Source organism: Lysinibacillus sp. fkY74-1, from assembly GCF_053165895.1.
The window spans coordinates 1,441,787-1,499,457 of record NZ_CP170173.1 but is presented as its reverse complement, the minus strand read 5'-3'; the positions used below and the strand labels follow the sequence as shown (position 1 = coordinate 1,499,457).

Sequence of the window (57,671 nt, the reverse complement as noted above, 5' to 3'; positions counted from 1 at the left end):
TCACCTAATCTAACTAGTTGTAATTAGTTGCTTTACTTTTAAATGCTAGTTTTTTGGGGAAGATATGCGCTACACCATGCTGAAATTTGAAGATAAAAAGAGGAAGAACGTTTGACTTAGTTTTGAATGTCCACCCCATTAAAATAATTAAAGAAGGAAAGGATAGGACTATTAACATACGAAAAAATGATAATAGTTTAGTACAATGTAAATTGTGGAACTTTTCTGAACTAAAGGAGGAAGTTAAGATGCCTCAAACATTATTATCTTCTAAAATAACAATGCCACATCAATCACCCACTTTAATTGAAAGAACACAATTATTCGATTTATTAGATCAACATATACATGTGAAATTAACCATTTTACGTGCTCCTGCGGGTTATGGAAAAACCAGTATACTAAGTAGCTGGCTTAAAAATAAAAAAGAAACCACTGCATGGGTCTCTCTAGATGCTGCTGATAATGATCCTATACGTTTCTGGACATATATTTTACATGCTATTGCTAGGTCATCTAAAAGTAACATGCATCAAATTCTTACACCACTTCTAAACTCCCAGGACTCTGCAACGCTTGAATTTTTTATCTATTCTCTAGTAGAAGAAATAAATGTCCTTCAACAGCCCATTTCGATTGTACTAGATGATTATCATGTCATAGAGAATCCAGTTATTCATCAACTCATGATACAATTCGTAGAGTATTTACCTAGTCACGCCCATATTTATATGTCCTCTCGTTCTGTCCCCTCACTACCAATAGCTAAGTGGCGGGTTAAGCAATGGACACATGAAATCCATTCTGGACATTTACGCTTTACTTTACAGGAGGTGAAGCGATTTTTCTCCTGCAAACATGTCCCTACCTTCAATCACCAACAGCTGCAAGCTATTTTAGATAAAACAGAAGGTTGGGTAGCTGGATTATTGTTAACTAGCTTTGCGAATGACCATGAAATTGGATCGTTTGAAGAAACTGCACAGCCCTTTATTTCAGAATTTCTATGGCAAGAAATTATTCATAACCTACCATCTAAAACACAACAATTTTTGCTGCGCACTTCCCTATTACAGGAGTTGGATCCTGCTATTTGTGATCAATTGACAACGCAGACAAATAGTCTTGAACAATTGGAGCATTTGGAAGCTAAAGGACTTTTCACCATTCGGCTGCAATCCAAACAACCTATTTTCCGGTACCATCATTTATTAGCGGAAGCTTTGCAAATGGAATTAACAAGACAATTTTCGAAGCAGGACATACATAATCTTGTTCTAGAAACATCTCAATTCATTTATGGTCAAGGGGATTATATTTCTGCCATTGAATTAGCACTTAAACATGGACAATACGAACTAGCGACGCCATGGATGACCGAGCATCTTGTTCAGCTTTTTTTATCAGGTCAGACAGCAACCTTTATGCGGTGGTTGCACCGGCTTCGTCGTGATCAATATGAAGTCTCCTATGAAATGCTAGTCATCGGCTTTTTAACCTCGATTTCAACTATGGAAGTTGAAACTGCGTCATCTCTTATGGAGGAACTTGAATTACGCCAACTGACAGAACAATGGATGGAGCAAGAGGAACATGCGGCCATGACCTATATTTACGAAAGTGCTAAGGCTTTTGCCATCGTTGCCTCTGGTGGTGATTTACAGATGGTTGAAGAAATTATGAAAAAACAGCTCGCAAAAGGACACATCCCCTCTAGATGGGATCATGTGCCTATCCCCTACAATAGTTTTGAATATAAACTTTTACGAACGAGCATTGGGTCGAAAGGAAAGCTTCAAACAATGGAGCAAGGAGCTGTAATAAGTGAGCTTTTTCGAGAAACGTCTTTACAAACTGCTAATGTCACCGCTTTTAGCTATGGTGTTGCCGCCGAATCTTTATATGAACGCAACCTAATAACGTTTACTCATAAAGAAATTGAGATGGCGCTTAAGTTAGGCCATCAATTACAAGATCTTGGATTATGTATTCCGATGTATCTTCTTAAAGCAAAAATCTATATACAGCAAAATCAGATAAGTTCAGCTCTTGCTATGCTGACCCATCTATTAGAGGATGTCACTGAAAAGCATTGGCGTACATCTATACAAATTATGCTAGCCTACTGTCATATTAACGCTGGTGATAGTCATCAGGCTGAGATAATCTTACAGGCTACGAAAACGAAACAACCCTTCTGGCTCATCGTATACGCCCGTTTACTATTATTGAAGGAACTGCCGAACGAAGCCTTAACGAGCTTGATCCAAGTAAAAATAAAAGCACAGCAGGAGGAGCAAATTGCTACAATTATTGAAGCCACAATACTAGAAGCAATTTGCCAATATCATATAGGTCACCAAGAACTTGCCTTAGAAACTTTACACGAGGCTTTCGTACTTGCAGCACCCTACTATTATGTTCGATCATTTTTAGATGAAAAGGATTTAGAACCCCTATTAGCCATTTATTTCGAGCAGCTTCATAAACGTTGGGATTCCGTCCCTACTGTTTATTTTAATTATCTGAAAGAAGGTACTACATTCCATTCAAAAGCCCCAGTAATGCTAACACAACGAGAAAAGGATATTTATGGCTTACTAGTAGATGGTATATCTAATCGTGAAATAGCAAAGCGCCTGCATTTATCAGAAGGAACTGTTCGTGTTTATTTATCTACCATTTATAGTAAGCTTGGGGTCAACTCACGCGCTAAGGCGATTGCCCTCAAAAATCATTGAAGCTCATAAAAGGCATCATTGACTGGTACTGATGCCTTTTACAGTTAAAATTAATAAAATTATTAATTTGATTCGACTTTTTTAATTGTTGCTGTAGTATACTCATAACTTTTACTCTATTGTCGATTTTATTATTCAGAGTAGGTACGTTCTAAATAGTTCTTCACTCTGATATATGTTAATAATGCATTGCTTTTATACTAGCTTCTAGGAGCAATCAATTGTGAAGTAACAAAAAACTGCCCAAAATCCGTCTGATTTGGGCAGTTCTTCTTTTATTTTTGTATAAACATTTGCGTCCAGTAGTTGCCATCCGCTACATACCCTATACCGATATGTGTATAGTTTTTGCTGAGAATATTAGCACGGTGACCTTCACTGTTCATCCATGCTGTAACGACTTCCTGTGCCGAGCGTTGACCCTTGGCGATATTTTCACCAGCTGATTGATAAGAAATACCGAAGTTTTTCATCATCGTAAATGGCGTACCATACGTTGGGCTTGTATGGTCAAAATAATTTTTATCATGCATATCCTGCGACTTGTATTTAGCTACTCTTGATAACTCCCAATCGTCTTGTAATGCCGAAAGACCTGCTTTCGCACGTTCCGCATTAACCCGTTTAACGACCTCTTGTTCAACGCTTGCTTGTTCCTTTACAGGGACCATTATTTTTTGACCAGGATAAATTTGATTTGGATTGGCAAGTTGTGGGTTTGCATCAATTAATTCTTGTACTCCTGTTTCCGTTTTCAAAGCGATTTTCCAAAGAGTGTCACCAGATGAGACTGTATAGGATTCAGCCGCCATTGCCCCCACTGGTAGTAATAATGAAGCTGCAATAACTGAAGCAAGTGCTGCTTTTTTTATTTTTTTCAACATGTCTATCATCCTTCCTGTTTGCTCTTCTAATATCGTAAATAGTTTCAGAGCAATAATCATCACAAAATATTTGGAAGGATTTTTACAAATACATGACAGATGAACTACAAAATTTGACGAATCCCTTTTTAACAACCTTTATGAAGATGCACCTTGTCATCAAGTTGCAATATCATTGTAATCAACAAATATTACCAATTATATAAACCACCAATAGTTACCTAATAATCACTACTTCGTCGATAATTTCCTCTTCATTTTGTAAATTAGTAAAATATAGAGACAGTCATAAAAAAGAGTAGCCATAGAAATAATGGTCATGAACGGTGTACGGAAATAGAGATAAAAGCCAATCGCAGCAAACAAAGTTCCAATCATCTTACAGACTGCAATGCCCATAGATTGACCATCTAAATTCCCTCTTCGTAATAATAATCCGATAAATAACCCAGACATCATGAGATTTTGCAAAAATGCTGCATACTTCCCTTCATAATCCTGAAATTGATGAATAATCCCAAAAATCATCAACATGCTGAACATTAAAGTGACTAAAAAAGAGGCATACAATAATTTTTTAGAGAGAATTCTTCGATATTCGGGTGGCGCAAATCGTAAAAATTGCATCAGTATCACGACATCTAAAACGAGCCATGTGAGCGTAATCAATCGTTGAAGGTCATTTTGTGGGTAAAGAAATGTAAAGATAAATTCCCATGCAATATTGGCACAAATAGCAACCATTGGCATACCGTATTTTTTATCCTTCCATCCTTTATAAATAACTAAAATATATGTAATGATCCAGAAAAGACCCATGCCTAATTGACAAATTAATAAAATATCTAGTTGAGGCATCTTTTTATTCTCTCCTTCCACATAGGATTCCCCATACTATATGTGAAGAAATCTATTCATTATGTCTAAAAGTTCGCTAGTAGGGTAAGGGAAAGTAGTAACAAATATTCAAGGGAGTGGAACCTATACATTCGTAGTGGAATCTTATATAGTAAAGCGGGGTGATTGAATGAAATCAAAAATATATGTAGATAATGATCAATTTATCGCTGGAACTACCTTAAAGGATCCAATGGAATTAGAGCATAATAATATGGCTTTGCATACTTGCGATAATATCCATGATGTCATTGACAATCGTCAACAATTAGCCACAACTTTGAACTGCAATCTGCAAGATTTTATTTGTACAGAGCAAACACATAGCGCCAACTTTCATCGAGTAACATTTGCCGATAAAGGACGTGGCGCTGAGCAAATGGATACAGCAGTGAAAAACACAGATGCTCTTTATACGTTTGAGCCTAATTTATTATTATGCAGTTTTACAGCCGATTGCGTTCCTGTGATTTTTTATAATGCTGTCAATGGTTTAGTGGGCGTCATTCATTCAGGCTGGCAAGGTACTACCAAAGAAATTACACCTAAACTGTTCCAGCATTTGTTGGAACAAGAACAATGCCGACCTGAGGATTTTCACGTTCAAATCGGTATGGCTTTAAGCCAGCAAAAATTCGAGGTAGATGCTGATGTGTATGAGAAGTTCCGCAGTCTTGGTTATGCAGACGATTTTATGTATTTTAATGCAGCAACGCAGAAATATCATATTGATAATCAAAAAACTGTGAAAAAGCAATGTGAACTTGCTGGTATTCCATCTGAGCAAATCCAAGTTGATGCCACTTGTACATTCCTTAGCCCTGATGGCTTCTCCTATCGTCAGGACAAACAGGCAGGCAGACATTTAAGCTTTATTATGCGAAAATCTTAAACAAACGAAAAGGACAATCCACTTCAGCATAAGGATTGTCCTGCTTATTTTAACGTACCAGTACTAATAATCGACGTCTCAACATGTACCTCTGTTTGTAATTTGCTAATGACTTCCCTTGTTTTTTTGGTCGTCCACTTGCCATGATAGTACATTCTAAATTTTTCACTTAGCCCACTAGGATCGACATCCATATTTTTTAGTTTATCTAAAAACTTGGTAATATCCTCTTCTAGCTGCTTATTTACATCCTTCTCTAACCGACTAATGCTTTCAATCGTATTCAACTCGTATTCTCTCGACCCTTTGTATTCGCTTAACGTTCCTTTAATCTTTAGGCGAATGATGAGCTTTGGTGAGTCAACATTCTTATTACTTTGCATTTTAATAGAGCTCTCAATTAAATCAATCATCAATTTTTCCTCCCCATATCCCTCATGTAGATCTAAATGGAGAGGTGCGAGACTTTTTCTTCCTAGTAATGCTTGAACAATCAACGCTTCCTCAGGCTTAATCACTTCATGCATATGGTTCCCCTTAAAAACAGCAACACCTTTAATTTCAATTTTATCATCGCGTTTTTCAAGATATGGGATGATTGTATCCGTCACAGGATTCGTTATTGTATACATAAAATCATGAATATTCGTATTCGGATTAAATGCTGTATTTATACTGGGTTCCAATAAATCATTAATGTAAATATTAATGTTTGGTTTATCCGGGTAATTTCCCTTTATAATGGCTTCTGCTTTGTCCTTCACAATAGCAATGAGGACTTTATTGCCCACCTCAGCATTCCTGTATAGATGCTGAATGACATTTTGTATCTCACCTTTTCGTGCAAAATCTTCATTAACCAGCACAACTCGTAATTGGTTAAAGACAATTTTTTTATCCGAAAGCTTTTCGATTTCTACGATGCCATTCGATACAAGATCTGTAGACACCGAAAAAATTTGTGTTTTTTGTTGTGCCTCTGGGGAATATTGAGGAATAGCGACCGTTAATTTCATTTGATCTTCATCCATATAGTCGAAAGCCATTATCCCAACCATACCAATATCCTCTAAAGGTACCTTCAACTCTTTTCTTGAACAACCAGCTAATAATAATAAAAGCGCAAGTGTGATGCTTAGTAGAAGCTTTCTATTCATTGTTGCACCTTCTTTTTTCGAACTATATAAATCATGCTTAAGAAGATTGGCCAAATAATTAGCATATACCCAATATAATTACTTGCTGTAAAAAGTTTCTCTTGGAATTCTCGAGAAAATGGCATTCTAATAATCAAAAAAATGATAGCGGCAATCACATATAATTGATAACTATTTTTCTTTTTAAACAACGTATCCACGCCTAATTTGGCACACCACACATAGGCAGTGGCCGTGGATAATATTAAAAATACCCATAACGTTATACCAATAATATCGATTCGTTCCACAAAGGTAAGTTCGCCGGCTTTAAATAAATTTAAAACGGAAAACTCTACGTTTTTCAACTGCCATTCAGAATAATAGATGACGCTTACTACTGTCGTGAAAAAACAAAGGAGAATACTAATCCAAATACCAATCAATGAATGACGAAAGGCTTTTTTTTGATCGATTATATATGGAAAGTAAAACATAATTAATTCATAGCCAAGGACTGATAAATACCCTTCTTTAAATGCATTAAAGAAATCTAGCCCACTAAAATTGAATAAAGGGAGTAAATGACTTACCTCCCCTTTTTCAATAGCCCACTGTGTAAAATAGAACATGCCGATTGTAATAAAAAAACTCATCATGCAAAATCTGGCGATAGATTTGATACCACCACTTACAATATATATCAGCAACAGTAAGAAACACAGCACAGGCAATGTGATGGTTTGCTCTTGTAACGCTGTACTTTGTATGAGATGCATATAGTTGCTAATAATTCCTGCACTAAAGATAATAAATTGAATGACAAACAAGAGATTAAGGCTTTTCCCTAAGACTTTCCCGAAAAGAATTTCATTGATACGAAATAAATGTTCATTCGGGTATTTAGAGCAAAGCCAAATCATCGGCCAAAGAGTTAAGGTAGCGATAATACCGAATAATACGGGCATAAACCACTCGGTATAGCCCATAGCACTTAATTTTTGTGGCAATGATAGTATGCCGGTCCCTACCATAATGCTCTGGGCCAAAAAAATGACGTGATAGCGATTTAACATCTTTACGTTAGCTGCGCTCAAGTCTTTTACCTCATTTCTCCTCTGTCGTTTTTTTCTGAGCCCTTGAAATGCCAGATTTTTTCGTTAAATAGTTGATAGGAAATCTGATGACATTATCTAACAAATCTGTTGGATTTCTCGGTATACCTGGCGTCATATAATGAGTTCCTAATGATTTTAAACTTAGTAAATGATGGATTAACCAAGCAAAGGCAAGCATTTGCCCAAATAGACCAAATAACCCAGCCGATAAAATGAAAATATATCGCACAAATCGGCTAGCATTACTCATCAAGAAAATCGGTGGTAGGAAAGATAATAGTGCAGAAGTGGCCACCAACACAATAAGAATATTACTAAGTAGCCCTGCCTGCACAGCCGCAGTCCCTATGACAATACCGCCTACGATACCGATTGTTTGTCCGACTTTGGCAGGCATTCGAGAACCGGCTTCCCGTAATACCTCTACAATAAGTTCGATAAATAACACTTCAATGAGAGGTGGAAAAGGAACTTTACTTCTTGATTCTTGAAGATTTAATAAAAGCTCATATGGCAATATTTCTGGATGGAAGGTTAAAGCAGAAATATACATGGGCGTAATCATAATCGTTAAGAAAAAACCAAAGAAGCGTAGCATTCTAAGTAAAGAGGCTGTTGTCCATCGGTTATAATAATCCTCAATCGACACGAACATTTCAAAAAAAGAGGTCGGACAGACAATTGCTAATTGGCTATTATCCATAAACATGACAATTCGGCCGTCAATAAGGTAGCGACAAATACTATCGGGGCGTACCGTCATATAATATTGAGGAAATGGTGATAATGGATTATCCTCAATTAATTGCTTCAACACCGATATATCCGTAAATAAAGGAAATACCACCTGATCAATACGATTTCTAAGATCATCCAAGTTTTTATGATTCACAATATTGTCCATATACATAATGGAAATTTTAATATTAGCCTCTGAACCAACAATACGATTTTCATTTTTTAGCTGAGCACTTTGAATTCGTCTTCTCACTAGAGAAATGTTGGTCTCCAAAGATTCTGTAAATGCATCCTGAGGCCCTATAACGGTTGATTCCGTTTCAGTATTCGTAATGGCCCTTGTAGGAGCACTATACGTATCCATACTTAATAGCGCATTGGTTTCATGAAAAAACAGCAGTGTTTGCCCAGAATTCAGTTTTTTGACAACTTCTTGTATGTCCTTAGGGTCCACATATTGAGCCATTTGATGAATTTGTTTCATATTATTGGTTAACGGAATAGATACCATTGTTTGTAAGGTCATTTTTTCTATAAGAGAGGAAAAATAGATAAGGGTAACATCCCCTTCTTCTGTAGCAATCATATTTAGTTTTACATCATCTACATCATTAATTTCCTTCTTTAATTTAGCAACAAGCTGTTCAGGCATTTCGTTCATTCCGTTCAACCCCTTTTATTCCGACGAATACCAGTTCACATAGAGTTTTTTATAGTTTGGCACGTTTACGAACATTTATGTAAAAAATATGCTAGCAAAAATAGACAAAAAAAAAGATGCTCCTCTTATTTTAAGAGAAACATCTTTTTTGCTATTTACCTTGATCTGTACTGTATCGATTTTTGCCAATACCAAATGCATAATAACTAATTGTTACTATTATTAAAAAAATAATTCCTACAATTAGAGAAATACGCGTATCGTCATTAATCCACATGCCAACCAGTACCATGATTAAAAAGATAATCGTTAAGTAATTCGTAATAGGGGCTAATGGCATTTTGAAAGGGTGATTCGCTAATTGTTCACCTTTCACTTTTCTAAATTTCATTTGACTAATTAATATAATAAACCATGGTATCATACCGGGTAAAACACTTGCACTATACACATAGACGAATAAATTCTGTGGTGCAATATAGCTTAAAATGACACCAACCACTAAACCAATTAACACGCCAGCTGTACCAAATAAAGGTACTCCATTTTTGGAAAGCTTCGCGAAAAATTTAGGTGCTTGTCCATTCATTGCAAGAGTATATAACATACGTCCTGCACTATAAATACCACTATTACAGCCAGACATAGCAGCTGTAATAACGACAAAATTAATAATACCTGCCGCCGCAGTAATACCTACCTTGGCAAATGTCGCTACAAAAGGACTACCGATCGTACCCAATTCATCCCACGGATACACTGTCACAATGACAAAGATGGCTCCGATATAGAAAATTAAAATACGCCAAATAATACTTTGAATGGCATTCGTAATTGTCTTTTGTGGATTTTTTGCTTCCCCTGCTGTAATCCCAATAAGCTCTACCCCTTGGTATGCTGCGACTACTAACGATAATGCAAAGAAGAAGCCTGTCCAGCCGCCAGTAAAGAAGCCACCATGACTCCATAGATTCGATAAGCCAATCGCAATACCATCATTACCAAAGCCAAAGAAAATCAGGCCAACGCCTGCTACAATCATTAAAATAATCGTTACGATTTTAATCATGGCGAACCAAAATTCAAATTCACCAAAAGATTTAACCGAGATAAAGTTTGCCACACCTAATATGATCATCGCAATGAGACCCGGTATCCATGCTGGTAAATCAGGATACCAATACTGCATATATGTTCCCACAGCTATAATTTCTGACATACCAACAATTACCCATTGGAACCAGTTGCTCCATGCCGTTAAATAGCCTGCTAGAGGGTGTATATATTTATAGCCAAATGTTGCAAAAGAGCCTGTACTTGGCTCCATATAAAGCATCTCACCCATTGCTCTCATAATGAAAAATATAAAAATACCTGCAATTCCATAGGCAAGGAGTACAGAAGGTCCTGTCCATTGAATGGCACTTGCCGAACCCATAAATAAGCCCACACCAATCGTACCGCCAAGCGCGATCATTTGGATGTGACGTGCCTCTAATCCTCTTTGTAATTCTTTGTTGGCCACTCCATAACGCCTCTTTTCCTGTTGTTCTATCTACGTTGAATATACTTTAAAATCATAATCAATTTTTCTTAAAAAGACAATTGTATTTTTAGGAAAAACAAAAAATAATGTTTTTTTGATAGATTTGGCATACTGAACAGCTTCCAATATTCCTATTCTAAAATTTCTAAATATTTTAGTTTTTTCGCTTTATTTCGGCAAAAAGATTGACCCAATTATCAAAAAAGTATAATATTTTCACATATTTCTAAGAAAAAGAGGAGTAACTGTGAGTAAACTATTATTTAGAAAAAAGGAAATCGAGGAACTATTACAAAACGAAGGGACTATTCAACTAAAGAAAACGTTAGGTGCCTTTGATCTTCTATTATTAGGAGTTGGTGCCATCGTGGGCACGGGTATTTTCATCTTGCCCGGAACGGTGGCAGCAACGCATGCGGGACCTGGGATCGTTTTTTCCTTTATTATTGCCGCCATTGTTTGTGCTTTTGCAGGCATGTGTTATTCCGAATTTGCATCAAGTGTCCCCGTAACTGGAAGCGCCTATACGTATGGCTATATTGTCTTTGGCGAAATTGTCGCGTGGTTAGTAGGATGGGCTTTGCTTTTGGAATATGGATTGGCTGTAGCTGCTGTTGCGACAGGATGGTCATCTTACTTAAACTCACTTCTTGCCGGCTTTCATATCGTTCTACCTCAAGCAATTTCAGGAGCCTTTATTCCTGCTGCTGGCACATATATAAATGTACCAGCAATCTTTATTATTTTTGCTACGGCATTTTTATTAACGCTTGGTATTAAAGAATCCACTCGATTCAATTCCTGGATGGTTTTCTTGAAGGTAGCTGTCATCTTACTATTTATTGGCGTAGGGGTATTTTATGTAAAGCCTACTAATTGGGAGCCCTTTCTACCATTTGGCATAAGCGGCGTCTTCAGTGGGGCGGCACTTGTATTTTTTGCTTATTTAGGTTTTGATGCGGTATCTTCGGCTGCTGAGGAAGTAAAAAATCCCCAACGGAACATGCCCATTGGCATTATCGGCTCTTTACTCATTTGTACCGTGCTTTATGTTGCCGTATCAATGGTATTAACGGGGATTGTTCCCTATCATGCCTTAAATGTAAGTGACCCCGTTAGCTATGTGATGCAGCTTGTCCACCAAGATTGGATTGCGGGAATTATCTCCCTTGGTGCCGTAGTAGGAATGATGACCGTTATATTAGTTATGTCTTATGGAGGAACGCGACTCTTATATGCCTTAGGCCGTGATGGTTTACTGCCCAAAAGCATGGCTGAGCTAAGTCCCAAATTTAAAACTCCTGTCAAAAACACATGGATATTTGCATTACTAGTAGCTTTTTGTGCAGGTTTTGTGCCACTTTCTAAGCTTGCTGAATTAGTCAATATGGGTACATTAGTGGCGTTTACCATTGTATCCATCGGTGTGGTGTATTTACGAAAAAATAAAAATATTCCTTCTGGAGGCTTTAAAGTACCATTTTTCCCAGTACTACCGATTTTATCATTTTTATTATGTCTCTTTTTAATTTCACAGCTTTCTATTCTTACATGGATTGCATGTGGTATTTGGTTCATCATCGGCTTGATTGTTTATTTGGCTTATGGTCGAAAGAATAGCGAAATGAATAAACGATAAAAAAAGGTGTCTCTTACAAATTCTTAGAGACACCTTTTTGCCTTCCCATAAAGGCTTACTGTTGTTGCATAGCAAACCCGCAAACATAAAAACCTCTATTCCACCATCGGCCAATGAAATAGAGGCTACTTTGTTATTATAATAGGGTTTGTTCCTGTAATTTTGCTGTGAAATACTTTCGTGCATCTGCCGTTAGAATTTGTAGTAATGTCACTTCTTCCTGACGAGCGAATTCTACAAACATCCCACTTAAATTTTCGTAGACATATTTGATTTTAAAGCCACTATCTAAATAATGATCTACTTTTTCGATTTCCTCTGTGCTTTGTTGGAATTCAGACATGCCATCACCTCACCTTCTTTTGAAAATGTCTTGATGTAGTCTCACTTATTCGGCACCTTTTATTTCTAACAGAGGGTCTGATTGCTCCACAAGCTCTTCTTCCTCTTGGTCTGTCAACGCAGGGACTTGTTGACCAAATAGTTCATCCAAATTATGTCCGACCGTAATACCTAAATACTTCGCATCACTTGGATCTTCTAACTCAGCTTGAGGATACTTTTTAAACCACCAATACTTTGCTAACACATAATAGACAATTGCACCTACAAAAAAACCTACTAAAGAAGAATAAGCGGAAAAAATATTGGCAACGGCACCACCGATTACCCAGGCCACTAACCCAGCGAAATTAAAACCTTTATAGTATTTAAATTGCCCATCTAATTCATACAGTTCTTTGACATGTACACGTCGTTTGCGAATGAGATAATAATCCGCAAATAAAATCCCTACAATCGCTGTTAATATTCCACCTATAATCAATAGAACATTGACCATCACATTAAATAAACTCCAGGGCTGTGCAAGAATACCAATAATCCCCGCAATAACAACCCCTACCCAAAACGGTACTTTTGGACCACCAATATTCGAGAAAATAGTAGCAGCCGGCACAACATTAGCAGATGTATTCGTTGACCATTGTGCCAACACAATCATCAGCAAAAGGATACCTAAAATAAAACCACTTGCACTTTGTTGTAAAGCATTGATGGGATCAGCAGATGCTACTGCCATATAACAAACTGCACCAATTGTAACAATAAATGTGTTCGTTATTGGCATAACAATCAAGGAGCCTACAAGCTGTGTTTTATTCCGCTTGAACCAATTCCGTTCATTTTTAGGTGCTTTAAAAAAACGAGATAATGATGGCATATCTGCTGCCAGCGTTGACCAAAAGCCCATGTTTGCCATGACCACTACCATAAAAGCTGTAAAGGCGGCAAAGCCCGTTGTTGGCGTTTCCACCCACGTCCAAATATTTTTCCCTTGTGATGTGGCATGATCCGCCAATGTGTAATACATCCAGCAAGAAATCAAAATAATGACAGGCGCTGCTAAATCAGCGAAGCGCTCAATAGACTTAATGCCTAATGAGGTATTAAAGAGTTGAAGCGCCGCAAATACAAGGAAACAAATAAACCAATTATCAAAATCAAACAATAAATTTAAAATGCCGTTTATGGCTAATGCTCCAAAATACGTATTAAGACCAAACCAACATGCGGCTGTTATGCCCCTTACAAGTGAAGGAATATGAGTTCCAAATGTGCCGAATGGTGCACGCATATAAACAGGGAATGATAATCCATGCTCAATACCTATATCACCAATTAACGTCATAAAGATACCGATCAAACAGGAACCTACCAACGTAGCTAAAATAACCATTGGTAAGGATAAATTGGTAATTGCTGAACCGCCGATTGCAAAAGCCGCTAAAACAATCGCCATTCCTATCCAAATCACCGCAAAACCAAATGTTCCAATATTTCTTTGTTGATGTGTCACTGGAAGTAAATCTGGGGATTTTAAATAATTCCCGTCACGTTCCATAAAGTTTCTCTCCTTTTTTTTAATTTCCGTGACAACTACTTGAAGTTTTTCCTTCCTCCATCGCCAATTAATGAAGGAAGGTGGAATTTCGATTTTCTTCATTATCTTCATTCAGTTGGTGTTCGAAAGGCTAGAGCTTCCCCCTATAAATGTCTACTACTGAATAAAGATGAAAAGTCTTTATTTTGAGAGACTACTAATGAGCGTTTGGCGTTCATTCCATGTCATTGGTGGAACGGTTGATTTTCGTTCAACCATAGAAATTGCACCATCCACTGGACAAACAATAGAGCATAAATTACAACCTACACAGTCTTCTTCACGAACCTTTAGCAATGGACGTCCATTTTCAGTATAAAGATCAATACATTGATGTGATGTATCCTCGCAAGCAATATGACACTTGTTACAATTTATACAAACATCATTATTAATTTCTGCGACAATTTTATAATTTAAGTCTAAATCACCCCAGTTTGAATATCTTGAAACGGAGCGACCTACTAAATCCATGACGGAAGCTAAACCTTTATCGTCTAAATAATTGTTCAACCCATCAATCATATCCTCCACAATACTAAAGCCATGGTGCATTGCTGCTGTACAAACTTGAACGCCTGTAGCACCCATTAAAATAAATTCTGCGGCATCCTGCCAATTAGAAATTCCGCCAATGCCCGAAATCGGTACATTGACTAATGGATTGCGAGCACATTCTGCCACCATATTAAGGGCAATTGGCTTTACAGCTGGGCCACAATAGCCACCATGTGCTCCTTTACCAGCAACATGAGGAACTGTATTCCAAGTATCTAAATCTACACCTGCTAAACTATTTATCGTGTTTATCATACTTACGGCATCTGCTCCACCTCTAGTAGCCGCCTCTGCCGTAACTGTAATATCCGTAATATTTGGTGTTAATTTCACAATGACCGGTGTACGTGCTGCTTCCTTTACCCAGTATGTTTGCTTTTCCACCAGTTCAGGGACTTGACCAGAGGCAGAGCCCATCCCTCGCTCTGCCATCCCATGTGGACAACCAAAGTTAAGCTCAAGACCATCAACCCCCACATCTTCTACACGTTTTACGATTTCATGCCACTTTTCTTGCTTTGGCTCCACCATTAAAGAGGCTATAATCGCGTGATGAGGAAATTTCTTTTTTGTCTCATATATTTCTTGTAAATTCACTTCTAACGGTCGATCCGTAATCAATTCAATATTATTGAAGCCCGCTACACGTTGACCGTTATAGCTAACAGCCGCAAAACGTGAAGATACATTTAAAATGGGCTCCCCCAATGTTTTCCACACGGCACCACCCCAACCAGCTTCAAATGCGCGTTGTACTTGATAACCTGAATTCGTAGGTGGTGCGGATGCCAACCAAAATGGATTCGGCGATTGGATGCCTGCTAAGTTAATGCGTAAGTCTGCCATGTAAGTTCCCCCCTTATGCAATCTCACTTGGTTTTCTTAAACGTTCATGAATCTTGTATGCTGCATCTTTTCCTTGCTGTACAGCAGTCACCACCATCGCCTCTCCCTGTCCATTGCCAAAGACAACGTCTCCACATGCAAATACTTTGTCATTAGACGTTTGCATCGTTGTCTCATTTATATCAACAACCCCATTTGTATGCGCTAAACCGAATGCTTCAATTAATGAAACAAAACGGGTTTGCCCAATAGCTTTAATAACAGCATCCACTTCAAGGATAAAATTAGAGCCCTGCACTTCCTCTGGTCTTTGTCGACCATCAGGTCCTGGCTCCCCAAGCTTCATTTTCACGCATTCAATGCCTGTCACCCTACCAGCCTCATTACCAATAATTTTCTTTGGTGCTGTGAGCCATTTAAATTCCACACCATCCTGCTTAGCAAATTCATACTCAAATTTATAGGCAGTCATTTCCTTTTGCGTTCTTCGATAAAGTATTTGGACATTGTCTGCACCTAAACGCACCGCACTTGTAGCACCGTCAATGGCTGTATTTCCTGCACCAATAACAGCTACACGTTTTCCTACGATATCATTTGTAAGCGGTCCCATTTTTGTTTTTCTGACAAACTCAATAGCATCGTGGACACCCTCTAAATCTTCACCCTCAATGCCTAGATTTGGAACAGCCCCCATACCAACAGCTAAAATAACATGGTCATATTCTGCCAAAATTTCATCCGCAGTAATGTCGACACCAACCGTCGTATTTGTTTGAATATCCACTCCAAGCTGTTCTATTTGCTCCACTTCCCAATCTACAACATCGTTTGGTAATCGGAAAGCTACAATCCCATAACTCCCTAAGCCACCTGCCTTCGCTTCGGTCTCATAGATGGTTACTTGATAACCGAAACGGCTGAGTTCTCTGGCTGCCGATAAACCAGCAGGGCCTGCTCCAATAATGGCTACCTTCTGTCCATTACTTTGCCCCTGTTTAAATAGCTGGACATTCGTATCCATTGCCCAATCTGTTGCATACCGCTGTAACTCCCCAATTTTGATTGGCTTTGTTGAAGAGTTTAAAACACACGCTCCTTCGCATAGTTCTTCTGTTGGACAAACCCTTGCACAGCTAGCACCAATAGGATTTGCTTCTAATATAGTCGTAGCAGAACCCTTCATATTACCAGATGCGATTTTTTTTATAAAATTTGGGATTTGAATACTTGTCGGACACGCTTTAATACATGGTGCGTCATAGCAATAGAGACAACGATTGGCTTCCTCAATAGCCTCATTCTTTGTCATCTTGTTTTTTAATTCCACAAAATTACGTTTTAGCTGTACGGTCATCGCATTTTCTTGAATCGGAACCATTCCACATCCCCCTCATGTGTTCATTTTTTCCGTGCACCCAATTACTAGACCGATTGTTTTGTTCTCCAGCCAAAACAATCGGTTCTAAACGGAAGGAAGCTAGATCTTCAAGGCTTCCGCAGCTACTGCTTTTAATGGACGTTTAATATATCGTCCGCTACCTAGTACACCAACAAATTCTTTATTTTTAATGACATACTCGCCACGTACTAGCACACTAACAGGCTCGCCAGTCACTTCCCATCCCTCATATGGGTTATAGTCGACGTTCATATGGTGTGTTTTAGCCGAAATTTGGCGTTTTGCCTCTGGATCAAAAATAACAATATCTGCATCAGAGCCAATGGCGATTGTTCCCTTTTGAGGGAATAAACCAAATATTTTTGCAGCACTTGTAGAAATCATATCAACAAATTCATGAATCGTAATTCTACCTTTTGCAACACCTTCAGAATATAAAATACTGAAACGATCCTCAATGAAAGGTCCACCATTTGGGATTTTTGAGAAATCATTTAGGCCTAATTGTTTTTTCCCCTTAAAGCTAAAGGAGCATTGGTCAGAGCCAATTGTCTGAAGCTGTTTCGCCTTCAGGGCATTCCATAAATGTTCTTGATGATATTTTGGACGAAGGGGTGGTGACCAAACATACTTAGCTCCTTCAAAGCCTGGCTGTGCAAGAGCTGATTGATCGAGTGTTAAATAGGGTGGACATGTTTCACCATAGACGTCATAGCCCTTTTCACGAGCGGTAATAATTTCATCCACCGCCTCTTTACATGTTACATGCACTACATATAGCTTTGCTCCAGCAATGTGTGCTAACTCGATGGCACGTTTTGTTGCCTCTCCCTCTAATTCGGCCGGACGAGTTAAAGCATGATAAATCGGCTCCTTATGACCTGCACGTCTTGCTTCCTCAACAAGCTCATCAATCACAGAGCCATTTTCACAATGGACCATCACCAACGCTCCAAGGTCTTTGGCAATTTTAAACGCCTTAAAGAGTGTTCGATCTGAGGCTTGGAATTCTTTAGCATAGGCCATAAAGACTTTGACAGAGGTAATTCCTTCTTGCTCTAAAATTTGAGGTAATTCGGCTTCGGTTTCAGGCGTTAAATCGCCAATCATTAAATGAAATCCATAATCAATAGCAGACTTTCCCTTGGCCTTGTCATGCCACTTTTCTATAGCTGCTGATAATTTTTCTTCACCAGCTGTTAGACAGAAATCTAAAATAGTAGTTGTCCCACCAAAAGCCGCCGCAATCGTACCAGACTTCCAATCATCATCTGTTACCGTATTATTAAATGGCATATCTAAATGTGTATGAGGATCAATCCCCCCTGGCAATACATATTTACCAGTTGCATCAATGGTTTCAGCGCCATCCTCACTTAAATTCCGTCCGATTTGCACAATTTTTCCATTATCAATTAAAATATCTGCCTCAAATGCATCCGCAGCAGTAGCTACTCTTCCACCTTTAATAATTTTTTTCACTGTGCCCCTCACCCTTCATCACAAAATTCGAGAATACTTCATGTTTAATGCAATGTATAAGTTTCGCCCATACTAAATTTTGTTTGTAGCGTTAGAACCGTTTCTAGTAAAATATCTGCTCCCTTTGCACAATCCTCAAAGGTTGTTTCCTCTTCCTCACAATGACTCTTCCCCTGAATACTTGGAACAAAAATCATGGCCGACGGAACCATACTTGCCATATACTGGGCATCATGCCCTGCCCCACTAAACATGCGATGAGCGGTATAACCGAAGCTCTGGCAGGCTCTTTCTATTTCATTACAAATGGCTCCATCAAAATGTACGGTTTCTCTCCCCCACAGCTTTACAGGGTGGATATTACACCCTCCTGCGGTTTCTGGTAGCGCATTAAGAATATCCTCAACCTGTTCCATCACCTCAGGATCTTGATGACGTGAATCAATCGTAAATGTCACCCTATTAGAGATGACTGTGTGAATATTAGGAACCACGTTCATACGACCAAATGTAAACACTAATTGCTCATCAATCTTTCCTAGCTGCTCATGTAATTCAGTTATAATCGTTGATGCAACAATCATAGGGTCTTTCCGCATTGCCATTGGTGTCGTACCAGCATGATTCGATTGCCCTGTAATTGTAATTTCGTAGCAAACCATACCAAGCACACCTTCTACAACTCCAATTTCTCGTTGTTTGGCTTCTAACACTGGCCCTTGCTCAATATGCAATTCGATATAAGCGAGGGCTTCCTTCAGACGATTGCCTTGCTCTCCCTCATATCCACTCGCTTGTAACGCTTCATGGAAACGAACACCATTTTTATCTGTGGATTGTAGCATCTTTTCTTTGTCAAATTTTGAGGTGATAACCCCTGAGCTCATCATTGCTGGGTCAAAACGAGCCCCTTCTTCATTCGTGAAATTGACAATCATAAGCGGAATATCTACTTCAATTTCATTTTCCTTGATAGTTCGAATGGCCTCAATAGCTGTTAAGACGCCTAATACACCATCGAATTTTCCGCCCTTTTCCACCGAATCTAAATGAGAACCCATCACGATTGGTGGCATATCCTTTTTCCCAGGAAGAGTCGCATAAATATTTCCCATATCATCCACATGAATGTCCATACCTAAAGCTTCGCAACACTCACAAAAATAGTTTCTTGCTAATACATCCTCATCCGAAAGAGACAAACGTGTGACGCCACCCTTATCAGTAGCCCCAAATTGACTAAATTGTTCAATTAACTCTTGCAATCGTCTACTATTACATTTATACATATGCAAGTCCTCTCTTTCACAGTAGTTATTAAACATTTTAAAATAGATATAATTTGAGAGATATGGATAGAAAACTAAAAAAATATGTGCAACTGCACATCATATATGGTAAGTTATGTTCATAATTAAGGGGGGGGAAATATGGGGACGATTCGTAAAATTGTGGAGGGAGTTCAATTCCCAATGCTCACATTAGTCGCTGGACATAGTGGTACGTATCGAAGAGTTACGGGTATTAATGTTGTTGAAAGCAATGATTTAATCATGTTTTGTAGACCCAATGAATTAGTCGTCACAACTGGTATTAATTTAGATGCAGACGAAGATTCATTAGAACAACTTGTGAAACAAGCCTACGCTAAAAAAGTAGCTGGTTTTATTATTAATACAGGTCCATTCATTCCTGATATTCCAGAAGCTGTCATCTCTTTTGCCAATCAAAATGATTTCCCTATTTTTCAAATGCCATGGAATTATAGAATAGCTGATCTATTAAAAACGACCTTTCAGTTTATTGCCAACCACCATCAGGAGCTATCCATCGAAGAAAAGGTTCTGTTCAATTTATTATTCCATTACAAACAAAACGCTAATGCAATGAAAGATCAACTAGCACAGCTAGGTTTTCCCCAAGGGAGAGAATTAGCCATCATTACTTGTACAACGGTCGGCACTCAAGCCTCCATCGATCGATATGAGGTCTTGGTGCAGTTCGCTTTTCAAAATCACTATCAACGCTTCTTAAAATTAAAACATAAAAACTACCTCATCTTTTTAATTGATAAAACACAGATCAATACACCGAATATACCCTTCTCAAAAATCGTTGAAGAAATCTATGAAAAAATCACGTTAAAAAATGGTTACTTGGATATTATTATTGGAAAAGGAAACTACCATAAAGAGCTTGAAAATGTCCGTAAAAGTTATGATGAATCATTAACGGTCATTCATTTAGCTCAGCTCCACAACAATCGTTTTTTATACAAATATAAGGAAATAGGTGCCTATAAAATTATTATGGCTGTGCAAAATCAATCACTCATGAAATCCTTCAGCCACGATATACTAGGTCAACTTTATCACTATGATGATGTGCACAACACAGATTATGTGCCATTTTTACGCATCTTTCTTGAGGAAAATGGCAGTACAAGTAGGATTAGTGAACGACAGTTTATTCATCGCAACACCGTTCTTTATAAAATAAAAAAAATTGAATGGCTATTAGATATGGACTTAAGTAATCCCTTTACAAAGACCAATCTATATATTGCCTTTTTAATTGAGGACGTATTAACACATCAATAGATTAAATATCCGACTTTTCTTTCATAAAATATTCCTTCTAAAACACTTAAGGCATACATATAAAGTACAAATGGGGTCGACTTTGCATTTTTGTTGTCCACATTAGACTCAAAACGTATGCATGCTCAGCCATTACCTGTATAGAAGGAGTGAGTGTAGTGACCAATGTAACAAGACCGAATTGGCAAGTCAAAGACGAACAATTTGTTTGGCACGCCATGAAGCCATATAACCCTAAAGCAACGTTGATTGTCCAATCTTCTAAGGGCGCATGGATTACCGATATAGAAGGAAAACGCTATTTAGATGCTATGGCGGGCTTATGGTGTGTAAATGTTGGCTATGGTCGAGAGGCAATTGCTAAAGTTGCCTATGATCAATTACTAGAAAATACGTATACACCGTTATCTGTCGGACATATCCCAGCTATTCAATTAAGTGAAAAGATTAGTGAGCTTTTAGGAGATGATTATGTCGTCTTTTTCTCGAACAGTGGCTCTGAAGCAAATGAAGCTGCCTTCAAAATTGCTCGACAATATCACCAACAAAAAGGACAGCTCAATCGAACGAAGATTATTTCCCGCTATCGTGCCTATCATGGTAGCTCGATGGGAGCCTTAGCGGCAACTGGACAAGCTCAGCGAAAATACAAATATGAGCCATTAGCACCTGGTTTTATCCATGTCACGCCACCTGACTCATATCGCGCCAATGAAGACCATATTCAAAGTAAGGATCCATGTGCATTGCCATCTGTGCAAGCGATCGACCATGTGATGACATGGGAAATGTCAGAGTCCATTGCTGCTGTCATCATGGAGCCTATCATAACGGGCGGCGGTGTGATCATGCCCCATGAGAATTACTTACAAGGGGTGCAAGCAGTTTGTGAAAAACATGGTGCATTATTAATTGTGGATGAAGTGATTTGTGGCTTTGGGCGTACGGGTAAAGCTTTTGGTTTCCAAAACTATGGTGTCCAGCCTGATATTGTGACAATGGCAAAGGGCTTAACAAGCGCTTATATGCCACTATCTGCTACTGCTGTTCGACGTGAAATTTATGAGGCTTTTGCAGGGAATGACGATTACGATTTCTTCCGCCATGTTAACACATTTGGTGGCTCGCCAGCCGCTTGTGCCGTGGCATTGAAAAACATTGAAATTATGGAAGAGGAAAATTTATTTAACTATTCGGCTACGTTAGGTGATACTCTCCTGAAAACTTTACGAGAGGAATTAAAGGAGAACCCGTTTGTTGGGGATATTCGTGGAAAAGGACTTTTGATAGGTATAGAGCTTGTACAAGACAAAAAGAGCAAAATTCCACTAGATGTCACACTTGTTAATAAAGTCATTGCGCAATGTAAAGAACATGGGCTAATTATTGGAAAAAACGGTGTAACTGTGGCAGGTTACAATAATGTTTTAACGCTTTCTCCTCCACTAATTGTCTCCTCAGAGGAGATCGACTTCCTTGTGGAAAAATTCACTCAAGCCTTACATTCTATAAAATTGTAGGAGGACAGCTCAATGGTAACAAATACGGATACTCAAGAATTAGGCCATTTTATCAATGGACAAACTGTTTTGGGAAAAAGCGGATATTTTTCTGATGTATACAATCCAAGTACGGGTTCCGTCATTGCGCGGGTTTCTCTAGCAACACAAGATGAGGTAAAAGAAGCAATCACTGCTGCCAAAAAAGCCTTCCCAGCATGGCGCGCATTATCCGTTGGAAAACGTGCAGAAATCATGCTCAGGTTTCGCCAATTATTGACAGACAATATGGATGAGCTCATCGATATAATCTGTAAGGAAAGTGGCAAAACCAAAGAAGATGCGAAAGGTGAAATTGCACGTGGTTTAGAATCGGTTGATTTAGCCATCAATGCCCCACACTTACTAAAGGGTGAGTATTCGGTTAATGTAGGTGGTCAAATCAACGCTTATTCTTCCAAAGCTCCATTAGGCGTAGTGGCTGCCATTTCACCATTTAATTTCCCTGTTATGGTCCCACTAGCCATCACAAGTATGGCTGTAGCCGTTGGAAACTGCGTCATTTTAAAACCGTCTGAACGCGTCCCCTGTTCTGCATTATATTTATCAGAGCTATGGACAAAGGCAGGTTTACCGGATGGCGTATGGACAGTCATTAACGGTGATAAAGATGCCGTCAATGAGCTCTTATCAAACCCAAAAGTTGAAGCTGTATCCTTTGTAGGGTCGACTCCAGTTGCAGAAACTATATACGCGACGGCTTCTAAATTTGGGAAACGGGTGACTGCGCTAGGCGGTGGGAAAAATAATATGGTTGTCATGCCAGATGCGGATTTAGAGCATGTCGCAAATGCCTTTTTAGGTGCAGCCTATGGTGCGGCTTCTCAGCGTTGCATGGCTATTTCTACCATTATTCCTGTAGGAGAGGATACAGCGAATAAATTAGTCACGCTCCTGGCTGAAAAAATTGCCAAATTAAAAGTGGGGCCTTATACAGATTCCGACGTTGATTTTGGTCCAGTTATTACACAGCATTCGAAGGAAACAATTATTGGTTATATTGATCGTAGCTTAGAGGAAGGCGCAACCATCGTTTGTGATGGACGACATCCGGAAATTTCCAAGCAATCACAAGGGTTTTATCTCGGTCCTACGCTCCTCGATCATGTTAAACCAGGTATGGAAATTTATGAGCAGGAGGTTTTTGGACCAGCCCGTAATATTGTCCGTGTAGGTTCATTAGATGAAGCGATTGCCTTAATAAATGCACATGAATTGGGTAATGGCGTGACAATCTTTACGAATGATGGAGCAGCTGCTCGTAAATTCACTACTGAAATTGAAGTAGGGATGGTTGGCGTGAACGTACCTATCCCCATTCCAGTAGGCTATCATAATTTTGGTGGCTGGAAACGCTCAAGATTTGGTGAGGGGCATATGTTTGGACCCGATCAAGTACGCTTCTTTACGAAAACAAAGACCATTTCAGAGAAATGGATTGCACAGGGTGGTGACACTACATCCTCCTTTGCCTTTCCAAGCAATCAAGAATAATGAAAACTTGCGTAGTCGTTGAACAGACTACGCGAGTTTTTCCCTATTTGAAAAAAACTGACGAACCAATAATGGCCACCAGTTTTTGTCATAAGCTTACTTATTATCTTTTTTCTCCACTTTTTTCACTTCTGTTGTCTTCTTCACTTCAGTGAAATCTGCTTCTTCCCCAGCCTCCATGCCATAGCTAGGATTTCTATCGATACGTGTATAAGTATCTACGTCTTCTTCGTCTTCAAATCGCTTCACCAGAATTGGTAAGGTAATTAAACCAGCGATGCCGACTAGTGCGTAAATCCATCGCGATAAAACCGCTGTTTGGCCGCCAAACAAATAAGCCACTAAATCAAATCTAAAGAATCCAATGAGTCCCCAGTTGATTGCACCAATAATGACTAACACTAATGCGATTCTATAGAGCACGCTCATGAGTACACCTCCTTTATCATTTTTACTCCACGCTAATTTTTTTAGCAGAGAGGTGTCATAAGAAGCGATAAAATGATAAAGACTAGTCATTAAAACCGCCGTTTTGACGGTCTTATTTTTTGCAATAACCACTTTTTTATACAGGCAGAAGTGGCGAGGTGTCCAATTGGACTAAGAGCATTTAACCTTATTTAGTATTGCTCGTTAAATGATGGGATTGTTCATGTTGAAGAAGCCATTTTTTACGCCAAATCCCACCACCATATCCAGTCAAAGATCCATTAGAGCCAATAATTCGATGACATGGAACAACGATACTAATAGTATTTTTACCATTGGCACTACCAACAGCTCTCACCGCTTTTTCTTTGTGAATAGCCACTGCAATATCTTTATAAGAGGCTGTTTCACCGTAGCCTATATTAGGTAATGCATGCCAAACGGCTTGTTGGAAGTCCGTTCCTTTAAAAACATAAGAAAAAGAAAATTCACGACGTTCACCGATAAAATATTCATGTATTTGCTTTAAACATTCCAGCAACACTGTAGGTGTGTCTTGTTGAGGAGCATGGATGAGCTCTTCTCGTTCTGCAAAATTAATGCCATCAATTGCTTCTGTATTTCCTTCAATTTCAATCATGCCAATCGGTGATTGATAATCTAACTTAAACCGTTTCATATAGTGACCTCCATAAGTAAAAGGTGGCATAAGCCTGCCATCCTTGCCAATGTTGCGAATAATGGAAAATTTCCTCCATTGAAGGTTTTCGTTCCAAACCTAATTGCATTTTTAGTGCATTATGTAGACCCACATCTGCTATAGGAAATGCAGATAGCTCTTGTAAAGATTTCATTAGCACATAATCGGCTGTCCAGGCCCCAATGCCTCGAATAGCCATTAAACTTTTTTTCTTGTCCTCATAATCTTTTTTTTGATGTAGCCTTTCTTTTGCCAATTGACCATTCGCTATAATTTTCGCAATATCAATGATGTACTCTGATTTTTTCTGCGTAAACTGGAGCATTCTCAATTCCTCCACCTGAATACACGCTATTTTTTCCGGTGTTGGAAATAACCAGTGATTCTCCTCTTCAAAGTGTACGTTTTCTCCAAAATGTTCAACAAATCGCTTTTTAAGTGTATAGGCAAACGTTAAATTAATTTGCTGTCCAATAATAGCCCACACAAGTGCCTCGAATAAGTCAGGTATTCCTAATAAACGTAATCCACTATATTTTTCTATCAAGGGCTGTAAAATGTTATTCTTGTTAGCCATCTGATAAAAACAAGCCAAGTCAGTATTTAAATCAAACCATTCTTTAAGATAGTGGACCACTCTTTCTCTTTCATTAACCGATGGCTGAATCATCGGAAATTCTACTTTCATTTTATAAGCTTGCTCACTTATTCTACATAAAATGAGCTGATCCTCTATCTTTAATACTTTTAAGAGGACACCTTCTTTTATTTGATGGAGAATTTCTTGATTGGATCGCTTTAAAAAAATCAAACACTCTGTAAAACTAAATTCCGCCGGAAGTTCGATTTCTAAATAATCAGTGTGATTTATCCAGTTCATAGTCTATCTCCTTCAAAGATTTCGATATTCTGTGGGCGAGCAATTTTTTAATCGTCGAAACACTTTATAAAAATTAGAGGGACTTTGAAATCCAGCTTCATAGCAAATTTCCAAACTTGTATAGTCTGTATGCTTTAATAGGTGAGCCGCCTTATCAATTCTTATTTTTTCAAGATAAGCTCGAGGAGTTTCCGCCTTCACTTGTTTAAATAGCCGTTCAAGATAAAATGGACTAATACCAACATGGTCTGCCATATCCTGCAAGGTTACCTTTTGCTTATACGCATTGATGATAAAAGACGTTACCTGTTGAATCAATTGTGTTTGCGGTGAACATTCAATTTCAGGCTGACATCGTTTACATGCTCGATAGCCTGCCGCCTCGACTTCTTGAATAGATTGAAAAAATTCAACATTCATCTTTTTGGGTTTTCTTGATTTACAGGAAGGACGGCAATAAATTTTAGTCGTTTTAACCGCCGTATAAAATAGCCCATCAAAAGTTTGATCACAAGCTATAATCTTCTCCCACTTCTCCTCAAAGGATAAATTAATTGGATTGTCCACGAATAGCTCCCCTCATTTTCATAGATTATACATATAAAGAAGATGTATCTTGATTTTTTACTAATTGTGCAGCATGCTGTGTTAAATAGGCAATGATTTTATCTGAAAATGCATTGCCAAAACTATCCGCCATACCCCTAATTTTTTTAAAGTTTGGCCATTTGTTAAGCCTGGGATAAAGATACCACTTGCTCCACTCTCTACATAAGCGATGGCTCAAGTCATCGTTTCGTGAAATGGCTGCTCTAACTGAAATACGTATCTGTTCTAGCATTCATAAAAAAATTTCGATAACCGCGATTATCTAATATGGCCCTCATATTTGTGAATAAATGACAGTATTCAGTCAGACTTCTTAATTTTGCTTGATGTTTGAATGAATCTTTAATATTAATTCCGGCTACTCCGACATCTGCTGTCCTTCATACATTGTTAATAATGCTTTGTTCATCATGTCCATATCCCGCTTCAATATCCCCTGTTACTGGGATGTTTACTCGCTCTGCGATAGCTTGAATAATAGCTTAATGACGCTGATAATCAATCCGTTCACCATCTGCATAGCCAAGTAAATTCGCAATCCCCCCTGCTAGTAGTGCCAATCGCCTGAAAACCTGCTTTTTCTAATAGGAGTACCGATAAACCATCACAAGCGCTCCCTAAAAATAAAAGCTCCTGTGAGAAATGTAAATCATTAAAAATCTGTATTTTTGACATATGAAAAGCTTCCATATCGTTTACTAGGCCTCATATTATCAGGAAGTCCCCATTATTTCGTCCTCAATCTTGCTGTTATGGTCTATAATAAGGAGGTATGAATTAACTTAAATTTCTAAAAAGAGAAAATTAAACAAATATTGCAGCTAGTCAATTTCACCTAGTAACTATAGAATGGGAGCAATGAATTTTTGATGAAAAACAAAATGATTAGAAAAATCATGTTATTGATTTGTTTTACCCTATCTTTGGTCATCCTTATACCACCTGTTAGTGCAATGAGTCCAACAGATGAGCTAGTAGACCCTATAATATTAGGAGAACATTATAAAATTTTTCGAGATACATCTAAAAAGGTCTCTATTGAAGAAATATTAAACGGCAATTATGATCATCTCTTTGTTGCGAGCAATCAACCCTATCCCTTCTTTTGGCATACTAAAGATACCATTTGGTTGCGCTTATCTATGGAAGATATTTTATTGGATAAAGAGGAACCCTATTGGCTAGAGGTGACCGATAAATTAGATAGTATTGAGTTGTTCTTGGTCAAAGCGGATGGATCCTATGATGTGCAACGTAGGGGAATTGATAATCTAGGGGAACAATCTCTTCCATCTAGGTCTAATTTATTTCACATCCAAGACCCTTCTACTCAAGAAATTTTTATCAAGTTAGATGGAGCATTACCCCTAAGTATTACCTCCTATTTATATACGGAATTAAGTTTTACGAATAAAATCAGTGACTATAAATTTTTAACTGGCATTTTCTATGGTTTTTTATCTGCTCTATTAATTTATAACTTATTTTTATTTTTTTCATTGAAGGAAAAAGCTTACTTTTTCTATGTTTTATATATGCTGAGCTTTATTTTCTATCAAGCAACTTTAAATTCGCTAGACATTGAGTTATTGGGCACATGGGTGTCGAAGGAATTTTTTATTAAATCATTAACAATTAGTGGCAATTTGCTGCTTTTATTTATGCTTCTATTTTGTCTTCAGTTTCTGGAGTTAAAGACATTTCTACCGTCTTTCCATAAAATCGGAAAATTACTATTGTGGATAACAATTAGTTCTTTAATGGCGTCATTTATTCTCCCAGACGTCGCACTCATCAATAATTTCACAACTACCTTTGCAGTAGTAGTCTTTATCTTTCTATGGCTGTCTGGCATTTTTGTTTTCAGAAAAGGTCAAAAGATGGCTCGATACTATATCATTGGTTGGACAGTTTTACTAAGCTCTATCATTGTTCAAGCGCTGGCCTTTTTAAGTATTATCCCATTCCATCCACGAATTTTTGAGGAAGTACCAGCTATTGGAGCTATTTTCGAATCCATTTTTTTATCATTAGCATTGGGTGATAAAATCAACATCATTAAGAAAGAACATCAAATCATGCAAGAAACATTAAATGAAACATTAGAATATAAAGTTCAGGAACGCACAAAAGAGCTTGAATCAGCCAAGCTTGAGCTTGAAGCATTGGCAAATACGGACCGTCTCACTCAAATACCAAATCGTGTCCGCTTAGATGACGTATTAGAAAAAGAATTTGAGCAAGCTACAGGAAGTGGCACACCACTTTCGATTATTTTGTTAGATATTGATCATTTTAAAGCTGTGAACGATGAATTCGGACATCAAGTGGGTGATCTTGTGTTACGTCATGCAGCAGACCTTTTAAAAAATTATGTACGAGTAGAAGACACGGTTGGTAGATGGGGTGGCGAGGAATTTTTAGTTGTTTGTCCACGCACTCCCTTAAAGGATGCTGTGCATCTCTCAGAAAATCTAAGACAGCAACTAGAACAACATTCATTTCCAGTTGTTCATCACAAAACGAGTAGCTTTGGTGTGACAAGCTTTGTCATGGGCGATACCATTCATTCTTTATTATCAAGATGTGATAAAGCATTATATAAAGCAAAGGAACATGGTAGAAACCGTGTAGAATATTTTCAAGACGATATAAATTGGGAGACTAACCAAGAGGCATCCCCCCTATTATGATGGCTCTTTTCCTTCTGTAAGTACTGCATAGCCTCCTCTAAACGACAAAGATGACTTCGGTTTTTACCAAAGTCATCTTTTTGCCTCAATGGAGCCATTCTATTATTTATTTTTGGCTAAACTAGGTAAGCACCTGGTCCTTCGCAAGCTTTCGTTGCAATGCAATTTCCTTGCGTTTTTCTTTCGTCACACGTTGCCAAATGACTACTGTAACGAAGCCAACAATAGCTAAACCTAATAAAATACCAAAAAATACTTTATAGCCTGCTGTGCCACCCCAATAATCTAAACAAGCCCCTGCAATAATCGGCATGAAGATTTCCCCACTATAGCCAATAATCATTAGCGGCATGGACACTGTACCTGTTGATTCTACAGGATAATCTCCTTCTACTAAAATAGCAAAATGCATTGCCTGTAAAGCATACATTGATGTATAAATAATCCCTATAAATATTAAAAGCATAAGGATAAAGGAGGCCTTGCCGGGCAGTAAAATGAGCCCTACTAAGCCTAGTGCTAATAATATATAGCCAATTAACACCATATTAGACACACCTATCCGGTCACCGATAATGCCTGCACTAAAACTGCCAATTGGTCTACAATACTGAGAGAAGTAGCCCAAAGCCGCAGCGATTAACGTAGATGCACCAAATGCAGCTGTTGCATAAGGTGTGATGTAATAGTAACTAATAATCATCGCATAAGACGTAAAAATAAGAATAGTCGCAAGCCAAGTAGTTGGCATCTTTAACACTTTCCATAGGACTGCCCAGTCAAATGATTTACTCCCATCCCTGTCCTCACGACTGATGGTTCCTTGATCAGGGTCTTTATAAAGCATCATAATCATGAATCCCAACAAAAGACAAATAACCGAATATACCGTAATAACCGCTGAGAGTGCCATTTTATCACTCATATGCTTCGCAAAAAAAGCAAATATCCCTAAAATCACAGCAGATTGAATGATATTGGTTACACCACGACCACCCTCAAAAAAACCAAAAGCTTTTCCTTGCTCATTTTCAGAACCTAAAGAACGTACTGCTTTTACTAATGCTCCCCAAAACGTCATGATGGATGTGATTCCCCAAGCAGCATGTATGAGGAGAAGCACTGGATATGGTGGATACAGTAATAATGTAAAACCTAATAACCCTGTGGCAACTAGAGAAATGGTTAATAAATATTTCGTTTTCCAACGATCTGCACAAAAACCTCCAAATATATAGGAAATTAAACAACAAACACCATACGCACTACCAAGAGTCCCCATTTGAGTATTCGTCAAATGAAATGCATCGAGAAAGACATCATAATAGTAATTTCTAAAATAAGGTAATGCATAAATTAATGCACCTGAAACAGCTAAAATAACTAAAGTAGCTGTATTCTTTTTTAACTTAGCTTCCATATGTTTACCCCTTATATGTTATTTACAAGCCATGACGTTTAATTTTTTGATCCCATTCCTTATGGAAGACCTGTTTGTCATTTTCTTTGATCGCCATCTCCCCAATAATTTGGAAGTTTTCTAGAGTAGATGTTTTAGTAACCGTAATATCAGCATCTATCCACCAACCCTCACGACCTATTTTCATTTTTTGATAGATTGTATAGTGAGCTGACAATGGATCAGCATTCGATAAGGTTAATTCTCGTTTCAAATTATGTTCAACCGTGATATCAATATCATCAAAGCGATATATCCCTTCACCAAAAACGCCTCCAACCCCATCAGTAATACATGTCCATGTATCTGTTAAAATGTCGTATGAAATAGAACGATCCACTCTTCCTTCTTGGAGCGTTGTTATAGGTGTTAATGTTGCACTTTCAGGATTCATATTTGGTCCAGCTATTTGATGTCCATGGAAGGTTGGCAATGTGAAAGTAGCTGTTTCAAGATTTAATGTCAATGTAGCGTCTTCTGGCATCGGCCAAAACATTGGCCAAAACGTTGTTGCTAATGATAAGCGTAAACGGTGCCCCGCTTTAAATTGATGTCCACAGCAATCTAATTGCACAAAGGCTTTCACTTTTTTACCAGGAATTAATAATTCTACATGATCATGACCATTCAAATGTGTTAAATTCATCACGCCATAGGACACACGAGTAACAGCTCCATTTGGTGCAACGTCTGACAACTGCGCAAACAGCATCGCATGTGGTTTATCACTCATTAATTCCACTTCAAACTTCGGATAACCCACAATCTCTAGTGGGTTCTCTAGCATGTCTGTTTCAAATATCATGGCCATTCCGTCATCAACTCGTTGATCTGCTGGACTTTCGCCTAGTACTCCAGCACCCATCCATTCTCCCGATAATAGACCATGATTTTGTGGTGTTTTTAATTGTACCTGTTCTTGGTGATCACTACGATGCTCTACTAATTTTCCATGTGTCAGTTGATACGCCTTCGTTTGTACCTCTGCCACTGTTGGCCATGATTCGAGTCCAACCCAATAGCCATGGCTGACTGGTTTCTTAACAGATGGTTCCATGCTTTTTTCAACCCAAACATTCACCATTGGTCCGTCCATTACATCATTGTCAATTCCTTTTAACCAATGATCCCACCATTTCACGGCCTCTTGTAAAAAGCCCATTGCTGGACCTGGAACTCCATCATGTGGGTAAACATGTGCCCATGGGCCAATAATGCCCTTTCTAGGAACAGAAAGCCCTTCCATTAAACTTAAAACTGTGTTCGTATAGGAATCTTCCCAACCATCTAGTGCAAAAACAGGAATTTCGATGTCATCATAATTCTCACAAACTGAACCATGCTTCCAGTAGTCATCTCTTGTTTGATGCTCCATCCACTGTGCCATCCATAAAGGCATATTTTCTAAACGTTGCATCCATTTTTCACGCCAGCTATCGCCAACAATATGAGGATCAATCGGACGTAGCTGGTACGCTAACATAATGGCGCCCCACCAGAAGTTATCATTTAACAAACAACCACCCTTATAGTGAATGTCATTGTTATAGCGATCATCCGTGAAGCCTACTGTAATAATCGCCTTTAACGCTTTTGGTCTTCTAGCAGCTACTTGCAGAGAATTAAATCCACCCCATGATTTCCCCATCATCCCAATATTGCCATTACACCAGCTTTGGCTAGCCATCCATTCAATTACTTCAAGTGCATCATCCTGCTCTTGCTTTAAATACTCATCTTTTAATAAGCCATCTGACTCACCTGACCCTCGCATATCTACTCGAACAACGGCGTATCCATGTCCCGCAAAATACCCGTGCATTGGCTCATCTCTTGCTCTTGTACCATCTGTTTTGCGATAAGGAATATACTCCAGAATAGCTGGTACTTTTTGTCCTGCTTCTACTGTCGGTAACCAAATTCGACTAGAAAGTTTTGTGCCGTCTGCTAATTCAATCCATGTGTTTTCGATTGTTTCATATGTACACTCAAATTGTGTCACAATTTTTTTACTCATTGAATAAATCCTCCTCTTGTGTTTAAACTCATTGCTCTAGCATCCCTTTTTATCTAATTATTCAGAATCTTAATTATTTACTAATCATGATTATAAAATAATTGTGATTAGTATATCATCTGAAATTCCGATGTACAACACTGAAAATGCTAAAAGCTGATGCTATAATGGAAGATGTAAAGCAAAATTGTTATGCTATAATAAGTTTAAATTAACTTACAAATGGTAAATATATGAATTTAACTAATAATTTTACATGGACAGTGTACGTCGGGGGGACATTACTATGAAAAAAAAGGAAATACAAAGGAGTCGTATGTGGAAATACTTTGTAGACGCCACGGCAGAAATTATAGAAGAAGAAGGATTGGAGAATGTGACGATTAGAAAGGTTGCCGATAAGGCTGGTTATAACAGTGCAACCATTTACAATTATTTTTCAGAAATCTCTCATCTCCTCTTTTTTGCATCAATGAGATGTATGCAAGACTATACGAACGAAGTTGCGCGTTACATAGAAAGAGGCAAAGATCCTATTGATAAATATTTATTAGCTTGGGAATGTTTTTGCCAATACTCCTTCAAACAGCCACAGATTTTTCATGCCGTCTTTATTATGGATTTAGGAGAAACACCAGAAAAATTATTGGAAAATTATTATAACTTTTACCCCAATGATTTAATTAATATTCCAGATGATTTAAAGACTATATTGTTTCAGCACAGCCTGACAAAACGAGGTCGTTCTATGTTAGAAATTGCTTTAAAGGAGGGCTACTTAACAGAGGGTAACGTGGATGCTATTAATGAAATCACACTCTTAATTTGGCAAGGTATGTTTACCAACCTTTTAAATAATCGAAAAAGCTATGATGCTCAACAAGCAACGGAAATCGTTATGAGCTATATTACTAAAATTGTTCGAAACGCTAACCTTTTTGAGGGTCAAACTAACAACAAACAACCCTTACAATAGGATGAAACGTCTAAGCCATTTAAAAACCCCTTCTAGCTCATGCTAAAAGGGGTCCATTCTATTTTTGCCAATGGTTCAGTTCTTTTAATAATTCGGGTAGCTGCAATTTCTTTACGTCGATTGGCGGTAGTGCTTTTATAAATTCTTTGCCATAGGATTTGCTTGTTATTCGACGGTCGAGGACAATAAAAGCACCTTTATCTTGAGAGGAACGAATTAAGCGACCAAAGCCTTGCTTAAAGCGCATAATAGCCTCAGGCAATGACAACTCCGTGAAGGAATTGCGTCCTTGCGCTGTAAGATGCTGAGCTCTTGCCTTAAAGATAGGCTCTTCTGGTGAAGAAAATGGCAGCCGCACGACAATAACAGAGGCAAGGGCATCTCCAGGAACATCTACACCTTCCCAAAAACTGTTTGTTCCAAAAAGAACAGCATGGCTAAATTTTTGAAATGATTTCAGAATGCGCATACGGCTACCACCTGTAACACCTTGCGCAAAAAGCATATAATCATCTAAAAGTTCACTATCTTGAATGAGCTCGACTGTTTTCCGTAGCATATCCTGGGCTGTGAAAAGCACAAAACAACGACCTTCTGTCATTCTAACAGTTCTCGTAATCGCATGAGCAACTGCCTCAATATATTCTTCCTGACTAACATGCTGAATGTCTGGCATATCAGTGACAATATATGCCTTTGCACCCGCATAATAGGCTGGCGGTGCTTGTAATTTTATTACTTCAACGCTATCAGAAATTCCTAATTGTCGTGTAACAAAACGCTCATTGCCTGGTACCGTTAATGTGCCTGATGTCCATATAATGCTCGCTTGCTTGCGAAGAGGTGCTAATACTTGTTCAATAATGGGTGTTACATTGGCTGGTTTTTTAAAAACATGTAAACTGCCAGGAACACTTCGAACATCAAATTCTAGCCAAACTGAACTTCCGTCCTGTGGTGACAGGAATATGTCTTCCCATTCCGCAATTTTTATTTTTACTTCTCGAATCCAATAATGCCATTCGGATACAACATAAAGATCATTTTTATCTAATTGCTCAATATTATTTTCAAATCCTTGAGCTGCTTCAGTCGCAAGATCAAGCCATTGCTGAGTTAGTTTGCTTACATGTAAAAATGACTCTTTGGCAAGCGTTACATCCTCTATAAACAAGGTACATTTGCTGCTAGCTCGCTTCCCTTTCATATGCTGCTGCATGCTTTGAACTGTTCGTTGAATGGTCTCATCAAATGCACGCTGTAACCGGATAAACTGAGCATCCAGTCGCTGTAAACTTTGCATCGATACGCGTTGTTTTTTCTTTGCCGCTTCACAAAAAAGGTGATATAGTGCTGTGTCCTCCATTGTGCCAATTTGACCGAAAATATATTTCCATTGCGTATAGGAGAAGACTATTTCATCCTGTTGCATCGCAGCCTGAATAAATTGATGTGCTTCATCAATTACCCATCCATCTACTTGTGTAAATATCGGCGTTTGACGAACCAAATCGCTTAAAACCATAGCATGATTTGTCACAATGCAGTCAGCAAATGCACTGTTCTTTAGAGCTTGTTCATAGAAATCAAAGCCTTTAGATGGTTTGTCATTTGGTATTTTGCGGATTTTCTCTAAAAACAGTTGTCCGCCACCTGATACATTCAGCTCACTTAGCACACCCGTCTCTGTTTTCGTCAGCCAAACGAGAATCTGTAAAATAGAAAAAGTATCATCATAGGATTCGTCACCATATGCCATACATTGTTCAAAACGATCTAGATCAATATAATGCTGCATCCCCTTTAGTACGCATATGTTTACTTTTGTACCAAGGATTTTCTCTATCTTTGGTAGCTCCTCCTCTACAAGCTGTTCTTGTAGATAGGATGTATAGGTACTAATCGCGATTTTCTTATGGACAGTACGAGCATATACAATGGCTGGCAGTAAATAACCTGCCGTTTTGCCAATACCCGTGGAAGCTTCAATTACACATTCCTTTTGCTCATGTAGTGCTTGCCAAATCGTATCCATCATCTCAAATTGTGCTGGACGTTCTTCAAAATTGGGTAGAGCCTTTGTCATTAAGGCCGTTTTATCTGCCACTGTTTGCGGATAATCAATCGTCTCTGACGCATTGTCATGTTTATTACGACCATTACAAATCGCAAAATTCCGGTAATAGTGCACATTTTCATTGCCTGTTTTATGCTGACGTTTTATTTGCAGTGCCTCGAAAAAAAGCTGTGAAATATTCGATTTTAAGCGAAAAGAACGCTTATGCATTTGTTCTAATGTTAGTTGAGGCAGACTTAGTAGCTCTTTCCAACAACATTTGAACAGCTCTGCTGTAGCACGAGCATCATCATCCGCTCGATGTGCATTGGCCAACTCTATATTTAAATCCGCCGCCAAGTCTCCTAGCTTAAAGCCGAGTGACATCGGAAACAAAATTTTTGCTAGCTCTACTGTATCCATTTTTTTACCTTGCCACTTTGGAAGGCCTGCCCGTTTAAACTCCGCCTGTAAAAATGATAAGTCAAAATCGGCATTATGGGCTACAAACACACAATCAGCCAGTAGCTCATATATGTAATCCGCATGTTCCTCAAAAGGGTATGAATCCTTTACATCCTCATTTGTTATATGCGTTAAATCTTGAATAAAAGTAGGAATGGCTTTGCCTGGGTTAATAAATTTCGTATAGGTACGCTCAATTTCCCAATCCTTCATAATAACAATGGCAATTTGAATCATCCGGTCCCCATTCGCTGGTGAATGACCCGTTGTCTCCAAATCCACAATGGCATATTTTTGACTTTCCATCATACATCTCAACTCACAGTTCACATTAGATAAGAAGAATTTTATCATATATTTGGTTCAGCAGCATCCTTTCTCCCCTACACGTCTTCTAATAGGCAATTCCTTTTGCTCCATATAAATTAAAAAACCGCAACCTCAGGGAATCCTTTAAGGTTGCGGAAATAGCCTTGTGACATATTTTAAAGATGATGTTGTTTTCAAGCTATTTTTTAGAAAGTATTATTTCTTTTTTGCAACATCAACAATACGACCTTCAGCAGTTGTTTTCACTTCTTTTAATGATAATAATTGCTCTTGTAGGTTCTCCCAATCAGATAAACCTAAATCTGTTACTCGACCTTCTTCATATGCTTTAGCAAACATATCAAAGCCGTCTCCACCTTTAGCAGTGAAGGCATTCGTTGCTACTGTATATGTTTTATTATCTTCTAAAGCAACATACTTGCCAGTTGCTTTATCTAAATATTCGATTGAAACAACACGTGAGCCAGCTTCTTTTGATGAGTCATATTGTAATTTCGCTCCACCAATGTGTAGGAAACCACCATTTTCTTTAGGTGCATTTTTTAAGGAAACTTCAAATGCTGCTTTTAGCTCAGCTCCAGTAGTATCCATTAATGCTAATGTGTTACCAAATGGTAATACTGTAATCACTTGTCCAACCGTAATATTGCCTGCTGGAATTGCTGCACGAATACCGCCACCATTTTGTAGTGCCATGACAACTGTTTTATCTGTATATTTTTGTGCTTTTGCCAACATACCATCTGTAATAATATTACCTAACGCTGTTTCATTGCTACGTACACTTTCTAAGTTTGTTTCAGTTGCACGTGGATTTGCTAACTCCTCAGAAATTTTCACACCGATTTCCTTGTTGTTAACTTCATCAATTTTTGCTTTATATGGCGCTAGTAATTTTACTAATGCTTTATCTTCAGCTACTTTACCAAGGTCGATTAATTCGCCACCGTACTCAGTGACAACACCTTTGCCATCAAATGTGACATCCAATGTTCCTAAAAATTTGACATACTCATTAGCTTGTACAATTAATGTTGCATCTTTTGCTTCGCCTACAGTGTTTGTATCTACAACAAATGGCTCGTCTAATTTAGTATGGTCATGTCCACCAACAATTACATCGATGCCTGGTACGTTTTTCGCTAGTAAAATATCATTATCCACATTTGGATTATCATTATAGCCAATATGTGTTAAAGCAATAATTTTATTAACGCCCATTCCCTCAAAAGCAGCTACTGCTTTTTTCGCTTCTTCAATATAGTTAGTGAATTTCACTTTACCTGGAGAAGCAATATCCAAAGTTTCTTCTGTTGTTAAACCAAAGATACCAACTTTTTCTCCATCAATTTCTTTTACAATACCTGAATAGATTTTACCGTTTTCAGGTTCACTTGAAATAAGATCTGTAAATAAACCTGTAAATTTTGCATCTGCTGAAAAGTCTGTATTGGCATCCACAAATGGGAATTTAGCACCTTTAACAAAGTCTGCAAGTGCTTGATGTCCTTCAGGTGATGAACCTAAATCAAATTCATGGTTACCAAATACCATAGCGTCAAAGCCAATTTCATTTAATAGCGCTAAATCTGCTTGCCCATGGAACTCATTGAAGTATAATGTACCACTAAATGCATCACCCGCATGTAAAGTTAAAACATTTTTCTTTGTTTCACGTTGCTCTTTTACAGCTGTTGCTAATTTCGGTAGTTCATTTGCACGAGCATGTGTATCATTAACATGTAAAATGGATAATGTAAATGCATCTTCTGGTTTTTCAGGCGTTTCTGGGTTTAATTTAGTTAGAGCTTCTGCAATCAATGTTGCGAGTTGTCCACGTGTTACACTTTTACTAGCTTCATGATTTTTAGCACTCTCTAATTCTGGTAAATTAGGAATAGATGACAAGATTTTTGCCAAATCACCATGTGTAATCGTTTGGTTTGGACGGAATGTATTATCTCCATAGCCTGAAACAACTTTTAATACTACTAATGCAGCGATTGGGCCGTAATACGGATTAGCTGCATCAATATCCTTAAAGTTTGGATTCACAACTTCTTTCGTGTCTAGCTTTAATGCGCCTGCAATCATTTTTGCAGCCTGTCCGCGCGTGACATTTGTATCAGGTTTGAATGTACCATCTGGGAATCCGCTAATAATACCTGCCGCATAAAGTGTCGAAATGCCCTTATAATCTGCATGACTTTCCTTTACATCCGAAAATGGGCTAGCTGCTGATGCTGGTGCTGCTGCTACCGCTGTGATAGCCAATGCTGCTGCAGTTGCTGTTAAAAATTTGTTACGTTTATTTTCCATTACAAATGATACCTCCACTAGTAAAATGATGTACTAACAACTAAATTCTACATAAATATCTCATAAAATACTAGAACATTTGTAAAATTTTAATTTCACAAACTAGTTTAATAGTTAGAAAAACAAAATTTTACCAGTACTTTTGTAGCGGTTTTGATTACATAAAAAGGAGGATGGGCTAATCGGCTACAGTCATGAGCCTTGCCATCCTCCTTTTTGATATCGATTTCCAGCCACTTTACTCATTTGTTTCTGGAATCATGGTAAAACGTTCTCTTGTCTTACATCACTGTTGCTTCTGGTTCATAAGAAATCATTTCTTTAATCGAATTATCTTCTCCCATAATGGCAACAGTCGGTTTATGATCCTTAGCCTCATGATTATCCACATATACATAGGAAATAATAATGACAATATCGCCACGCTGTACGAGTCGGGCTGCCGCCCCATTCACACAAATTACACCTGAACCACGCTCACCAGCAATAATATACGTTTCAAAACGAGCGCCATTATTATTATTAACAACATGTACCTTTTCATTTGGGAGCATACCAACTGCCTCAAGTATGTCCTCATCAATTGTTATGGAGCCGACATAATTTAAATCTGCCTGTGTCACTGTTGCACGGTGGATTTTACTATTCATCATCATTCGTAACATATTTATAGTCCCTCTTTCACAGTAAAGATACTATTATCAATTAAGCGTGTCTTCCCAATATACACAGCAGCTGCCAACAATACTTGTTGTGTCGTTTCAGTCACTGGTGTTAAATCTGGGTAGGCTAATAATTCAATATAGTCAATTCGGCCATGAGTTTGTATTTGAATATGAGCTTTGGCCTTTGCTAATGCTTCCCTAACATCTCCCGTTGCTAAAAAGCTATCCCGAGCCAATTGTAGTGCTTCATGAATGGCAGGAGCCTCTTCTCTTTCCGATTCGCTTAGATAAATGTTGCGAGAAGACTTTGCTAATCCATCTTCCTCTCGGACAATAGGTACGACGCGCATGTCTAAAGGAAAATTAAAATCACGGACCATTGTTGTAATAATGGCAACCTGCTGGGCATCTTTTTGGCCGAAATATGCTCTAGTGGGAAGTGTAAGATGGAATAATTTTGCTACAACTTGTAGCACACCATCAAAATGGCCAGGACGACTTGCTCCGCAAAGAATCGTTGCCTGTTCACCCGCATGAATACGAATTCCACCATCCTGCGGATACATTTCTTCAACACTTGGTGCGAATACAAGGTCTACGCCGACAGACTCTGCTAACGCAATATCTCTTGGCAAATCCCGTGGGTAACTTTCAAAATCTTCATTTGGTCCAAATTGTGTTGGGTTGACGAATATACTCATGACAACTAAATCATTTTCTGCACGTGCTGTTTGAGCCAATGTTAAGTGGCCTTCATGTAAATATCCCATAGTCGGAACAAGGCCAATCGTTTTATGAGCTTGTTTAGCTGCTTGAATTTCAGCGGTTAATGCTTGTATCGTTGTCATGACCTTCATGATTGGACGCCTCCATATAGCTGGTCTAATGCATCCTCTTTCATTGTGAAGAAATGCTTCTGTGCTGGGAAAGTACCTGCTTTGACAGCTTCCACATAGCGAACCATTCCTTCACTTGCCTCTTTCCCCATATTGGCAAATTGTTGAACAAACTTTGGCACATGATGTGAGCCATAGCTTAACATGTCATGATAAACCAACACTTGGCCATCTGCTTCTACACCTGCACCAATACCTATGGTAGGAATGATAAGATGAGCTGACACAATTTCTGTTAGCTGATGTGGAATACATTCCAAGACGACTGCACATGCACCAGCCTCTTCACACTGCTTGGCATCCTCAATAAGTTTTGTTGCCTGTTCAGCCGTTTTCCCCTGCACCTTATATCCACCAAGTACGCCTGCTGATTGTGGCAGTAAGCCTAAATGAGCAACCACTGGAATACCTGCAGTTGTAAGTTTTTGAATGACCGGAATGATATCTCCTGCCCCTTCTACTTTTAAGGCGTCAGCACCTGTTTCTTGCATCATATAAATGGCCGTTTTCAATGTTTCATTGACATCACCATGATAGGAACCAAATGGCATATCAACTACCACAAAAGTATCCTTCGCCCCACGTCGAGTTGCTTTTGCATGATGAATCATGTCTGCTACAGTCACTGGCATTGTAGAATCGTAGCCAAGGACAACCATTCCAAGTGAATCTCCTACTAGAATCATGTCAACATTAGCAGCCTCTGCAAATTTAGCGGCTGGATAATCGTAGGCAGTCACCATCACGATTTTCTCGCCTGCCGCTTTCATCTTTAAAAAATCTGTTGTCGTTTTCATTTTGTAGTCCTCCTTTTTAAGGGAAGAAAACAGAAAAACCCCTCGGTTCCAAAATGGACAGAAGGGTTGTGTTTCGTTCGTTAGCAAAAAGCCCCCTGCATAACTCGGCAAGAGGTGCTAGCTTCACTTTGAAAGTGAGCTACTTGTTGAACGTATTGTTTTCTTCCGTCCCTGTCATAAAGATCAAGGCAGATATTTGTTCGTATTGGATCTTGCGTTTAGAAGGTGCCGTTCACAATGGATACTGCCCTTCAGCACATACTATAACAATAAAACTTGTAATCTTCAAATATTATTTTCTAATAATAACAACTTTCATTTATAAAATTTGACAATCAATGCTATACGTCATATACTATCCTCATACTATATGGCATATAATATAAAATGAAGTATAAGTAATGAATGTGAGGTGGAAAGATGACATTTCAGCTTGGCTCAGCTTTACTAGATGCTTGTGTATTGGCCATTGTGGACAAAGAAGATGCATACGGCTATTCCTTAACTCAGCAAGTACAATCCGTCATGGATATTTCAGAGTCTACACTGTACCCCGTATTACGTCGCTTACAAAAAGCGGATTATTTAACAACCTACGATCAGCCCTATCAAGGTAGAAATAGACGCTATTATCAAATTACAGAGGATGGCCGTATACGATTATTAGAGCTTTTAAAAGAATGGCGAGTGTATAAGGAAAAGGTTGATTGTGTACTTTTAGGAGGGAATATAGATGGATAGAGATAGCTATTTGAAAAAGCTACGAGGGAAATTACGGCGACTTCCTGCGCATGAGTTAGACACGGCTCTTGCCTATTATGAAGAATACTTTGAAGAAGCAGGAGAGGAAAATGAGCAACAGGTTATTTCAGAGCTAGGCTCCCCCTCTCATGTTGCCTCGCAAATATTGGCAGATTTTGCCTTGAAAGATTTAGAAAACACTTCGGAGAAATCGACTAAAAAGAATATGACAGCTATATGGCTTATTATTCTAGCTATCCTTTCTGCACCGCTTTCTTTACCACTTCTGGCAACAGCTATCGCCCTTATTGTATCATTTGGTGCTGTCATTATTAGTTTGATTTTTGCGATTGGAGCTGGCATTTTAAGTATTTTTATCGGCGGAATGGCTGCCCTTATTTCAGGATTCTTTATTTTAACGGAGCATTGGCCAACCGCATTATTATTTATGGGGGTTGGCTTAATCATTACAGGGTTGGGTGTCTTACTCTTTCCATTCGTTGCGCGTTTTATTAAGAAAACCGTCCTGGTCTCTGTAGAAACATTGGGCAGATTGTTCCATAAAATAACGAAAACAAAGAAAGGAGGCCTGTAAATGACTTCTAAAAACTCCCTTGTTGCGATAACCATAATTGCATTAGGTATTTTACTGACATTGGTCGGCTATTTTTCAGGAGGTCGATGGTTCATTATCAAAGATGGGGATGGCCTTCACGTGCCAGGTAGCCATAAACTAATTCATGAATCATATAACCTAGATAAGTTTACTAGTATAAATATCGTGAATGATTATGGGGATATTACCATTGTCTCAACTGAAGACAATTATAAACTGGAAACGAATGTACTCGAACAACAAGACGTCTCGTATCATGTTGAAGATGGAACTTTACAGATTGAAACAAAGGCAAAGAAAAAAAATGGGTTTGCATTTGGCTTCTCTAGCTTTTCTTCTCCCTCTATCAAAATCTATGTTCCAGCAAATACTAGCATAGAGGCGATTGTAATAGATAGTGAATTCGGGGATACAACACTTCGAGGGTTGCATTATCAACAGCTAAATTTAATGCAAAATTACGGAGATATTACCTTCAACAACATAACTGGAGAGAAAACAGAGATTACACAGGACTTTGGGGATTTAACGTTCAAGCAATATTCTAGTAATGGTGTAAACATCGAAAGTGAGCATGGTGATATTCATATTGCTGGAACTTTAAATGGGACATCAACCATTACATCTAGCTTTGGAGATGCAACGCTTCACTTACAAAATAAACAAAGTGATCTTGGTTATGAAGTAAAAACAAGTTTTGGGGATATAACGGTTAATGGCACAGAAGAAAATGGCAAGGTCACTCAGCTTTACAAGGGTGATGACCAGCTGAACGTTTCTTTATCGCACGGTGATGTCAATGTTTCACTCAAATAATAATAATTGAAGTCATCAAAAAAGCTGCAGGTACACACCTTGCAGCTTCTTTTTTTATAGTATTTTGATATCTCCTGCATAAATGGTGCGGACCAAACCATCATCTTGTGTAAGCTGTAGCACCCCATCATCTGTAATTCCACTAGCTATCCCTTCAAAGCGTTCTCGTATTGTCGTCACCTCAATACGCTGACCAATCGTACAAGACAGCTGCTCCCATAGGGTTTTAATACTTGCAAATCCTTCTTCGACATATAGCTCTGTAAATTGCTCAAGGTACTGTAAAATTAATGCTACAAGTGCTGCACGATTAATTTCCTCACCTGCTTCTAATCGTAGTGAAGTAGCAATCTCCGCAATATTTGATGAGAAATCGGCTGCCTCCTGGTTAGCGTTTATTCCAATGCCAACTAGTAATGCCTGTACCAGATCTGCCTCTGCCTGCATCTCCGTCAAAATACCTGTACATTTTTTTCCATTAATTAATAAATCATTGGGCCATTTGATAGCTGGCTCAATATCTTTATAGAGTGTTGTAATGGCCATTGTGACAGCCACTGCGACAACAAGCGTATAAGAGGATGCCTGTTGAGGTGTGACATCAGGTCGAACGATAATCGTCATCCAAATACCGCTACCATGCACTGATTCCCACGGACGAGCCATCCGACCTCGACCTGCTGTTTGCTCTTCACCAATAATGACTGTGCCATGTGGTGCACCCTCTTGTGCAAGTTTATGGGCAATCGTTTGTGTGGAATCTACAACATCGAAATAATGAATTTTTCTTCCAAAATGCTCTGTTTTTAAAAAAAGGTCAATTTGTGTGGGACTTAAACTATTTGGTACACCTGTTAATACATAGCCTTTTTTCTTTATCGTTTCAAACGTGTAGCCTTCTTCTTGTAATGTCTGCATATGTTTCCAGACAGCCGTCCTTGAGACACCAAGGGAATCCGCTAATTCTTGACCTGAAACTGCTTCTCCATTGGCAGCCAGTATTCTTTTTAAAATTTCGTCTTTTATGGAAATTGTCATGTTCACATCAATCCTTTTGTAAACTCCGCTTTTTATGTAACTATACTTCATCATACTGTAAATCAACTGAAATGACCATCAGTGATATAAAATGACAAGCCGTCCCACATTTTCCTGAGACGGCTTGTTGTCAATATATATATGCTTACGCTTCATGGAAGTAGTGGCAATCTAGCCAATTTTTTATACGCTCCTGGTCATTTTCAAGTTCATTATGAATTATGGCTTCCAGTATGTCGCCTAATACTTCTTTTACCCAAGGGCCTCCCTTTTTTCCAGACCATTTAAGTAAATCCGCTCCATTCACCACAACTTCTTGCTTCTGTTGAATGGGTAGCTGATCCTGTAATACACGAATAGGCTGGCTAGGTAAACAAACGTCCAGTTGGAGTAGTTTTGCGAAATATATGGCTGCTTCTAACTCCTGTTCTTTGTAGGTAAAATAATGAATGTTTGTCCAGCCACTATTTAACGCTTCATAGGCTGTCAATACAGCTTTAACGAACGCCATTTCTTTATTGGACAATCGATAATCCCGTAGAATCTCTCGCCAATTTGCACCTTGAAGTAAAGCAAAATAAGCCCAGCCTACATGCTTGTCCTCAGTCCGAAAATCATACCAGCGATGAGCCTGAAAATTCCCATGTAAATAAGCTGCCAAGCCACTTTCCTCTAATTTTTGAAGGCCACTAAAAACGGACGTTCCAAGCCATAGCTTATCTAGCTCTGCTTTAATTCGTTCTTTTGCAATAAAAGCGATATCGGGCGCTCTATTTTGTATCGCAGTCATAGTATCTTTCGCTATTGTGAAATCAAGCTGTGCTGAAAAACGAATTGCTCGTAACATGCGCAAGGCATCCTCAGCAAAACGTTTGTCAGCATCTCCAACAGCTCGAATAACACGAAGTTCAATATCTTGACGACCCCCGTAATAATCAACAAAAGTGCCATCATGACGCATAGCGATGGCATTCATTGTAAAATCACGGCGTTGTAAATCGTCTTGCAGAGAGCGAACGAATTGCACTTTATCGGGTCTTCGATGGTCTGTATATTCCCCATCTGTACGATAAGTTGTTACCTCAACTGGCCCAGCAGGTACGATAACAAGTACCGTCCCATGCTGAATTCCAATATCTACAGTCCGTTGAAAAACTGACTTTACCTCTTCAGGCAGCGCGTTTGTCGCAACATCGACATCATGCGCAGGGCGATTCAGTAAAGCATCCCTAACAGCTCCACCTACAATAACTGCCTCAAAGCCTGCTTGTTCTAATTGTTCAATTACTGAATAGGCTGTTTGCCATTCTTTATTGTTTTGCATGATTTCTTTCCGCAACCTTCTCGTACAGATTTTCGTATTGTTCTACAATTTTGGACGAGTGGAATTTGTCGCCGACTGCTCGAATGGCTGCCTCTCTGAAACGCAGCAATTTTTCCTCATCTTGCAACAACTGAACAGCATATTCAGCTACCGTTTCAGTATCTCCTAAGTCCACAATAAAGCCATCCACACCATGTTCAATGACTTCCGGGATACCCCCTACATTTGTTCCAATACAAGGTACTCCACAAGCCATTGCCTCTAATAAAACCAGTCCAAACGATTCCTGTTGAGAAAGTAACAATTTTAGGTCACTAATAGCATATAGCTCAGCTAAATTTTCTTGTTTTCCTAAAAATAGAACATCCTTCATATATGGACTTTCCTTTACTTGGTCCATTACACGATGCTTTTCGGGCCCATCACCCACCAATAAGAGCTTTGCCTTCACATTAGCACGTATTTTCATAAAGGCTTCAATAATATGTGGAAGATTCTTGATTTTGCGGAAGTTAGATACATGGATGAGAACTTTTTCATCTTCTTGAATACCAAATTGCTCTTTTAGGTTTCTGGAATTACGAGGGAAGTACTCACGTTCATCCACAAAGTTATAAATGGTTTCAATGGGCTTAACTGTATCAATTAATTCATAAGTTTGTTCTTTTAATGCGTGTGACACGGTCGTCACAATATCAGATTTATCAATTCCATACTTAATGGCCTGTGAAAGCGTAGAATCCTGCCCAAGCACTGATATATCTGTGCCATGAAGTGTTGTAACGATGCCAATATCTCGCCCACTCATTTCACGTGCTAACACAGCACATACTGCATGTGGAATTGCGTAATGCACATGCAACACATCCAACTCTTCATCCTTGATGACGTCTGCCATTTTACTCGCTAATGCAATATCGTATGGTGAATATTGAAACACTGAATAATTATTAACTTCGACTTCATGGAAAAAGACGGTTGGATAAATTTTATTCAATCGAAATGGTACGCTTGAGGTAATGAAATGAATTTCATGCCCTCTTTCTGCAAGCATTTTGCCTAATTCTGTTGCAATTACACCAGAGCCTCCAACTGTTGGATAACAGGTAATGCCGATTTTTAGCTTTTTCATTCGATGTTCATCCTTTCTAAATCACGTCTTTTATTAGTTACGTCTTTCTTGTATCAGTCTCCAATCCACAAAGCCTTCTTGTAGGCCTTTTAATAATATTTCTGCTGTCCCCATATTTGTCGCCAGTGGCACTTGGTAAACATCACAAAGACGGATAAGAGCAGAAACATCTGGCTCATGTGGCTGCGCTGTTAATGGATCTCGGAAAAAAATAACCATATCCATATCATTGTTGGCAATCATTGCGCCAATTTGTTGGTCGCCACCAAGTGGACCTGAACGAAATCGTGTTATCTCTAAACCAGTGGCTTCAATGACACGCTGTCCTGTTGTACCGGTAGCATAAAGTGAATGTTCAAGTAAAATTTCTTTGTAAGCAATAGCAAACTGTACTAAATTATCTTTTTTACGATCATGTGCAATCAATGCGATTTTCATATAGCTTCCATCCCAATCTTTAGATGATGTTTTCTAAACCATAAACAAGCTGATCCATTTTCATAACCTCTTCTACACAAAAGGCAATGCCCGACATAAATGAATTTCGATTTAATGAATCATGGCGAATTGTTAAAAGCTGCCCATCTCCACCAAATAATACTTGCTGGTGTGCCACTAAACCAGGTAAGCGAACAGAGTGGATGCGCATGCCATCAAAGTCTCCACCTCTTGCACCTTCAATGGTTTCTTTTTCTTCTGGATGCCCCTGAGTCTTTTGCGTACGTGCCTCTTGTATTAATTGAGCTGTTTTCACAGCTGTTCCAGAGGGTGCATCAAGTTTTTGATCATGATGCATTTCAATAATTTCTACATCTGGTAAGTATTTGGCCGCTTCTTTCGCAAATTTCATCATCAGGATAGCGCCAATCGCAAAGTTTGGTGCAATAATGCAGCCTAACTCTTTTTCTTTGGCAATGGTTGATAATTCCTCTAGTTGTGCATCAGTAAATCCTGTTGTACCAATTACAGGTCGTACATTTAAATTCAACGCTTCTTTAGTATGATTGTATACAGAATGTGGGTTCGTTAAATCCACTAATACGTCTGGAGAAGTTGCTTCTACAAGATCATGCATTTCCGTAAATATAGGTACTGTATAGCTCGCTGGGAACATGTCTAAATCAGCTAATGTTTTTCCTACTTCCTTATAATCTAGTACAGCTACTAATTCCATTTTGTCATGTTTCATGACCGTATGTACAGCCTCAGCCCCCATTTTTCCTCTTGCTCCTGCAATAGCTACACGAATCGACATCATTCTTCATCCTTTCTCGTCCAACGATCCTTATCCCTTGTTTCAAATTTATGTATGACTCTTAATAGAGCTTCATCTAATTTAATACCCTGAGCATTGGCAAAGCATACTAAAACAAAGAAAAAGTCACCAAGTTCTTCTTCAATACTGTTTATTTCCTCAGTATTCTTTTTCTTTTTTTGTCCATATACATCCTGAACCTCACGAGATAGCTCTCCTAATTCCTCTGTTAAACGGGCTAGCAGTTCGAATGGTGGGAAATATCCTTCTTTAAATTGTCCTATATAATTATCAACACGCTGTTGTAATGCTTGCATTGTTAGTTGTTCTGTCATTTACATCACACTCCTATTTACCATCCTATATAATTTACACCGTTGTTGTCAAAACCAATAAAATGTCAGATAATAGATATCACTACTTCATTTGTTTGGAACTACAGGAGGCCAAATGTTAAAACAGATTAAAATTCGAAATATTATCGCAATAATGCTCGGAGCAGCCATTTTTAGCTTCGGGTTTGTTCACTTCAATATTCAAAATCAGCTAGGTGAAGGTGGACTAAGTGGAATTACACTCATACTATACTTTACATTAGGATGGGACCCCGCCTTAATGAACCTATTATTAAATATTCCCATGTTTATAATTGGTTATCGATTACTTGGAAAGAAATCTTTTGTTTATACGCTTGTTGGCACTTTATCTGTTTCTCTTTTTCTAAAGATTTTCCAGAAATATCAGTTTACCATTCATTTAGAAGATGACATGTTACTCGTTGCTCTTTTCGCGGGTATATTCGTCGGACTTGGCCTAGGAATTGTCTTCCGCTTTGGTGGCACTACCGGCGGCGTTGATATTTTGGCACGACTTGGACATAAATATTTTGGCTGGAGTATGGGTAAAACGATGTTTGTCTTCGACGCCATTGTCATCATCCTTTCATGGCTTACATTTTTAGATGCTCGTTCCATGATGTACACATTAGTCGCTGTATTTGTTGGCGCTCGTGTTATTGACTTTGTACAGGAAGGAGCCTATGCAGCGCGTGGTGCTCTCATTATATCTGAGAAGTCCGGTGTTATTGCCGAAACAATCGCCTTACGAATGGAACGCGGGATCACTATTTTAGAAGGACATGGCCACTTTACTAAGCAGCCTAAGGAAGTTATTTATTGTGTGATCGGTCGCAACGAAGTTGTACGCCTAAAATCCATTGTTCATGAAGTGGATCCACACGCTTTCGTTTCTATTATAGAAGTACGCGATGTAGCAGGAGAAGGCTTCACTCTTGATGATCAAAAACAACCGCTTCATTAAGTGTTTGAAGATAAAAAACTTGTTATAGTGGTGTTCCACCATAACAAGTTTTTTTCTTAGTCATCGCTACGCATATTCGTAAAAATTAGAATTAGACGTAATAATTCTAGTACCGCTACCGCTGCTGCTGCTACATATGTTAATGCTGCAGCACTCAATACTTTTCGTGCTGGTCGTTCTTCTTCATTTGTAATAATGCCAAGCGAATTCATTTGAACTAATGCCCGCTTTGAAGCATCAAACTCCACTGGAAGTGTCACTAATTGGAAAACAACACCTGCTGCTAATAATATGATACCTAAAAGCAAGAAATTCGTACTACTTGCAAAAATACCAATCATTACAAAAATCCAAGATGCATTCGAAGAAATATTTGCCACTGGGACTAGCTTACTACGTAATGTAAGCATAGAGTAAGCTTCTTTATGTTGGATGGCGTGACCTACCTCATGGGCAGCTACCGCAGCACCTGCAACACTCGCTTCATAAAAGTTACTTTCTGATAAAGCAACTGTTTTGGTTGCCGGATTATAATGATCAGACAACACACCTTGTGTTGGCACAACTCGTACATCATATAAGCCGTTCGCATCTAAAATCGCACGCGCTACCTCTGCACCTGTTTGGCCTTTCATTGTACGTTGTTTCGCAAATTTATTATACGTGCCTTTTACTTTCATTTGTGCATAAAGTGGTAGCAGCATAATAATAATAAAATAAACTATATACATGCTTGTTGACAATATTCTAACCCCTTTCTACCTCTATACTATAATTCTATAATTTATACCCTAATTCGGCAAATATTTGCGCCACCTAATTGAGAAAATCGCAAGGAGAATACATGCAATTGATAACCAAAACGTAAAGTAGCCAATATAGCTTGTGTACTTGACTAAATCCCCATACATAGGCATTTGACCAAACACATAGTCAATGACATCATTATGGAGCGTCCAGACAGCCGCTATAAATACATGCCAGTAAGTGAATACATATTTCTTCATATATAAGATTGCTTGAACGGCCATTGCAAAATGTGAGCCAACTAGCATCCAGCCTTGCCAACCGATTGACCCTGTTTCAATTAATGTCCAAATATTCATGACATCAGCCCATAGACCATATTTCACTAATGTTACAAGCGCTAATACTTCCATTAACGGCCATCTTTTTCCCATAATCCAAGCAATTAACACAAAGCAAAAGAATAAGCTAGCTGTTGGACTATCAGGAACAAAAATATAAAAAATAGGCTTAGTGATTGCAAGCTGCCATCCATACCAATAATAGCCATATACTGTGCCTAATAGATTAATAATAAGCAGCGCTATTAAGAATGACTTATGGTTAAGAAGATACCAAAGATTTGCACGTGTTATCTGCATGATTACAACTCCTTGCGCTTTGCTAAAATTCTTTGTTTATGTACAGTATAGATTTTTGTAGGTGAAATTATTTTCACAACTTCAATATGTGCTAATGGATAGAATTCATTCGCTTTTATCTACTTTTCGACATTTTTCGCTAAAAAATCGAGGGTAAGGGAACCTTTTCTACTAGCTTTCAGTCCAAATATATAACAAGGTCGAAAAAAAAGAGCCAGTTTCCTGACTCTTTTACTATTACTCAGCTTTTAAACTTTCGATAAATTCAGCAAGTTTCTGAAGATCTTCATCTGAACCTGTCCATAATCCTGGTGGCATGTTACCACGACCATTATGAGCAATGTCCTTAATTTCATCAGCTGTTAATCCAGTGTTCATTAGAGATGGTGCACCAGCTCCACCTTCTAAGCCTTCACCGTGACATGTAATACATGCTGAACCAGCGTATAGTTTATAACCTTCTGATTCTTTATCGAATTCAACTGTTTCTACGATTGCACCCATAGCTTTTTGAGCTTCCCAGTCGTGGTTAACAACTGACTCCCAAGTTAGGTAGAACATAGCAGCTAGAGTTAATAACATAAACGCTGTCGGTAATGGACGTTTAGATGGACGACGTTCTGGACCCTTGTCTAAAAATGGCATTAATAATAGCGCTCCAAATGCAAGACCTGGAATTACAATTGCTCCAATTACATTGTATGGACCAGAAGCAAATGAGTATTTTAAAAGTTGATACATGAATAAGAAGTACCAGTCCGGTAGCGGTGTATATGCTCTAGTTGGATCTGCCGGCCCTTCAAGTGGTGACGGGTGAGCGACAGTTAATAATAAGTATCCAATTAAAAATACAGCACCTACCATCCATTCCTTCAGTAAGAAGTTCGGCCAGAAAGCTTCCGTCTTACCTGGATATTCGGAATAATCCTTTGGAACATTCGGCATTCTGTGATTCGCTTTAATACGAGAATCGCCGACAAATTTCATTCCTTTTCCGCGATGCATAGTGTCCCCTCCTTTTAAAGATCATCGAACCGTCAAGACAATTACAACGGCCCTGAAATTCCTTGACGACGAATCATGATAAAGTGTGCTGCAAGTAACCCAAACAATACTGCAGGCAAGAAGAATACATGAATCGCAAAGAATCGAGTTAACGTTTGAGCACCAAGAATTGTAGTGTCACCCGCTAATAATACTTTAATCATCGAACCGATAAACGGTACAGATGCTGCAATTTCGATACCTACTTTAGTAGCGAATAATGCTTTCATATCCCATGGTAATAGGTATCCTGTAAAGCCAAGACCCATCATTACACCAAAAATACCTACACCAACCATCCAGTTTAGTTCACGAGGTTTCTTATAAGAACCTGTGAAGAACACACGAAGTGTATGTAAGAACATCATTACGATAACTAATGAAGCTCCCCAGTGGTGCATACCGCGCACGATTTCACCAAATGCTACTTCGTTTTGTAAATAATAAACTGATTTCCAGGCATTCACAACGTCTGGTACATAGTACATTGTTAGGAACATACCAGATAGAATTTGAATTACTGTGATGAAGAATGTTAATCCACCGAAGCAGTAAACGAATGCTGAAAAATGATGTGCAGGGTTAACGTGCTCTGGCACTTCGTGGTCGGCAATATCACGCCAAATAGGTGTAATATCTAGGCGTTCATCGACCCAATCATAAATTTTATTTAGCACTGTTGTCGTACCCCCTTACTTATTTAACTAGAGTATTTGCTTTAGCTGGACCAATCATTAAATAGCCATCTTGTTCTTGTACTTCAAATTCATCCAACGGACCTAGAGGCGGTGTACCTGCAACGTTTTTCCCGTTTTTCTCATAACGTCCTGCGTGACATGGACAGAAGAATTGACCTGGGTGTGCAGAATCTCCATTCCAGTCAACCATACATCCTAAATGCTTACAAACAGGTGAAAGGGCAATGATTTGATCGCCACTTTTATAAACCCAAGCTACATCTGTAACCTGTGATTTGTACCATGCATCCACTTGTTCATATGAAAAGTCAACTTTTACAGGCTCTTCAGTCAAGTCAGCGATTTTATGCTCTGTTTTTACAAAATCTCCACCCTCATGCTTTTGTAGCACAGGATCAATTGCAAAGCGAAGCATTGGCATTAGCATACCTGCCGCCATAAATCCACCTACACCAGTAAGAGTATAACTTAGAAATTGACGACGTGAAACTCGATTATTACTCATTATTTTCCCCCCTCTAACTTAAAGGTCAGTCCAACGGACATACTTTTACAAATAGTAATACTAGGACATATATATGATATATCAAGTCCATAGCTTGGTCAATATAGCATTCTGTGGAAAGCTGGAGAATGTGAACATTTATTGAAACTAATTGTTAAATCTGTGCCCATTTGGTCGAAAGCATCGGAACCACTTGCCGTAATTGATCTTCGAGAATTGATTTTTTCACACCTGCGTCCATGCTTTCTAATGGAATTGCTGGTAACCAAATAATATTTACTATATCTCCAATATTTGTCCAAGAGTGATCACAAGTAATGAAGAACACATGCTTAAAGCCAGCATTATGTAATTGTGTTTCAAATTGCTTCGGTAATTCTTCGTTTTTTAAAGAAGCCATATAAGAAAAAGGTGGCATGACTAGTAAACGGCCTTTAAACTGTTGTTCTATGAAAGAAGTTAAAGACATTAGAAAATCTACCTCAGCGCCACTTTGTTTCATTTTCTCAGAAGCTAAATCGATGGATATGAGCGGAACAATCGCAGTATCGATGAAATCCTTCTGTCCCAAAAATGATGTCACATCGTTTGCATTAAAGTACATTCAACAAACCTCCTTTATCACATAATAAAAATGCCCTTTTCCACTCTTCAAATAGGATACCCAATTAAAAGTGAAAACAATCATTCACTAGTAATGTTACCATATTGAAGTGGGTAAAGGACATTCAATTTTTACCTATAACTAAGGTAAATTAGCCGTTTCCTTTAATGCTTGTAACAAATTAGACAATTCATAAAAACGTTCTTCATCTCCCTGATCGAGGGCATCATCAATTTGTGCAAGTAATTTTTCTTCTTGGAATACGAGTAAGCTATTGGAAAGCAGTTCTTCTGCCAGTAAACGATCTTTTTCACTAACTAACAGTGTCTCTGGCATATAAGGGTTTTCTTCTAAAACTGCTAAGTATTGTGCACTTGGTGGTATATTTGGAAAATTCAATTGTATATACATATCTTCTTGCTCGTGTAAGCGTAAATCATGGAAAGACTTTTCAGCGTCTGCCGTCATTACATTGCCTTTATAGAAACGAAAAGGCACACCTGTTGAATCAACCGTAGACATCACCATTGCTCTAGGACAATAGTGAGCTTCTTCCACAAATCGGATTCGTTTTAATAAGTCATCATTACTAAGTAAGTAATTTAAAATCCACACACACTCACGACGTTTCAATTGATAATTTTTTAAAAACCATCGAACAAATGCTTTTTTATCAACAACTGATACAGAAGCAGTCATACCCACTCCCTCCTTTACTCAAATTCTAAGGCTTCTAACTTCTCTTGCCATTCTGGTTCACCTGGTTGAATGTTAATTAATTGTTCAAGAACCACTTTCGCTTCTGAACGTTTACCTTCCTCTAATAAAAAGTACACATATTTTTCTAAAAATGTTGCGTCTTCCTTAAAATCATTATATGCCAAACGGTAAAATTCGTATGCACGGTCGTACAATTCTAAATTTTCATATGCCTCTGCAGCAAATGGATATAACGTGCTCCATTCAAAATCATTTTGCTGTAGAGTCTCAAATAATTCGATAACATCTTCATTCCGTTCCTGTTGTCCTAAAACAGAAATAAGTGCTAACACGGCTTCCATATACTCAGGGTCTAATGCTATTGCTTCTCGTAAATATTGCTCAGCTTCTACTGGTAAACTATTTTTCAAGGCCATTTTTCCAGCAAATAAATAGAGCGTTTTATCATATTCATCGCGTTTTAATCCCTCTTGGATCGCCGTATAGGCTTTTTGATTTTCCTCTGTCATCGCATAGCTTTCTGCCAGCAATAAGTAAGCCGAGAAGTAATCAGGATCTAACTCTTTCAATTCCTCTAATTGTTTAATAGCCATCTCGTATTTTTGGGATTGGAAGGCTGAATACGCAGCACCAAATAAAATATCTGGTTTCACCTCATCTTCAAGTGCCTTTAAATAATAATCCAATGCTGTTTCGTAGGCAGCCCCGGCACGATAAACCTCCGCTAATCGTTCCACAAGATGAATACCAGCAAATTCTTCTTGTTGCTCATTTAATTCTTCATACAATCTTGCGGCTTCCAAAAAACGACCTGTTTCAAATAACAGTTCGGCTTTGGCAAAATGAAGTAATGGCTCGTCTGGCAAAATTGCTAGTGCTTCATTTATACGTTTTTCTGCTACCTCAAATAACCCCTGCATTTGATAATAATCCGCTAAAACTAATAATGCTTGTGGATATTCTGGTGAGCCTTCTTCGATTTCAAGCAATAAATTTAATGCCTCATCTTCATCACCAAGCTCCATTAATACATTTGCACGATCTATTTTTAACTGTGCCTCTTCTGGGAATAAGAATTGTAAATGCTCCAGTACGCGGTCAGCTTCTTTCATGTACCCATATTGCATAAAAATTTCTGAAAGTGCGTAAATTTCCTCGGGTAGCTCCTTCACTAAAAATGTTTCAAGTAGCTGATCTATTAATGCTAAGTCTCCCTGTTCAAGTGCTTGCATCATTTCAGTCATCGCATTGTTCACAGTCATTCACCTATTCTTTCTTTGATACCTTTATGCTACAAAACATTTACCACCGAAACAAGAAAAAACTCCCCAAAAGCTTGGAGAGTCAATCTTCAATTGTTACCTTACTGCCTCAATATGTTCAAAGAATGATGGATAGGATACAGCGATACACTGTGCATCATCTAAAGTGACTGGTCCTTCGGTCATTAAAGCAGCCACAGCACCCATCATTCCAATTCGATGATCGCCATATGTTTTGAGACTTGCACCCTTTAATGGTGTTGGCCCTTCAATAATCATACCATCATTTGTTGCTTCGATGTTAGCACCCAGCTTTTTTAATTCAGCTACAACCGCTGTAATACGGTCTGTTTCCTTTACTTTTAACTCCTCGGCATCTTTAATAATGGTTTGACCATGTGCCTGTGTAGCAAGTAAAGCAAGGATTGGTATTTCATCAATTAAACGAGGAATCATGTCTCCCTCGATTGTTGTACCAGATAAAGTAGATGTTTGGATTTGAATAGTTGCTGTTGGTTCAGCTTGACTATCGTCATTTGGCATCACTGTCATGGTTGCACCCATTTTAGAAAGGACCTCGATAATTCCATCACGTGTTGGATTAACGCCAACATTTTCAAGTGTTAATTGACTATTATGACAGATTGCCCCCGCCACTAAGAAAAAGGCTGCAGATGAGATGTCCCCTGGTACAGAAACATGAGTCCCACTTAAAGCTTGTCCACCCTCTAATGAAACAACCCCATCCTTCACTTCGACATCGGCACCAAACTGACGGAGCATTCGTTCAGTGTGATCTCTTGACACTTCTGTTTCTCTAACTATCGTTGTTCCCTCAGCACGCAAGCCTGCAAGTAATATAGCAGATTTAACTTGTGCACTAGCTACTGGCATGTTGTATTCAATGGCCTGGAGTTTTGTACCTTGAATGGCTAATGGTGTATATTGACCGTCTGCACGTCCCGTAATATGGGCTCCCATTTGACGCAGTGGATCAATAACACGTCGCATTGGTCGCTTGCCAATAGAGGCATCCCCCGTCATGACTGAATGAACTGAAGATCCTGCTAAAATTCCGAGCATTAAGCGCGTTGTTGTACCAGAGTTACCTGTGTACAACACCTCTGTAGGCTCCTGCCAACTATCCATCCCTGGACTCTCTATCTTTACACTCGTTCCTTCCACCTCAATATGCACACCAAGCTTCTGGAAGCAATCAATGGTACTTAAACAATCTTCCCCAAGTAAAAAACCTTCTACTGTTGTTGTTCCAGTCGCAATGGAACCAAACATCACAGAACGGTGAGAGACCGATTTATCGCCTGGAACAGTTAGTGATCCCTGTAAAGATGGCTTATTGTATTGTAAAACTTTTTCACTCATTAATTTACTCCCTCCAATATGAAGACAGAAAGCGCCGTAATCCCGACGCTTTCTTTTTTTATGAAATATATGTTTCAAATTTCGCACGTTTTTGTATACACGCTGCTGCACGTTCGCGGTCATTTTCACTTTGGAAACTAATGACCAAAATACCGAAAACATCCTCCCTCGATTCGACAATTCTTAAATTCGTAATACTTATTGCCTCATCAGCTAGCAAACCTGTTACCTCGGAAATGACACCTGGATAGTCTGGAACATCTACGTATAAGTCAAACGCTGTATACATTGCTCCTGCGCTAATTGGTAATTCATCTCTCAGTTCTTTGGCAATAGAAAAATAGTCTTCAATATCTCGAGAGGTACCATTCGTCAGCAAATCCTTAATACGGCCCATTT

General features: G+C 38.5%; 51 protein-coding genes and 1 pseudogene (1 of these 52 cut by a window edge). 12 read left to right on the top strand and 40 right to left on the bottom strand.

The features are described 5' to 3' along the window. Positions 1–248 precede the first annotated feature (248 nt). Entirely contained in the window at positions 249–2,741 is a 2,493-nt protein-coding gene (locus ACE1MS_RS07060) for a LuxR C-terminal-related transcriptional regulator (protein WP_447402790.1), read from the top strand. Positions 2,742–3,016: 275 nt separating this feature from the next. Here ACE1MS_RS07060 and safA read toward each other — a convergent pair whose 3' ends face one another. Together safA and ACE1MS_RS07050 are read right to left on the bottom strand one after the other, a co-directional pair. Beyond that, positions 3,017–3,625, bottom strand: a complete 609-nt coding sequence (gene safA, locus ACE1MS_RS07055; RefSeq protein WP_031418022.1) for a SafA/ExsA family spore coat assembly protein — start codon at positions 3,623–3,625, stop codon at positions 3,017–3,019. Between the two features lie 231 nt (positions 3,626–3,856). After that, positions 3,857–4,483: a transmembrane-type terpene cyclase gene (locus ACE1MS_RS07050; RefSeq protein WP_031418021.1), complete on the bottom strand. Its 627-nt coding sequence runs from the start codon at positions 4,481–4,483 to the stop codon at positions 3,857–3,859. A 169-nt stretch (positions 4,484–4,652) separates the two neighbouring features. On the opposite strand from ACE1MS_RS07050, the gene pgeF reads away from it, so the two are divergent. Then, positions 4,653–5,414 carry a peptidoglycan editing factor PgeF gene (gene pgeF / locus ACE1MS_RS07045; RefSeq protein ID WP_012293692.1) on the top strand — a complete coding sequence of 254 codons (762 nt, stop codon included), beginning with the start codon at positions 4,653–4,655 and terminating at the stop codon, positions 5,412–5,414. A 44-nt stretch (positions 5,415–5,458) separates the two neighbouring features. Here pgeF and ACE1MS_RS07040 read toward each other — a convergent pair whose 3' ends face one another. The 4 genes from ACE1MS_RS07040 to ACE1MS_RS07025 form a co-directional block, all read right to left on the bottom strand. Then, a complete protein-coding gene (locus tag ACE1MS_RS07040; RefSeq protein ID WP_012293691.1) occupies positions 5,459–6,571 on the bottom strand; it encodes a Ger(x)C family spore germination protein in 1,113 nt (370 codons plus the stop codon). After that, the gene (locus ACE1MS_RS07035; protein WP_232900783.1) at positions 6,568–7,647 is read right to left on the bottom strand and encodes a GerAB/ArcD/ProY family transporter; all 1,080 of its coding nucleotides are present in this window, start codon (positions 7,645–7,647) and stop codon (positions 6,568–6,570) included. Before ACE1MS_RS07035 ends, ACE1MS_RS07040 begins: the two co-directional genes overlap by 4 nt. Positions 7,648–7,657: 10 nt before the next feature. After that, positions 7,658–9,067 carry a spore germination protein gene (locus ACE1MS_RS07030; protein WP_031418019.1) on the bottom strand — a complete coding sequence of 470 codons (1,410 nt, stop codon included), beginning with the start codon at positions 9,065–9,067 and terminating at the stop codon, positions 7,658–7,660. Positions 9,068–9,218: 151 nt separating this feature from the next. Next, the gene (locus ACE1MS_RS07025) at positions 9,219–10,592 is read right to left on the bottom strand and encodes an amino acid permease (RefSeq protein WP_012293688.1); all 1,374 of its coding nucleotides are present in this window, start codon (positions 10,590–10,592) and stop codon (positions 9,219–9,221) included. Between the two features lie 268 nt (positions 10,593–10,860). On the opposite strand from ACE1MS_RS07025, the gene ACE1MS_RS07020 reads away from it, so the two are divergent. Beyond that, on the top strand, positions 10,861–12,252 hold the full coding sequence (locus ACE1MS_RS07020; RefSeq protein ID WP_447402789.1) for an APC family permease: 1,392 nt from the start codon (positions 10,861–10,863) through the stop codon (positions 12,250–12,252). Positions 12,253–12,388: 136 nt separating this feature from the next. Here the strand turns inward: ACE1MS_RS07020 and ACE1MS_RS07015 are convergent, their stop codons facing one another. The 6 genes from ACE1MS_RS07015 to ACE1MS_RS06990 all read right to left on the bottom strand — a co-directional run bounded on the left by ACE1MS_RS07015 (position 12,389) and on the right by ACE1MS_RS06990 (position 19,771). Beyond that, on the bottom strand, positions 12,389–12,595 hold the full coding sequence (locus ACE1MS_RS07015; protein WP_012293686.1) for a hypothetical protein: 207 nt from the start codon (positions 12,593–12,595) through the stop codon (positions 12,389–12,391). Positions 12,596–12,640: 45 nt separating this feature from the next. Further along, positions 12,641–14,155: an NCS1 family transporter gene (locus ACE1MS_RS07010; RefSeq protein ID WP_099806183.1), complete on the bottom strand. Its 1,515-nt coding sequence runs from the start codon at positions 14,153–14,155 to the stop codon at positions 12,641–12,643. A gap of 180 nt (positions 14,156–14,335) precedes the next feature. Continuing rightward, entirely contained in the window at positions 14,336–15,598 is a 1,263-nt protein-coding gene (preA, locus tag ACE1MS_RS07005; protein WP_012293684.1) for an NAD-dependent dihydropyrimidine dehydrogenase subunit PreA, read from the bottom strand. Positions 15,599–15,611: 13 nt separating this feature from the next. Then, positions 15,612–16,979, bottom strand: coding sequence for an NAD(P)-dependent oxidoreductase (locus ACE1MS_RS07000; RefSeq protein WP_031418016.1), 1,368 nt, complete (start codon positions 16,977–16,979; stop codon positions 15,612–15,614). Between the two features lie 99 nt (positions 16,980–17,078). Next, positions 17,079–18,482 carry a dihydropyrimidinase gene (gene hydA, locus ACE1MS_RS06995; RefSeq protein WP_200991070.1) on the bottom strand — a complete coding sequence of 468 codons (1,404 nt, stop codon included), beginning with the start codon at positions 18,480–18,482 and terminating at the stop codon, positions 17,079–17,081. A gap of 44 nt (positions 18,483–18,526) precedes the next feature. Then, entirely contained in the window at positions 18,527–19,771 is a 1,245-nt protein-coding gene (locus ACE1MS_RS06990) for a Zn-dependent hydrolase (protein ID WP_200991069.1), read from the bottom strand. Between the two features lie 141 nt (positions 19,772–19,912). On the opposite strand from ACE1MS_RS06990, the gene ACE1MS_RS06985 reads away from it, so the two are divergent. From ACE1MS_RS06985 to ACE1MS_RS06975, 3 genes are all read left to right on the top strand, one after another. Continuing rightward, entirely contained in the window at positions 19,913–21,082 is a 1,170-nt protein-coding gene (locus ACE1MS_RS06985; RefSeq protein ID WP_012293681.1) for a PucR family transcriptional regulator, read from the top strand. A 158-nt stretch (positions 21,083–21,240) separates the two neighbouring features. After that, complete coding sequence (locus ACE1MS_RS06980) at positions 21,241–22,602, top strand: aspartate aminotransferase family protein (protein WP_031418012.1); 1,362 nt, start codon at positions 21,241–21,243, stop codon at positions 22,600–22,602. Positions 22,603–22,614: 12 nt separating this feature from the next. Continuing rightward, complete coding sequence (locus ACE1MS_RS06975) at positions 22,615–24,135, top strand: CoA-acylating methylmalonate-semialdehyde dehydrogenase (RefSeq protein ID WP_447402788.1); 1,521 nt, start codon at positions 22,615–22,617, stop codon at positions 24,133–24,135. 96 nt (positions 24,136–24,231) lie between these two features. Here ACE1MS_RS06975 and ACE1MS_RS06970 read toward each other — a convergent pair whose 3' ends face one another. The 5 genes and pseudogenes from ACE1MS_RS06970 to ACE1MS_RS06950 all read right to left on the bottom strand — a co-directional run bounded on the left by ACE1MS_RS06970 (position 24,232) and on the right by ACE1MS_RS06950 (position 27,428). Continuing rightward, entirely contained in the window at positions 24,232–24,564 is a 333-nt protein-coding gene (locus ACE1MS_RS06970) for a DUF378 domain-containing protein (protein WP_031418010.1), read from the bottom strand. A gap of 187 nt (positions 24,565–24,751) precedes the next feature. Continuing rightward, positions 24,752–25,243 (bottom strand): methylated-DNA--[protein]-cysteine S-methyltransferase, encoded by a 492-nt coding sequence (locus tag ACE1MS_RS06965; protein WP_447402787.1) that lies wholly within the window; start codon positions 25,241–25,243, stop codon positions 24,752–24,754. After that, positions 25,230–26,144 carry a DNA-3-methyladenine glycosylase family protein gene (locus ACE1MS_RS06960; protein WP_099806173.1) on the bottom strand — a complete coding sequence of 305 codons (915 nt, stop codon included), beginning with the start codon at positions 26,142–26,144 and terminating at the stop codon, positions 25,230–25,232. Before ACE1MS_RS06960 ends, ACE1MS_RS06965 begins: the two co-directional genes overlap by 14 nt. Positions 26,145–26,156: 12 nt before the next feature. Next, positions 26,157–26,711: a bifunctional transcriptional activator/DNA repair enzyme AdaA gene (locus ACE1MS_RS06955; RefSeq protein WP_036165989.1), complete on the bottom strand. Its 555-nt coding sequence runs from the start codon at positions 26,709–26,711 to the stop codon at positions 26,157–26,159. A 25-nt stretch (positions 26,712–26,736) separates the two neighbouring features. Further along, positions 26,737–27,428: pseudogene (locus ACE1MS_RS06950) on the bottom strand (isocitrate lyase/PEP mutase family protein). A gap of 194 nt (positions 27,429–27,622) precedes the next feature. On the opposite strand from ACE1MS_RS06950, the gene ACE1MS_RS06945 reads away from it, so the two are divergent. Then, on the top strand, positions 27,623–29,446 hold the full coding sequence (locus ACE1MS_RS06945; RefSeq protein ID WP_230584362.1) for a sensor domain-containing diguanylate cyclase: 1,824 nt from the start codon (positions 27,623–27,625) through the stop codon (positions 29,444–29,446). A gap of 121 nt (positions 29,447–29,567) precedes the next feature. Here ACE1MS_RS06945 and ACE1MS_RS06940 read toward each other — a convergent pair whose 3' ends face one another. Further along, entirely contained in the window at positions 29,568–30,866 is a 1,299-nt protein-coding gene (locus ACE1MS_RS06940; protein WP_197150481.1) for an MFS transporter, read from the bottom strand. 22 nt (positions 30,867–30,888) lie between these two features. Further along, complete coding sequence (locus ACE1MS_RS06935; protein ID WP_036161180.1) at positions 30,889–32,922, bottom strand: CocE/NonD family hydrolase; 2,034 nt, start codon at positions 32,920–32,922, stop codon at positions 30,889–30,891. Between the two features lie 286 nt (positions 32,923–33,208). Here ACE1MS_RS06935 and ACE1MS_RS06930 point away from each other — a divergent pair, with 286 nt between their 5' ends. Then, entirely contained in the window at positions 33,209–33,898 is a 690-nt protein-coding gene (locus ACE1MS_RS06930; protein WP_036165980.1) for a TetR/AcrR family transcriptional regulator, read from the top strand. A gap of 58 nt (positions 33,899–33,956) precedes the next feature. On the opposite strand, the gene dinG is transcribed toward ACE1MS_RS06930, so the two are convergent. The 5 genes from dinG to panB all read right to left on the bottom strand — a co-directional run bounded on the left by dinG (position 33,957) and on the right by panB (position 41,426). Then, positions 33,957–36,728: an ATP-dependent DNA helicase DinG gene (dinG, locus tag ACE1MS_RS06925; RefSeq protein ID WP_447402786.1), complete on the bottom strand. Its 2,772-nt coding sequence runs from the start codon at positions 36,726–36,728 to the stop codon at positions 33,957–33,959. A 216-nt stretch (positions 36,729–36,944) separates the two neighbouring features. Further along, entirely contained in the window at positions 36,945–39,068 is a 2,124-nt protein-coding gene (locus ACE1MS_RS06920; protein ID WP_447402785.1) for a 5'-nucleotidase C-terminal domain-containing protein, read from the bottom strand. 281 nt (positions 39,069–39,349) lie between these two features. Continuing rightward, positions 39,350–39,733, bottom strand: coding sequence for an aspartate 1-decarboxylase (panD, locus tag ACE1MS_RS06915; RefSeq protein WP_031417997.1), 384 nt, complete (start codon positions 39,731–39,733; stop codon positions 39,350–39,352). A 2-nt stretch (positions 39,734–39,735) separates the two neighbouring features. Then, positions 39,736–40,590 carry a pantoate--beta-alanine ligase gene (gene panC, locus ACE1MS_RS06910; protein WP_012293667.1) on the bottom strand — a complete coding sequence of 285 codons (855 nt, stop codon included), beginning with the start codon at positions 40,588–40,590 and terminating at the stop codon, positions 39,736–39,738. Further along, positions 40,587–41,426: a 3-methyl-2-oxobutanoate hydroxymethyltransferase gene (gene panB, locus ACE1MS_RS06905; RefSeq protein WP_012293666.1), complete on the bottom strand. Its 840-nt coding sequence runs from the start codon at positions 41,424–41,426 to the stop codon at positions 40,587–40,589. Before panB ends, panC begins: the two co-directional genes overlap by 4 nt. Before the next feature lie 420 nt (positions 41,427–41,846). Here panB and ACE1MS_RS06900 point away from each other — a divergent pair, with 420 nt between their 5' ends. Genes ACE1MS_RS06900 through ACE1MS_RS06890 form a run of 3 tightly spaced genes read left to right on the top strand, consistent with a single transcriptional unit; the run spans position 41,847 to position 43,599 of the window. Continuing rightward, complete coding sequence (locus ACE1MS_RS06900; RefSeq protein WP_012293665.1) at positions 41,847–42,167, top strand: PadR family transcriptional regulator; 321 nt, start codon at positions 41,847–41,849, stop codon at positions 42,165–42,167. After that, the gene (locus ACE1MS_RS06895) at positions 42,160–42,762 is read left to right on the top strand and encodes a DUF1700 domain-containing protein (protein ID WP_012293664.1); all 603 of its coding nucleotides are present in this window, start codon (positions 42,160–42,162) and stop codon (positions 42,760–42,762) included. Before ACE1MS_RS06900 ends, ACE1MS_RS06895 begins: the two co-directional genes overlap by 8 nt. Beyond that, positions 42,763–43,599: a DUF4097 family beta strand repeat-containing protein gene (locus ACE1MS_RS06890; protein ID WP_031417992.1), complete on the top strand. Its 837-nt coding sequence runs from the start codon at positions 42,763–42,765 to the stop codon at positions 43,597–43,599. A 54-nt stretch (positions 43,600–43,653) separates the two neighbouring features. On the opposite strand, the gene ACE1MS_RS06885 is transcribed toward ACE1MS_RS06890, so the two are convergent. From ACE1MS_RS06885 to ACE1MS_RS06860, 6 genes are all read right to left on the bottom strand, one after another. After that, positions 43,654–44,637 (bottom strand): biotin--[acetyl-CoA-carboxylase] ligase, encoded by a 984-nt coding sequence (locus ACE1MS_RS06885; protein ID WP_012293662.1) that lies wholly within the window; start codon positions 44,635–44,637, stop codon positions 43,654–43,656. 145 nt (positions 44,638–44,782) lie between these two features. Beyond that, entirely contained in the window at positions 44,783–45,961 is a 1,179-nt protein-coding gene (locus ACE1MS_RS06880) for a CCA tRNA nucleotidyltransferase (protein ID WP_012293661.1), read from the bottom strand. Next, the gene (gene bshA, locus ACE1MS_RS06875) at positions 45,948–47,093 is read right to left on the bottom strand and encodes an N-acetyl-alpha-D-glucosaminyl L-malate synthase BshA (protein ID WP_012293660.1); all 1,146 of its coding nucleotides are present in this window, start codon (positions 47,091–47,093) and stop codon (positions 45,948–45,950) included. Before bshA ends, ACE1MS_RS06880 begins: the two co-directional genes overlap by 14 nt. Positions 47,094–47,126: 33 nt before the next feature. Further along, positions 47,127–47,531 (bottom strand): methylglyoxal synthase, encoded by a 405-nt coding sequence (gene mgsA, locus ACE1MS_RS06870; protein WP_447402784.1) that lies wholly within the window; start codon positions 47,529–47,531, stop codon positions 47,127–47,129. Positions 47,532–47,550: 19 nt separating this feature from the next. Next, positions 47,551–48,348, bottom strand: coding sequence for a 4-hydroxy-tetrahydrodipicolinate reductase (gene dapB, locus ACE1MS_RS06865; protein ID WP_031417990.1), 798 nt, complete (start codon positions 48,346–48,348; stop codon positions 47,551–47,553). Then, a complete protein-coding gene (locus tag ACE1MS_RS06860) occupies positions 48,348–48,683 on the bottom strand; it encodes a nucleotide pyrophosphohydrolase (protein ID WP_031417989.1) in 336 nt (111 codons plus the stop codon). The genes dapB and ACE1MS_RS06860 overlap by 1 nt, the downstream gene beginning before the upstream one ends. A 115-nt stretch (positions 48,684–48,798) precedes the next feature. Between ACE1MS_RS06860 and ACE1MS_RS06855 the strand changes: the two genes are divergently transcribed. Next, positions 48,799–49,668, top strand: coding sequence for a YitT family protein (locus ACE1MS_RS06855; protein ID WP_008181565.1), 870 nt, complete (start codon positions 48,799–48,801; stop codon positions 49,666–49,668). 56 nt (positions 49,669–49,724) lie between these two features. On the opposite strand, the gene ACE1MS_RS06850 is transcribed toward ACE1MS_RS06855, so the two are convergent. The 10 genes from ACE1MS_RS06850 to ACE1MS_RS06805 all read right to left on the bottom strand — a co-directional run. Further along, a complete protein-coding gene (locus tag ACE1MS_RS06850) occupies positions 49,725–50,399 on the bottom strand; it encodes a zinc metallopeptidase (protein WP_008181566.1) in 675 nt (224 codons plus the stop codon). 60 nt (positions 50,400–50,459) lie between these two features. Then, the gene (locus ACE1MS_RS06845; protein WP_031417988.1) at positions 50,460–51,056 is read right to left on the bottom strand and encodes a DUF1405 domain-containing protein; all 597 of its coding nucleotides are present in this window, start codon (positions 51,054–51,056) and stop codon (positions 50,460–50,462) included. A 237-nt stretch (positions 51,057–51,293) separates the two neighbouring features. After that, positions 51,294–52,061, bottom strand: coding sequence for a menaquinol-cytochrome c reductase cytochrome b/c subunit (locus tag ACE1MS_RS06840; protein ID WP_004232669.1), 768 nt, complete (start codon positions 52,059–52,061; stop codon positions 51,294–51,296). A 41-nt stretch (positions 52,062–52,102) separates the two neighbouring features. Beyond that, on the bottom strand, positions 52,103–52,777 hold the full coding sequence (gene qcrB, locus ACE1MS_RS06835; protein WP_008181573.1) for a menaquinol-cytochrome c reductase cytochrome b subunit: 675 nt from the start codon (positions 52,775–52,777) through the stop codon (positions 52,103–52,105). Between the two features lie 19 nt (positions 52,778–52,796). Further along, complete coding sequence (locus tag ACE1MS_RS06830; RefSeq protein WP_031417987.1) at positions 52,797–53,303, bottom strand: QcrA and Rieske domain-containing protein; 507 nt, start codon at positions 53,301–53,303, stop codon at positions 52,797–52,799. Between the two features lie 154 nt (positions 53,304–53,457). Next, on the bottom strand, positions 53,458–53,907 hold the full coding sequence (locus tag ACE1MS_RS06825) for a DUF2487 family protein (protein ID WP_031417986.1): 450 nt from the start codon (positions 53,905–53,907) through the stop codon (positions 53,458–53,460). Between the two features lie 141 nt (positions 53,908–54,048). Continuing rightward, positions 54,049–54,606: a ReoY family proteolytic degradation factor gene (locus ACE1MS_RS06820; protein ID WP_031417985.1), complete on the bottom strand. Its 558-nt coding sequence runs from the start codon at positions 54,604–54,606 to the stop codon at positions 54,049–54,051. Positions 54,607–54,620: 14 nt separating this feature from the next. Further along, a complete protein-coding gene (locus ACE1MS_RS06815) occupies positions 54,621–55,889 on the bottom strand; it encodes a tetratricopeptide repeat protein (protein ID WP_031417984.1) in 1,269 nt (422 codons plus the stop codon). Between the two features lie 96 nt (positions 55,890–55,985). Then, complete coding sequence (aroA, locus tag ACE1MS_RS06810) at positions 55,986–57,272, bottom strand: 3-phosphoshikimate 1-carboxyvinyltransferase (RefSeq protein ID WP_031417983.1); 1,287 nt, start codon at positions 57,270–57,272, stop codon at positions 55,986–55,988. Positions 57,273–57,330: 58 nt separating this feature from the next. After that, positions 57,331–57,671: the final stretch of a prephenate dehydrogenase gene (locus ACE1MS_RS06805; RefSeq protein WP_012293647.1), read on the bottom strand. The gene runs 757 nt beyond the window's last position; the window shows 341 of its 1,098 coding nt (coding positions 758–1,098); its start codon lies beyond the right edge, outside the window; its stop codon occupies positions 57,331–57,333.

Coding starts and splice junctions, on each gene's coding strand:
- ACE1MS_RS07060 (WP_447402790.1), top strand. CDS start 249: ATGCCTCAAACATTATTATCTTCTAAAATAACAATGCCACATCAATCA.
- safA (WP_031418022.1), bottom strand. CDS start 3,625: ATGTTGAAAAAAATAAAAAAAGCAGCACTTGCTTCAGTTATTGCAGCT.
- ACE1MS_RS07050 (WP_031418021.1), bottom strand. CDS start 4,483: ATGCCTCAACTAGATATTTTATTAATTTGTCAATTAGGCATGGGTCTT.
- pgeF (WP_012293692.1), top strand. CDS start 4,653: ATGAAATCAAAAATATATGTAGATAATGATCAATTTATCGCTGGAACT.
- ACE1MS_RS07040 (WP_012293691.1), bottom strand. CDS start 6,571: ATGAATAGAAAGCTTCTACTAAGCATCACACTTGCGCTTTTATTATTA.
- ACE1MS_RS07030 (WP_031418019.1), bottom strand. CDS start 9,067: ATGAACGAAATGCCTGAACAGCTTGTTGCTAAATTAAAGAAGGAAATT.
- ACE1MS_RS07015 (WP_012293686.1), bottom strand. CDS start 12,595: ATGTCTGAATTCCAACAAAGCACAGAGGAAATCGAAAAAGTAGATCAT.
- ACE1MS_RS07010 (WP_099806183.1), bottom strand. CDS start 14,155: ATGGAACGTGACGGGAATTATTTAAAATCCCCAGATTTACTTCCAGTG.
- preA (WP_012293684.1), bottom strand. CDS start 15,598: ATGGCAGACTTACGCATTAACTTAGCAGGCATCCAATCGCCGAATCCA.
- ACE1MS_RS07000 (WP_031418016.1), bottom strand. CDS start 16,979: ATGGTTCCGATTCAAGAAAATGCGATGACCGTACAGCTAAAACGTAAT.
- ACE1MS_RS06990 (WP_200991069.1), bottom strand. CDS start 19,771: ATGTATAAATGTAATAGTAGACGATTGCAAGAGTTAATTGAACAATTT.
- ACE1MS_RS06985 (WP_012293681.1), top strand. CDS start 19,913: ATGGGGACGATTCGTAAAATTGTGGAGGGAGTTCAATTCCCAATGCTC.
- ACE1MS_RS06975 (WP_447402788.1), top strand. CDS start 22,615: ATGGTAACAAATACGGATACTCAAGAATTAGGCCATTTTATCAATGGA.
- ACE1MS_RS06970 (WP_031418010.1), bottom strand. CDS start 24,564: ATGAGCGTGCTCTATAGAATCGCATTAGTGTTAGTCATTATTGGTGCA.
- ACE1MS_RS06965 (WP_447402787.1), bottom strand. CDS start 25,243: ATGAAACGGTTTAAGTTAGATTATCAATCACCGATTGGCATGATTGAA.
- ACE1MS_RS06960 (WP_099806173.1), bottom strand. CDS start 26,144: ATGAACTGGATAAATCACACTGATTATTTAGAAATCGAACTTCCGGCG.
- ACE1MS_RS06945 (WP_230584362.1), top strand. CDS start 27,623: ATGAAAAACAAAATGATTAGAAAAATCATGTTATTGATTTGTTTTACC.
- ACE1MS_RS06940 (WP_197150481.1), bottom strand. CDS start 30,866: ATGGAAGCTAAGTTAAAAAAGAATACAGCTACTTTAGTTATTTTAGCT.
- ACE1MS_RS06935 (WP_036161180.1), bottom strand. CDS start 32,922: ATGAGTAAAAAAATTGTGACACAATTTGAGTGTACATATGAAACAATC.
- ACE1MS_RS06930 (WP_036165980.1), top strand. CDS start 33,209: ATGAAAAAAAAGGAAATACAAAGGAGTCGTATGTGGAAATACTTTGTA.
- dinG (WP_447402786.1), bottom strand. CDS start 36,728: ATGATGGAAAGTCAAAAATATGCCATTGTGGATTTGGAGACAACGGGT.
- ACE1MS_RS06920 (WP_447402785.1), bottom strand. CDS start 39,068: ATGGAAAATAAACGTAACAAATTTTTAACAGCAACTGCAGCAGCATTG.
- panD (WP_031417997.1), bottom strand. CDS start 39,733: ATGTTACGAATGATGATGAATAGTAAAATCCACCGTGCAACAGTGACA.
- panC (WP_012293667.1), bottom strand. CDS start 40,590: ATGAAGGTCATGACAACGATACAAGCATTAACCGCTGAAATTCAAGCA.
- panB (WP_012293666.1), bottom strand. CDS start 41,426: ATGAAAACGACAACAGATTTTTTAAAGATGAAAGCGGCAGGCGAGAAA.
- ACE1MS_RS06900 (WP_012293665.1), top strand. CDS start 41,847: ATGACATTTCAGCTTGGCTCAGCTTTACTAGATGCTTGTGTATTGGCC.
- ACE1MS_RS06895 (WP_012293664.1), top strand. CDS start 42,160: ATGGATAGAGATAGCTATTTGAAAAAGCTACGAGGGAAATTACGGCGA.
- ACE1MS_RS06890 (WP_031417992.1), top strand. CDS start 42,763: ATGACTTCTAAAAACTCCCTTGTTGCGATAACCATAATTGCATTAGGT.
- ACE1MS_RS06885 (WP_012293662.1), bottom strand. CDS start 44,637: ATGACAATTTCCATAAAAGACGAAATTTTAAAAAGAATACTGGCTGCC.
- ACE1MS_RS06880 (WP_012293661.1), bottom strand. CDS start 45,961: ATGCAAAACAATAAAGAATGGCAAACAGCCTATTCAGTAATTGAACAA.
- bshA (WP_012293660.1), bottom strand. CDS start 47,093: ATGAAAAAGCTAAAAATCGGCATTACCTGTTATCCAACAGTTGGAGGC.
- mgsA (WP_447402784.1), bottom strand. CDS start 47,531: ATGAAAATCGCATTGATTGCACATGATCGTAAAAAAGATAATTTAGTA.
- dapB (WP_031417990.1), bottom strand. CDS start 48,348: ATGTCGATTCGTGTAGCTATTGCAGGAGCAAGAGGAAAAATGGGGGCT.
- ACE1MS_RS06860 (WP_031417989.1), bottom strand. CDS start 48,683: ATGACAGAACAACTAACAATGCAAGCATTACAACAGCGTGTTGATAAT.
- ACE1MS_RS06855 (WP_008181565.1), top strand. CDS start 48,799: ATGTTAAAACAGATTAAAATTCGAAATATTATCGCAATAATGCTCGGA.
- ACE1MS_RS06850 (WP_008181566.1), bottom strand. CDS start 50,399: ATGTATATAGTTTATTTTATTATTATTATGCTGCTACCACTTTATGCA.
- ACE1MS_RS06845 (WP_031417988.1), bottom strand. CDS start 51,056: ATGCAGATAACACGTGCAAATCTTTGGTATCTTCTTAACCATAAGTCA.
- ACE1MS_RS06840 (WP_004232669.1), bottom strand. CDS start 52,061: ATGCATCGCGGAAAAGGAATGAAATTTGTCGGCGATTCTCGTATTAAA.
- ACE1MS_RS06830 (WP_031417987.1), bottom strand. CDS start 53,303: ATGAGTAATAATCGAGTTTCACGTCGTCAATTTCTAAGTTATACTCTT.
- ACE1MS_RS06825 (WP_031417986.1), bottom strand. CDS start 53,907: ATGTACTTTAATGCAAACGATGTGACATCATTTTTGGGACAGAAGGAT.
- ACE1MS_RS06820 (WP_031417985.1), bottom strand. CDS start 54,606: ATGACTGCTTCTGTATCAGTTGTTGATAAAAAAGCATTTGTTCGATGG.
- ACE1MS_RS06815 (WP_031417984.1), bottom strand. CDS start 55,889: ATGACTGTGAACAATGCGATGACTGAAATGATGCAAGCACTTGAACAG.
- aroA (WP_031417983.1), bottom strand. CDS start 57,272: ATGAGTGAAAAAGTTTTACAATACAATAAGCCATCTTTACAGGGATCA.